Below are 53249 nucleotides of genomic sequence, written 5' to 3'. Positions count from 1 at the left end.
AGCCCTTGAATGTGAAACGAAAGCCGCTATCTACGCTCGTCGTAAGGTCGAGGTCGAAAGTGTGTTCGGTCACATCAAGGGCAATCGGTCGTTCCGCAGATTTTCCTTGCGGGGACTCGATAAAGTCCATGTGGAATTTGGGATTGTGGCATTAGCCCACAATATACTAAAAGTAGCTGGCATTCGCCAGTTACTTTTAGATAATAATCGAAAATATATAAAAACAGGTGGAGAAAAACATTGCGTTTTTCTCCACCTGTTTTATTTAGAGGGACTTATTAGACAGCCCCATTTTTTATTCAATTAACCTTGAGTATTTAATTCCTTACTTTTTTATCATTTTGGATTTTAATTCCAATAATTTTTCTGTACATACCATTTAGCATAATTGGTGAATCCATTTGTATGGATAATTGCTTAGAAAATGGATTAGCCACTTGTTCAAATCTCAATCCAATATCTGTACCCAACAAGGAGATAAGCGGTCTTATTCCCCTTTTGAAAAGGGATAGTTCTTGGTTCTCAGGAACGAATTTATCAAATATCAATATTCTCCCTTTAGGTTTCGTTACTCTAATCATCTCTTCCATACACTTATGAGGATTTGGGACAACAGAAAGAAGTAAACTTGCTATTACAATGTCAAAAGATTCATCAGGAAATGTTAAATCCTGTGCATCCATTTGCAGGAATGTAATATCTGTATGATGAAACTTTTCTCTTGCTTTATCCAGCATGTCACTGGAAAAATCAATGGCTGTTATGTCGATATCATTATGAGGGACATACTCTAAATCTGCACCTGTACCACAACCTACGAAGAGTACCCTTTCCTCCTGAACCCATTCTATATCCTTAAATACCTCTCTTCTTGCTTTTAAAAAAATTCCTTTATTGAAAAATTGGTCATAAAATGGCGACCATACTTTATAGATAATTTGATTCCATGTGCTATTCATTTTAGAACTCCTCGTTTAAAAACTTTATTGTGTATCTGTATTCTTTGGAATATTAATAAAATCCTTTAATTTGTGGGATTTTCATAAAGATAAGAATAATTTTTCGTTTCATTCAAATATATATTTGAATAACAAAGGGGTTAGAGTTATAATATATTCAAATAAACATTTGAATGAGAAAGGAGAAGTGAATGTGAGTAAAAAAGATACATGTGAAATTTATTGCTACGATGAAGAGAAAGTAAATCGAGTTCAAGAGGAAATCGAGAAGGCAGATATCAGTAATATTTCCAAAGTATTTAAAGTAATAGGTGATGAAAATCGTACTAAGATTGCGTATGCTCTTTGTCAAGAAGATGAACTATGTGTTTGTGATGTTGCCAATATCTTAGGTACATCTGTAGCGACAGCCTCCCATCATCTTCGTACTCTTCATAAACTTTCTATATTAAGGCATCGAAAAGAAGGGAAATTGGCTTTTTATTCATTAGACGATGACCATATTAAACAGTTAATCCTTATTGCATTGGAACATAATCAGGAGGTGAAAGCACATGTCTGAACAACAACAAACGAAAACTTATAGAGTACAAGGTTTTACTTGTGCAAATTGTGCATCAATATTTGAAAACAACGTCAAAGCACTTGAAGGAGTTCAAGATGCGAAAGTAAATTTTGGTGCATCGAAAGTTGATGTTATTGGAAATGCAACTATTGAAGAGTTAGAAAAAGCAGGGGCATTTGAAAATTTAAAGATAAGAAATGAAAGAGAGCAAGTTGTTAAGCAAGAATCTTTTTGGAAACAAAAAGAAAATATAAAAGTATATATATCAGCAGTCTTACTATTGATAAGTTGGATGATGACCAAACAATATGGTGAGGAAAGTCTAATTCCGACTATAGGCTATGCACTTTCTATTTTGATTGGTGGCTATTCCCTATTTATCAAAGGACTTAAAAATTTAGTTCATTTAAAGTTTGATATGAATACCTTGATGACGGTAGCCATATTAGGAGCATCTGCTATTGGAGAATGGGGCGAAGGAGCAACTGTTGTTATCCTGTTTGCAGTTAGCGAAGCATTAGAAAGATACTCAATGGATAAAGCTCGTAATTCTATCCAATCCCTAATGGATATAGCACCAAAAGAAGCTCTTATTCGTAGAGGAAATAAAGAGATTACGGTTCAAGTTGATGACATTCAAATAGACGACATTATGATAGTAAAACCAGGTCAGAAACTTGCAATGGATGGGATTGTTGTAAAAGGAACATCTACTATCAATCAAGCGGCCATTACGGGTGAATCTGTACCAGTAGTAAAAAAAGTCAATGAAGAGGTATATGCTGGTACGTTGAATGAAGAAGGATTATTAGAGGTAAAAGTTACGAAACGTGTTGAGGATACCACTCTTTCCAAAATCATTCATATGGTGGAGGAAGCACAAGCGGAAAAAGCACCATCCCAGGCGTTTGTAGACAAATTTGCAAAGTATTATACACCAGGAATTATTATTATTGCCCTATTACTGGCAGTAGTTCCTCCCCTATTCTTAAACGGAGATTGGCAGGAGTGGATTTATAGAGGTTTGGCAGTTCTTGTTGTAGGTTGTCCTTGTGCGTTGGTCATTTCAACACCAGTATCCATTGTAACTGCCATAGGAAATGGAGCGAAAAATGGTGTTTTGATAAAAGGTGGAATTCACTTAGAAGAAACAGGGGCATTAAAAGTTATTGCATTTGATAAAACTGGAACACTTACAAAAGGTCTTCCTTCTGTTACAGATATTGTCGCTTTTAATGAAGAAGAACAAAAAATAATGACGATTACATCTGCAATTGAAAAGGGGTCACAGCATCCGTTAGCTTCAGCCATTATAAGAAAAGCTGAAGCCGATAATTTACCTTATAAAGATGTGAATATAGAGAACTTCCAGTCGATTACAGGAAAAGGTGTAAAAGCAGATATCGATGGAACGACTTATTATGTAGGTAGTCCAAATTTATTCGAGGAATTATATAGCATAGAAAAGAATATTAAACAACAGATAACTAATATGCAAGAGCAAGGAAAAACAGTGATGGTCTTAGGAACTTCTAAAGAGATTATGTCTCTTATTGCAGTGGCAGATGAAGTAAGGGAGAGTTCTAAAGAGGCAATTCGTAAACTTCATCAAATTGGCATTGAAAAGACGGTCATGCTTACAGGAGATAATGAAGGAACAGCTAAAGCAATCGGTAAAGAAGTTGGTGTCATGGAGATACAAGCTGAACTTTTACCAGAAGATAAGTTAGTCTATATTAAACAGCTTCGTAGTAAATATGATAAAGTAGCAATGGTCGGAGACGGAGTAAACGATGCACCTGCCCTTGCATCTGCAACAGTGGGTATAGCAATGGGCGGAGCTGGAACGGACACAGCATTAGAGACTGCGGATATTGCTTTGATGTCTGATGATTTAAGTAAACTTCCATATACAATCAAACTAAGTCGAAAAGCGTTGGCAATCATTAAGCAAAATATTACTTTTTCATTAGGCATTAAGTTACTTGCCTTGGTACTTATTGTTCCAGGCTGGTTGACATTGTGGTTAGCCATCTTTGCAGATATGGGAGCAACATTGATTGTTACCCTAAACAGTTTAAGATTATTGAAAGTAAAGGAATAATGGAAAAATGTTAGCACTCAATCCCTAATCCCTTTTTTCCTATCACCTGCTTCTATGTTATAGCAAAAAGAAGTTTTACCCAAGGCAAATAAACTGTTCCCTTGGTTAAATAAGTTGTTCCCTAAAACGAGTGAAAATTGGAGGATAGCCTCCAGTTTTCCTCGTTTTTTTGTGTCCAGAAGCGGAGAAAAAGCCAGTAAAAAGCATGAGAAAGGCATGAATAAAGGCAGGAGGAAACGTCTGATAAAGCCTGATAAATCAACGATTTCAAGATAAAAACCAGAGGAAAAGAGAGAAAAAGGGCAGGAGAAAAAGCAGGAAAAACCCTTAGCCCTGACCCATTTTTATCCCTGTTCCTACGGAACAACTTATTTTCCTAAAAAATCAGGATTCTGACAAAAAATAGGAGAAAAAAGGAGCGAACGGGGGAACAACTCATTTGCCTACAGAAAATGGGAAAATCGGAGAAAGGCAGGAATGACAAGGGTTTGGGAAAAGGGGGGAGGGAAGGTTTCTTTTTTACAACTACATAGAAGGCAGGGTTTATTTGAAATAAAATCTAAAGTGATTCTGAACTCAGTAGGGAAAAAGGGGGAAGGATGGATAATTAGACAAAAAAGTATGGTTAAGACTAAAGGAAAATCAGGTCAAATGCCTGGTCATCCTTCAGTAATTGTTGCGAATGAAATAAATAAACATAAAAATAGAGCATCGGATATGATGCTCGAACATTTATTTTTCAGTTTTTACGCTAACACTATTGCGATTGTAATTTTGTAATTTTTAATGTGCTCTTTGTTTCCTTGCTGTTATACATCTTGTCATCAGCTATCTTTATTAACTCAAACAAATCTTTACTATGGTTTGGATATATAGCCGAACCGATTGAAGCCTTTATAGGCAGGTTTATTTGATAAGCGAGGTTTTTCAGGTGCTCTTCCAGCCTTTGGAGAATAGTTTGCAAATCAGCCTCTTCATTGCAAAGACCAATAACCAAAAATTCATCACCGCCCCATCGAGCAACAATATCACTTTTTCTTGTTGAATCAACAAGTGTTTCACTAATCTTGATTAAGACCATATCGCCATTATGATGTCCGTAAGTGTCATTGATAGCTTTGAAATTATCGCAATCTATTACTAAAACATATAGTTTACTATTTGTACGTTCTGCTATAGAAGTAATCTTTTCATAAGTGTTCATCACAAACCTTCTATTGTAAATACCAGTCAGTTCATCTTTTTCTGAATAAAATCTAACTTTATCAAACTGCTTACCACCCCAATACCCAATCCAAATTAAGAGTGGATATGAATATAAATCAAGCGGTTCTACTTCTCCATCCCGAAAAAAATAGTAGAAAATATAAACTGAGTGTAATAAAAACAAGCCTAAACTTCCAAAAATCCTGCCAGTATATTTCATAGTTAGTCACCTTTTTACAGTCTAATAGTTCTATTTATATATTATCATGTGTTTATGTACAAATGTTATAGCAATATGAAGTTTCTTCTAAGATAGAAATTGGAGTATTCCTCCAGTTTCCTTGTTATTTTGATTTTTCTTTAGAAATATGGTGAATAGAGGAAAGGGAATTGATGTTAAAGTCCCTGCGAAATCTGGTAGTATAGATATAAAAGTGGGTGAGGAAAATGAAAGCTAATGATAAATTGATTAAGGAGATGGAAGCGTTCGATGATGCCTTCCCTAACGGAGTATTTGCAATTCCTCGAAATCCTAATGACCCAAGAATAAAAGTTAGGGCGTTATGGGATTATTGTAAGAAAAAGTGGATTGATATAGAATTTATAAGTGAAGAAGAGCTTAAACAATTCCTTACTAAATCAAATAACTATAAAAATACATAAAGAAACAGGAGGAATGATATTCCCCCCTGTTGTAGCAGTAAAGCGGTTATTGAATTCTTAAGGATTTCATTTCAATTATCCTCTTGGTGGATAAGGGTCGTTTCCGTAACTGTTTCTTTCTCTAATTTGTCCTGTTCTGTTATGAATGAACAGTTCAGATTGCTGGTTTTTTGCAATATCTCTTGCAAATGAAATCGCTTCACGTTGAGTATCAAATACTTTTGTTGCTCTTGAATTTCCTGCACCTTTTACTTGAAATCCACCGCCAGAATGTGGGGTAACATGCTGATTTTTACCCATTTAAACATCACCTCATTATTTGTTATGGTGAGGGAGGCGAACGTAAGTCCTCTTTTATGAAAATGAATTTTGTTGTAATATAAACGTGGATATATAAATCAATGGCTCTTATTTGTTCTGCAAAACAAATAAGGGCTTTTTTATTTTAGCTTTCTCTTTAATTCTCGTTCGAGCTTCTGCACTTCTCTTTTTACTTGCTTATCTACTTCTCTATTTAAATCCCTAATGGCTCTATTAACTTGGGATGTATTGATTCGTACTCGTACCATATAGTCACCTCCTCATACGTGTAATCTAATGCTTATTTTTTGCCTCCTCACAATATTGAATTATAGCACTATATTCCAACTTAATCAATATATAGTATTTATTCAATAGTAAATAACACTATATATTGTGTTTTTGGTAGGTGTTTTTTTATTTGTCAAATGTGAAAAGTTTAGAATGTGTGAGAAAAAGTCTGATTATTTAAGTAAATGATAGATTTTTAACAAATTTCCCTTAATTTCTTCATTTGCCATAGTTGATTCATTACGGAACACATTCTTTGCCAAGCATTTTTCATATTCTATCATCTTTGTTTTTCCTTTGATTGAATTTCTTGTTGAACGTCTTCTCCTCCGATTATGCAGTTATATATTTGGGGCAACTGCTTATAATACAGTAGCTTTAATAAAACAGGTTTCTAAATTTGAAGCTATTAAAACAGGATGTTCTAATCTATCAATTCGGATTAGACAGATAAACCAGGTGTTATCGCAAATCATAAACGGTAAACAGCAAAACAACTTGTAAAATGGTTAAACATAAACGGTAAATAGCACGAGTGAAAATTGGACTCTCCATCCAGTTTTCCTCGTGTTTTTTGTTTCTAATAAGCAGGAAAAACGTACCGTTGGTACGTGAATCAGAGTTAATCAAACGTTTGATAAAAAGCCCAATAAAACAGGATTTAAGAGAGGAAAAGGAGAAAGAAAACAGGAAGAAAAGAGCGAAAAAAGGCAGGAGAAAAAGCAGGAATCCCCCATCCCTAACCTCCTAATTCCTGTGAACTGATTTACCATTTATGTTTTCCTAAAAACCCTGATTTCTGTCAAAAAATGGGGGAAAAGAGACAGAAAATATTTACCGTTTTTATTTGCCTACAGAAATTGGGAAATCGGAGAAAGGCAGGAATGGCAAGGGTTTGTGAGAATGGGGGAGTTACCGTTTATGTTTTGCGACTACATAGAAGGGCTGGGTTTCTGAAGAACAAATCTAAAGTGAGTCTGAACTTGATAAGGGAAAGAGGGGAAAGGGAGGAAACAGCAAAAGATTGGAATTTTGATGAAATTCTATAGTTCTGTGCTATGCTAATTATATATAAAATCTTAATTTTGGAGAGGTCTTATGGGGGAGCAAATTATTTATGACATGACTACACTTCCAGATACAATTGGCTCAATTAGCAAATTATTGGGTGTGGATGAACGACAAATTACGAAATACTGTGCAAGTCATAAGGATGATTATGATGCAGAGGGTTTTTTAAGTTTGTTAGGATTAAGTGAACATTCTCTGTTGGATTTTGAGATTTATATAACTTCATTGCACGTAACTACGGATAAGGATAATTGTTCATCCTTAAAGAAGTATGGACTTTTAAATTTGCAACAAGCCATCATAAAGGATACGCCCTTAAGGGCTTATTTAAGGAATTACGGAGTTCGCATTGAAATTGAAAAGAAACAAATTCAATTTCAAGATAAGCTCTTTGATATAAGCAAAGATTATAATGGCATAAGTGAACCGATTGATTGGATTATCTACAAATTGTATAAGGACTTCCAACTAAATTCATTCTTTCATTCTGACAATGTGCTTAAATATGGCGGAGGGATTAGAAGGAGACCTGAGTTTCTATATAATTTGGCTGAACTTTTAAGAGTGCCAAATATAGAATATGACTGGATGAATGATATATCTTGTTATGTCATAAAATATAAGGCAACACTCTCACAATTCGCTGATTGGAATTTTGATATTGATAAGAATGAAATCAATTATTTGGATGAAAGTGAAATTAATATAAGGAAAATAAAATGGCTTATAAATCAATCATTAAGAAGAATAAACAATGACCTTTTTTACAATAGTATAGACGATTGTTATTCTTATTTGAAAAATGATGCTTATGTACGAGTTTCTGATATTTTGAGAATTTATACTGAAAATGAGTATTTGGAAGAATACCGAATCAACGAGTGAAAAGCATTTTTAAGAATAGACAATATTAAGTAGAGATAGACACTTTGCCTCGCAGTGGTAAGGTGTCTTTTTGTGTCAACATGCCGAACTATGTGCGACTCCTTTTCTATCAGTTATAAATCAAACTTTCCTATCTATAATATAAGGTTAATACAAACAAGGGTTCTATTAAGAAACCTATAAAAACAGGATGTTCTAATCTATCAATTCGGATTAGACAGATAAACCAGGAGGAATGAGTTTTTATGAGTAGTAGAGAAGTACGAGAGATGCCAAGAACATTTGCTCAACAATTAAAATATTATAGAGGTCTCAGAGGTTATACCTGTAAAGAATTGGGAATGATGGCGAAAATTGACCCAGGCTACGTAAATTCTTTAGAGCGTGGGAAGAAAAAAGCGCCTACCTATCCCATAATCAAAAATTTGGCAAAGGCACTAAAAGTAGATATTACTGATTTGATTGATATTGAACCAAGCGAGGGTGAGCTTCCTTTAAAAAGTATTCAAGAAGTTATGGTTAATCAAGAATATCTTATAAAAGGGAAACTTCCGACTATGGAAACAAGGGAGGATTTATTAGGATTAATAGAGGCATTACTTGATTGTGAATGGGAAGAACATAGTAAACATTTGGATTCTGTGGAGATTTTAAACAGAGTTGATACATTTTTAAGGTCTATAAAATAATCATCAAACAGGCGAGGAAAGAGAACTATGTATTTTTTACTGGTTCTCTTTTTCTATATTTTTTGGAGGTTAGAGAAAAATGTCTAAAAATTCAAGTGAGCGCGAATTCATATTTACACTTTCGCAATTTGAAAATCCTCAAATTTTAGAAAAGGAATTGAACTTGAAATTAGCAGGATTAGAATTAGAAACAAAATTTGCAGGGTTGAAAATTGATATGTATGGGATAGAACAGGATTTAGGAGTAGAGGTCTTTGTAGAGAATGTGTTGTTGAAATCGGATTATTCTCACCAATACCGACTTCTTAAGCTGATAGAGGCTATTGATAAAGGGATTATTATTTATCAAGCGGTAGGGTTTAAGGATAAATACGTAAAGCAGTTGAGAGATAAAATATTGAATTCGAGCAAAAAAGTCAACCTTTACTTTGTAACGATTAATCCTGAATTATTTAAGGGAATTGACTTATTGAATAGTGGAACACATAAGTTGAAAGTCTATGAAAACCTTCATATCCTCAATGAAGTCTCTAATCCCATCCAATTACAAAAGGAAATGAGCATTATTCGACCAATTAAGGGGAACAAGAAATATAGGGAAAAGATTGATTGGGATTTTACTAATAGAGAGGATGTAAACAACTATCTCTTACTGCAATTAAGAGAAAGGATTCCATATTTTTTATCATTCCAAAGGCAGAAATCCAATCTTGATAATATGAGGATTATCCCATGTGGATTCGGAAAATCTGGTGTGTCGCTTATGCTAACAGTAGAGGATATGCGTTATCGTGCGTTCGTAGAGTTAAGATTTAGAGAGTTTAGTCCACCAATCTATTACAAAATAAAGGAGAGAGAAGAGAAGGCAAAAGAATTAATTGGGGAGGAGCTAAAATTTTTGGATGATAAACACACCATAACTTACTCCTTTAAATCAAGAGGAAGGAGTGTAAGAGAAACAGTTGATAGGTTAGTAGATGTTGCTGAGAAATTTATCTTGGCATTCAGTAATGATGTTCTTTATGGTGAGGAGGAGAGACTTGATATGTGGGAAGAATTTGAATATAGTCTGTAAATAAGCAGGAACAAGGCATTGGGTTATCCAGTGCCTTTCTTAATAGGTTGTTTTCTAAAGATATAAAAAATGACCATCAGAATGGTGGTCGTATTGAATTAACGCACCCCATTAGTCAAATATTGATATTAACATCATCTGTACTATGTAATTTTCCTTTATTCGACTACTATAAGAAGTATTAAGTATATTCCATACCCAAGCCTGAAAAATTCTATCTATTTCTGCTTATTGCAGAAACGCACCCAATTGCAGAGGATTAAAAAGAATACAGTTCTATTATTTTTTCTAATTGTAATTTATTCGGATTACACATATCAACAAAATAGGGTAATTGCCATTCTTGAGTTTTCATCGCTTGTTTACTACTCGGACTATCCCAGGTAGGATAAACTCTTATTGCCATTTTTCCCTTTGTTGAAGTAGACCTAAGAATATTCTGTTTTAAAAGAACTTCTTTTGGAAAAATAAATTGACCAAACTCATTTTCATTTTTAAAGGTAGTTATAACTAATAAATCAGGGGCTTCCTCATATAAATAGGGTTGATTTTTATTATTTTCATCCTTTTCCCAAAATGCAACAAACTGACCTACTTTGGTGGGAGTTATATTCGCAACTCTGAATCGAACTGTTTTAGATGATAATTTAAATGTACCAGCACCATACTTAGAATTTTGTTTTTCTTCTTGAACCGACTCCACCGTTAAATCATTTGCCTCGTAAATCATTTTATTTACATAATTTAATGCTGTATAAAAATCATCCATTATTCCACCCTCCTCAAAGTTCAACAATTAATGGTCCATTTGTTAGGCAAATGCTTCCTAATTTACTCCCTATATTTTACCATAAATATAATTTATCCTTCTTATAATTGCCGATGGTTTTTTATAATTCCAATCAATTCTTCACCGAAAGCATTAATTTTCATTTCGCCAATTCCATGAATGGTTTTTAAATCGGTTAAGCTACACGGTTTTTTTAGAATCAATTCTTCCAATGTTTTATTGCTAAATATGTGAAATGCTTTTACGTTTTGTTCAGTCGCTTTGTTCATACGGAATTTTTTCAATAATTCTTCTAAATCGGTATTATTCGCTTGAGCTGATACTATCCGTTCATTGTTTTCATTTTGTGTACTAATTGTTTCCTCTAATAATTTCATTTCTACTAAGTCAGTTTCGTCATCAATCAATTCAAAATGAGTAGCCTTGATATAATCGCTCATTTCTTTCATACGGTTATCCATAAAGCGAACAGGCGATGACTTTTCGAGTTCTTGTTTTATATATGCCACTAAACCGTCTACACGTAATAATTTTTCCTTTACATGTTTACTTGCCTTTTTCGTATTGATAACCGTTCGATTATTGGTGAAAACAACAACACTTTTAATTGGTGTTCGTGTCACTGCTCCCATGTCCCTCATATATGACTCAAAAACTTCAACCTGTCTTTCTACTTGGCGAACTGGGCTGTAGAACCCTTCTTGAAATGCTAACCTGTTTCCTTTGTACACTTGTCGTATGAATTCGTCTTTTTCATTTACTAAAATGTTGCCATAGTAATTTTTCACTTCTATCAATAAAATGAATTTTCTTGTTAAAACAACAAAATCTATTTGAGCTTTTAAGTCATTGTGAACAATACGAACATCGTGCAGGATATGTATAGGCATAAAGGAATTTTGTAATTCAAAAAGAACGCTATTTTCACCTTTTAAACCGAGTTCTAATAGTTTTATTTTTTCGTGAAGGGATTTGCTTTGCTTTTCATCTACTGTGTTTGCGATTTCCTGTTTAGATTGTTCAATTAACTGATTGCTTTCTGTTGCTTCCTTCACAAGAATGGGTGTTTTTAACTTTTCGGTATCCGTTAGAGCTTTAGCAACTCTTTTAAAAAATCCAACTTGTTTATATTCCATATAATCTAAACCTCCGTTTCTATGCTAAAATCCGAGTGTACGCCAATTTCTTTTTGTATGCTTTTATAGCGTCTGATAAACTCCCTGCCAAATTCTCTCGTATTCAACTTAATGCGGTCTATCGGTTCATATTGAATTCCAAAAGAGAACTCTTCATTTAATCTTTTAAGCTCTTTATACATATTTTTAACAGGCACTTCATGTCCATCGAGAACCTGATAAATGACAAGTTTCGGCAGAGCGTTTCCGTCATTGTATTGATGAATTCGATACAATCCATTTACGGATTTGGCCTCAATTGTTTCAAGCAATTTGTTCATGCAATTACCTCCGAACGAATTCCATTTGTAGCCATATTATAACATGTGTTTTCTAAAACTTTCTTCAACTTATCAGTTCAATAGTGTTTGTTACAAAAATATATCTCAACATTTGCGTACAAGGTATGAAAGAAGTACGAAAGAATTCATAACAGTTCTTAATTAATCACACTTGTTTAGCAACAATTCAGAGCAATTACGTAAAAAGTGTGAAATGGTTCATAGCCTTTTCATACAGAACTACGATATCCAAACTCTTATGTATAAGTATTTTTATTTTAATAAAGTAAAAAGGCACAGGTATCTTCATCTGTGCCATTAAAAATGTCGTTTACTAAGTTTCTTGGTATGTGTAAATAAACTCCAATAAACTGTGTGCAATTAAATCTTGAATTTTCAAATGTGGGAACTGGTTCTCGCATAACTTGGAGAACTTGTCATAAATGTTTTCATTCAACTTCAAATTTTTGTTCACGTATTTTGCCTTAGTATTGTAGATTTCTTTATCTAAGACAAGCGTAGGTTTTTCGTTTACGGTAGATACTAAGCTCTTCAAGGTTTCTAAATTCTCTTTTATAAAGGTTAATTCCTCTTGGAAGCCAATGGTTGCTTTATCAGAAGGTTTCGCATTTCCTAATGATTCCTTGTCCCGAATAAACTTGAAATACTGATTCTCTCTCGCAATATAGACGAAATCTTGTTTCTGCATTTCTTTCGTGAACGAAGAATAGGCGAGACCTAAAGCCTCTGCAACCCCTTTTAAATCGCTGTTTACCAGCATTTTATTTATTTCCTCTGCACGTCTGTCTACATCCATCGTAAAAAATCTATCTTTATTCATGTGTACTTTGCTCCTCTCTATTGGTTTTTTAATATTATAGTAGAGTTGCTTTTTCTTTATAACTGCACTGTGTAGGAGCTACTTCGAGCAAGGTGTTGTAAGGTTGGAAGGAGCTAAAAGCAAAGGTGGCTCGTGATTATGGAATCAAAGTGGCTCAATATTGAATAATGTTTTGGTTCGGCAGGATTAGCGTTATAAGGTTGCTCCTGAATTACTATCATATACAAGTGAACATGAGAGAGGAGGGAGGTCTTATAGTAATAGAAATAGAGAACAAGAAGAAAGGCAGTGGTAGTAAGAATCCAGGGAAGGCATTTGAAAAAGACTTTTATGATTCTATCCCAGAAAATGTATTTGCTTACAGAATGAAAGACGATAGTTTAGGATTCGCTAATGTGAAAAACCCCTGCGATTTTATCCTATACAAGATTCCGAATCTCTATCTATTAGAGCTGAAAAGCCATAAAGGTAAATCTATTCCTTTCGGAGCTTTACAGCTAAATCAGGTAGAATCCCTTTATCAATACAGCACGATTGATGGTGTAAAAGCAGGATTTGTATTCAATTTTAGAGATGTAAATGAAACGTATTTTGTGAATGCGTAAGCAGTTTATCAGTTTTATCATGACGGAGAACGCAAGAGTTTTTCATTAGTTTGGACAAGGAAAAACGGGATTCTTATTCCGCAGGAGTTAAAACGGACTCGATATAAATATGATTTGAGTAATCTAATAAATTATTAAATTAAATCAAATAGCAAGAAACGGAGGAATGTAAGTGGGAAAAATAATTGAAATTGAAAGAAATTATGAAGGTGAGTTTCACCATATTTTATGGACTATCCTTAAAGGAGAAGTAGACGAAAAGCCAGAATTTATGGGCTGGTATAGAAAAGAAAGAGTCATCAAGCTAAATGAGGAATTGTATAGGCTAACAGAATTTAAATGCTACCAAACCCAAGTATGGCTTACACTAAAGCCATTTACAGGCGATTTAAGCAAAGTAAAAGAGAAGTATGAGGGTGAAGTTGATTATGTAAATGAATACGAAATAGGATAAACGAGAAGCCCCTACAGAGGAGCTTCTATTGTTTTTTTATTACCCTTTCAACTGTATTAATTGAGCCTTTGACCATGTTTTTATATCGGCTTGTGTAAAGTTCCAATACCTTCAAAATAATATCTTCCTCCTTTGCTACATAATCACTATAAGATTTTAGCTGTACAATCTCACCTATTTCCTGTTCTAACGCTTCTGTAAGAATTATCTCCACCTTTTTCATGGTCTGCATCCTTTCCCAGTGTAAAATGATTACTCCTGTTCTGTTGAACTATTAGATTATAGATTTGGAAAAGGTGTGTTATTGACCTAAAACGTTTATTAGTGAGCCTTCTCATAGTGGGAAAAATTTACCCCAGCCTTTTGATATAGGAATAATGGCAAAACAATCATCAACAAAAATAAAATCTATAATGATTGTCTCCTTCCCCTTAAATACAATGATATTCTTTCTTTGACCATCTTCTCATTTAATTCATCTTTGTAGTCAAAATAAACTATTCCAAGTTTATAGTAATCGCATAAATTTACTTTTTCTTTATCCCTTGCTTTAGTATTTTCAAATGCTTCCTCTCCTCCCATAAAAGCAATAGGTTTGAAGTGCTGTTCTCCTTGATATTCAATTACGAGATTCAATTCTTCAATAAGAATATCAGCTTTTAAATGGTCAAGTGGGTATTGATGAATAACTGTATAATTTGGATATAGTTTTCTTATGATTTCAAGAAGTTTAACTTCCGTTGTCCATTTCTTACCTATTGCAAAGTAGCCTATACGAATTCGTATGACATCTTCGCAATATCTTAGGAAATCTGTTATAGATTGGTCATCGAGCCTTTTATCATCAAATGAATGTGTAATAAGATATGGAACTATGTCAGTGGGTAAAAGGTCTGGTGCATAAATTCTCCCTCGTGAACCAATCCCAAGCCCAAAGGCTAAACCATTTATATAATGGCCATAGATAGAGTGGAACTTTGTTCCGTTTAACGTTTTTCCAAATCCGTATTTTGGGCTTACTTTATTGCAAACGTGGCATAAATTATCTTTGAATTGGAGTGTATTTATAAACGCCTCTCCCAAATCGAAACGCAATGATTTAGGAATATCTCCAAACTGATTAAATTCTTCGTTCAAAAGGTATATTTCTAATCCTTTTTGTTGGCATTTGCAATAACATACAGGTGAGTCTTCATTTTCTTGAAAGCCAAAAAATGACCCAAATCTTGAAGGATAATGAACAATAGGATATGGCAACTCTTCTTCATAAGTAACGTATCCATCTGATTCTAAAGTGGGAACAGATTCCTTCGGTACAATCCTTGAACGCATGTTATTCACTCCTACTTTTCAATTCTATTACTAATAAAATGAATTCCAGCCTTTTCATATCTGTAAAACGGATTTGTCCCATTCCAATCATCAGCCATTTTGATAGATGGCAATTTGTCGTCTTCCTCTTTTGTAACAGTGCAAACAAAGTAATATTTAATCAAAAGGTCATAGATAAATTCCTCTGTTAATTGTCCAGCTAATGTAATTTCCGAAATTTGTTTTATGTAAAGATTTTTCGGTATCATATGTTCATAAATCAGGTTCTTTGTAACAATACCTGTTTCAATGGCTTTCATAGCGTTAGGGGTAATGTAATCGGACATGCTGTGTTTTCCTCTAAAAAGCCCTTTTTGTCTAAAATAGCTTTCCGTTAGAAAATAAAGGTCATCACCAATTCCTTTTGAACTAAGATGATATTTCCGTAAAAAGTTATCGGGAATTTCCCTTTTTAAAATCAGCACCTCAAACAAGTTCTTGCTTAAATGTCGTATATATTCTTCTCTGTTAAAGGCAGAGGAGGAAGTCCCTTTATTTAGAACAGGAACACTGATTTCAGTTTCAAACGCTGGAACAGTAGTTTCGGTTTTAGATGATGAATCTTCTCTCTTTTGATAAACTCCACTTTTCATAACCCAATTACCACTCCGTTTAATTGCATACCATATTGCTTTATTTATGGCTGTATGGATATACGTATCGAATTCTTTATGATGAAAGGTAGATTGTTTGAATTTTTCTACTAAATTAGCATTTGTAAAAACAGTTCCACCAGCCACACTATTTTCAAATTGTAATAAGAATTTCAATGTCTCTTCGTTAAGTGAATATTTTCCCATTTATCTTCAATCCAGTCTTTTTATGTTAAATATACCATCTGTCATATAATGCTGTATATTTGCATGGTTTTCATCGCCTTTAGTCAAAATAACTCAGCAGTCCTTGCTTTGATTTGGTAAAATAAAGGTATTAATAGGTCGGTTGTCAATAGGTAAGGGGGAGGAAAAGTGAAAAAGAAGTTAAGTGAACGTGATATTTGTACAAAATATATTACTCCTGCCATTCAACAAGCAGGATGGGATTTACATAAACAAATTCGAGAAGAAGTAACTTTCACAGCAGGGAGAATCATTGTTAAGGGAAAAGTACATTCCCGAAAGAAATCTAAAAGAGCTGACTACATCCTTTATTATAAACCAAATATACCAATAGCCATTATTGAAGCTAAAGATTTAGAACATTCAGTTGGAGATGGGATGCAACAGGCCTTAGAATACGCAGAAATGCTCGATATTCCCTTTGTATTTAGCTCTAATGGTCAAGCCTTCTTACAGCATGACCGCACTGGACAATCGGAAAAAATAGAGCAAGAGATACAGTTAGAAAGGTTTCCAACACCAGAAGAGCTTTGGAGCAGATATAAGAATTGGAAAGGGATTGTTACAGAGGAGCAAGAAAAAGTTGTAACACAGGATTATTTTACAGATACCAGTGGGAAAACGCCAAGATATTATCAACGTATTGCGGTCAATCGAGCAGTGGAAGCTATTGCACAGGGGAAAGACCGTATCCTACTTGTGTTAGCAACAGGAACAGGGAAAACGATGATTGCTTTTCAACTAATTTGGCGTTTATGGAAGTCAAAAACCAAGAAGCGTATTCTTTTCCTTGCAGACCGAAACATATTAGTAGACCAAACCATGAGCAATGATTTTAAGCATTTTGGCGATAAAATGACTAAGATAAAGAACCGAACAGTGGATAAATCATATGAAATCTTCCTTGCTTTATATCAAGGGGTATCGGGAGCGGAAGATTGGAAAAATATTTACAAAGAATTTTCTAAAGACTTCTTCGACCTAATAATTATTGACGAGTGTCACCGTGGGAGTGCAAAGGAGGATTCCGCATGGCGAGAAATCCTTGAGTATTTTTCTTCTGCTACACAAGTTGGTTTAACTGCAACACCTAAAGAAACAAAAGATGTTAGCAACATTGATTATTTTGGTGAACCACTGTACACATATAGCTTAAAACAAGGAATTAGCGATGGTTTTCTTGCTCCGTATCGAGTGATTCGTTACATCTTAGATAAAGATACTGGATGGAGACCAACAAAAGGGCAAACAGATAAATTTGGAGAAGTCATTGAAGACCGTATCTATAATGTGAAAGATTTTGACCGTAACTTGATTTTGGAACAGAGAACAATTGCTGTTGCCAAAAAAGTAACAGAGTATTTGAAACGAACAGACCGTTATCAAAAAACGATTATTTTCTGTACTAATATTAATCACGCTGAACGGATGCGACAGGCGATAGCCAATGAAAACAGTGATTTAGTAGCCAAAAATCATAAATATGTTATGAGAATCACTGGTGACAATGACGAAGGGAAGGCAGAACTTGATAACTTTATTCATCCTGGAAGTACCTATCCAGTCATTGCGGTGACTTCAAAGCTAATGACAACTGGAGTTGATGCTCAAACTTGTAAGCTGATTGTTTTAGATTCTAACATAAACTCTATGACAGAATTTAAGCAGATTATCGGGCGAGGTACTCGTGTGAATGAAGAACATAATAAATATTCCTTTACTATTATGGACTTCCGAAATGTAACAAATCTCTTTGCAGACCCAGATTTTGATGGAGACCCTGTTCAAATCTATGAGCCGAAAGAAGGAGAGCCACCAACCCCACCAGATGAAGAGGGAGATAACGAGGATTTCCCACCTGAAACAGATGGTGGTTCAGGTTATAACGGAGACACTGATACGGAACAATCGAAAACAAAGACATATTATGTTCACAATATAAAGGTGCAAGTCATCAATGAACGTGTGCAATATTACGCAGAAGATGGTCAATTGATAACTGAATCACTAAAGGATTATACAAAGAACACAGTAAAAAAGGAGTATTCTTCTTTGGATGTATTTTTGCAAAAGTGGAATTCTGCCGAAAGAAAAGATGCTATTATAGAAGAGTTGATAGAGCAAGGGATACTGTTGGATGAACTGCAAGATGAAGTGGGGAGAGAGTATGACCCCTTCGATTTAATCTGTCACATAGCGTTTGATAGAAAGCCTTTAACACGCAAAGAACGAGCGATGAATGTAAAGAAACAGGACTACTTCGCCAAGTACGGTGATAAAGCCAGAGCGGTTCTGGAAGCATTGTTGGACAAGTACGCTGACGAAGGAATCGAAAACATAGAGAGTATGGAAGTGCTGAAACTTACTCCATTCGATGAATTTGGCTCTGTGTTGGAAATTATGAAGAGCTTTGGCGGTAAGAAACAGTATTTAATAGCTTTACAGGAGCTTCAACAGCAACTTTATACAACAGCATAGAGGAAGCAGAGGGGGAACAAAATGTCGATTGCAAATATAATCAAATCCATTCAGGATATTATGCGACAAGATGTTGGGGTAGATGGTGATGCCCAACGTATTGCCCAAATTGTGTGGATGATTTTTCTTAAGATATTTGATGATAAAGAAATAGAATTAGAAATTATGGAAGATGATTATCAGTCCCCACTTCCAGAAGCCTACCGTTGGAGAAATTGGGCTTCTGATGATGAAGGAATGACAGGTGATGATTTATTAAACTTCGTAAATAACGAGCTTTTTCCTGCTTTAAAAGACCTTCCAGATGTTGAGGAAAACACAAGAGGCTTTATTGTAAAAGAAGTGTTTACCGATAGTTATAACTATATGAAATCGGGTACGCTAATGCGTCAAGTTATTAATAAGATAAATGAAATGGACTTCAATAGCTCAGATGACCGTCACTTGTTTAATGATTTCTATGAAACATTCTTAAAAGACTTACAAAGTGCAGGAAACAGTGGCGAGTATTATACACCGAGAGCAGTCACCCAATTCATGGTTGATATGATAAATCCGCAGTTAGGTGAAACCGTATTAGACCCTGCCTGTGGAACAGGGGGATTTTTAACCAGCACATTAGAGAACCTGAAAAAACAAGCGAAAACAGTGGAAGACCGAAAAGGAATTCAAGAATCGGTTTTAGAAATTGAAAAGAAGCCATTGCCACACTTGTTAGCAGTAACCAATTTGATTTTACATGACGTAGAAGTACCTAAAATTCATAGGGATAATTCATTGGCAAGACCACTAAGAGATTACAGTTCAAAGGATAAGGTTTCTGCAGTATTATCCAATCCACCTTTTGGTGGGGTGGAAGAGGATGGTATTCAAGCAAATTTTCCATTAAGCTATCGTACAAAAGAGACAGCCGATTTATTTATGGTACTCATTTTAGAAAGATTAAAAGAAAATGGTCGTGCGGCCGTTGTTCTTCCCGATGGATTTCTCTTCGGTGAAGGGGTTAAAACACGTATCAAAGAAAAGCTGTTGGAGGAGTGTAATCTTCATACGATTGTAAGATTGCCAAACGGTGTATTTGCTCCATATACAGGTATTAAAACAAATTTGTTGTTTTTCAAAAAGGGAGAACCAACGAAGGAAGTTTGGTATTTTGAACATCCATATCCAGATGGTCAAAAATCTTATTCCAAAACTAAACCCATCCGAATTGAAGAATTTGATTTAGAAAAACAGTGGTGGGAGAACCGAGAAGAAAATGAGTATGCTTGGAAGGTTTCTTTTGAAGAAATTAAATTCAAAGGTTATAACCTTGATATAAAAAACCCAAACAAAGTTGAAGAAAGTACCCACCTTACTGTTCCAGAAATCCTATCGAAGATTCAGGAAAAGAATCAAAAGATTTATCACCTTACAGAAGAATTGAACAGGATATTGGGGTAATAAAGATGAATAGTATCAAGTTTATAAGACTTGGAAAAGTAATTGAAAGAAATATGGAACAAATCTCAATTGATGATAATCAAACATATAAACAGGTAAAAGTTCGACTTTGGGGTAAAGGTGTTCAATTAAGAAATGAAGTCAAAGGGCATGAAATCATGTCTGCTAAACGATATATTGTAAAGCCAAACCAATTTATTATTTCTAAAATAGATGCAAGAAATGGAGCTTCTGGTTTAATTCCTGATGAATTAAATGGAGCTGTAATAACAGGAGACTTTCTATCGTTTAATTGTAAAGTAGACCTTATACTTCCAGAATATTTGTTTTGGTTAAGTAAAACAAATTGGTTCATTGAACAATGTGTTAAAGCAAGTTCTGGAACAACCAATCGGGTACGATTAAATGAAAAGAAGTTTTTAGAGATTGAAATACCACTTCCTGATATTCAACAGCAAAAAGTAGTTATTAATAAAATAAATAATGTTGTTGGAATTATAAGTAAAATAGATTCGGAACTTAATGAGCAAAGTGAATTGGTTGCTGAATTAAGAAGAGCTATTTTGCATCAAGCAGTACAAGGTCAAGTGGTTGAACAGGAACAGAATGATACACCAGCATTAGAATTATTAAAAGAAATAGAAGTAGAAAAAAAAGAACTTCTAAAAAACAAGCTAATGAAGAAACCCAAATCACTTCCTAAAGTTACATGTGATGAAATCCCCTTTAAAATCCCTGAGAATTGGGAATGGGTAAGGTTAGGGGAATTAGTTAGTAAGTTAGGTGCAGGGAAAACACCACTTGGAGGAGACAAAAATTATGTATCGTCTGGTGTAAAGTTTATTCGTTCCCAAAATGTTTGGAATGAAGGATTGAATACAGATGATATTGCCTTTATCTCTGAAGAAATGAATACGAGTATGGCTGGAAGTATAGTTGAGTCTAATGATATATTACTTAACATTACTGGTGGCTCAATTGGTAGAAGTTGCTTGATTTCAAGTGATTTTGATATTGGAAATGTCAATCAACATGTTGCAATTATCAGGTTGATTGACCCGAAAATAAGACAATATATTCATAAATGTATTATCTCACCATTGTTTCAACAGGAAATAATGAATGTACAAGTAGGTGTTTCGAGAGAGGGGTTAAGCATGACAAAGTTAGCAAAATTTTTAATCCCTTTACCGCCAATAGAAGAGCAAGAACGTATAATTAACAAAGTGGAAGAACTTATGAATGTAATACAGTTATTGGAACAGGAAGTAATGAGTTCAAGAAATGATAATACTTTATTATTTCAAAAGGTTATTCAACAAACATTTCAACTGGATTTGTTAAAAGAAGATATTATGGTATAGACAACGAAAGAGCCTAATAATGGCTCTTTTATTGTTTTGTGGATGAATCAATTTTTATAAAAACTGCTATAAAAATCCAACTTATTGTTGTTCTACAGTATATAACCTATTCAATCCAGTTCCTAACTTTCCAGCTTACTCAATATTTTCAATGGCACTTTCGACTAATAACCTTACTTGTATTCCTTTGCCATCTTAAATACTGTTTGGAAAGCAAATCTATTTAGTATAAAATTGTAGGAACAAATGTTTTGTTTCTTTTATAAGCATTAAGCCATTGCAAGAAAATATAGTGTAAAATATTAACATAGTCAATAAATAAATAGGGGGAAAGATAATGTGGGCCGATGACGCTTCAAAAATAGATATGTTGGCTTATGAACCTTATGCTAACCTAATTTGCGAAATTGCTACCAGTGAACGAATGAATCCTTTAACAATTGGATTATTTGGCAACTGGGGAAGTGGAAAATCGACTTTGCTTCATCTGATTGAACAGAATACCATGAATCAAACAGAAAAAAGAATTGCAGTTGTTACAGTAAATGCTTGGATGTTTGAGGGGTATGATGATGCAAAGACAGCATTAATGGAGGCAATTCTACAAAGTCTCCAAGAAAATCAAACATTTTTTAAGGAATCAACTGATAAGATTAAAAACTTAATTAAACGGGTTGATTGGATAAGGGTAGGTAGTACAGCCTTAAAAAAAGGCATTCCTTTATCTTTGAGTTTATTAGCAGGAAATCCTTTGCCAATGCTTCTCGGAGGTTTTAATTCTGAAAATTTTGATTCAGAAGAAGAGATTGGACAGCATTTGGACAAGGCATCTCAAATGAAAAAAGACTACATCAACGCTCCGCAACAAGAAAATATCATTGAAAATGTACGAAAATTCAGAGAGGATTTCGTAAACATAATTCGTACATCTAAGATAGATAATTTAATCATAATGATAGATGATTTAGATAGATGTAATCCTGACAGAATAATCGAAACACTTGAAGCTATTAAACTGTTTCTTGCTGTCGAAAAGACTACTTTTGTTATTGCTATGGATGAGAACATTATCACCTATTCAATCAAGAGAAAATATCCTCAATTGGATGATGTAGATATAGATGTATCGACTGATTACATTGAAAAAATAGTTCAGCTTCCTATCAGAATAGCTGAGTTAGCTGAGACCGATATAAAAAATTATATGCTTCTTTTGATAAGCGAAATGTATTTAAGTGAAGATGTATTAAACCAATTAATTAATAAGCTAAGAGATAAGGGTATTTTTGTTAAAGGGGAAATTATAAGCGGGAAAGAGATAGTAGAAATAATCAATGGTGTAACAAGTACGAATGGAAACAAGTATAAACAGGGCTACAGCCAATCGGATTTTGAAGAACAAATTCAAATATTCAATAGTATTGGAAGTGTAATTGCGGCCACTCTTAAAGGGAATCCAAGACAAACCAAACGATTTTTAAATACATTCTATATGAGAAAACGTCTTGCTGAGATACAAAGAATAGAACTGAATTTATCAGTTTTAGCAAAGTTGATGGTTCTTGAATACACCGATAGGGATTTATTTAGAGAATTGTATCAGTGGCAGTTTGAAAATGATGGAATTCCAAAGCCGTTATCAGATATTGAAAATCAAGTATTAAACGAAGGATTAAATGATGAGGAAAAGCCTAAAACAAGTCAAGAACAGAAAAATGGTGCTTGGTTTGGAGACAAAATAAAAAGATGGATTGGTGTTGAACCAACTAATTTATCTGAAGTTGATTTGTCGCAATATTTCTATTTAGCTCGTGATTCCGTTTCAGATAAAAAACTATTCTCTATAAACTTAAATCAGGAAGAAAGAAAAATAATAAATCAAATATGTAATCTAACTGTCTCTGAAATTATTAGAAAGAAAAAGATAGAAGAACTAAAAGTGATGGATGAGGTTACTCGAAGCGAAATTATAAAAGGAATTATTAGTAAATATAATCAGGACAAGAATCATTTATGGGTGTTGATTGAACTCTATAAGATGTTCCAGCAGTATCAGCCAAAAATACTTGAAGAGTTAAAAAAGTATAAGAGAGGCTCAATCACTCCAAATGAAATATTGTTATTTAAGCAAATGGATAAAGAAACATTCGATAAACTTAAAGATTATTATATTAACGAAAAAAACTCGTCTAAAAAGCTATGGGAGATAGGGTGATAAAGGAATGGGAACATCTAAAGGATATTTACCGCCAACAGGATATTTATGGCCAGAAGCTAAAAGAGATGTAACGGGTATGGTGAAAAATGGATTTACCCCATCTTCAATAGGTAAAGCAGTTTCAAGTTTTTCAAAGGCAATGGGTGATGGAGGAAAATCTTATTCAGGTTCAGTTGCTAAAATAGGAACAAAGGCAGTTAATTTTATTGAAGCTGTTAAGAGTTATGGATTTTTCGAGGCTTTAGAGAAGGTTGGGCTATCGCATTTGCGAGGTCAATCTTCAGAAGGCCTTCGTTCAGGTCTCTTAGAATATTTTAATGATAGCGGAAGTGATTTTTACGGTAGCGTTGCTCAGCAAAGTATGAGTGAGCTTATGCGTGAACTATTAAAAAGTGCTGAAGATGAAGATGATTATAATAATATAATTGGTTCGATTAATACTGGTGAATTCATTAGGGAATTCATTATAAAATTTATCCAAAACTGTTTCTTTGCTAATTTTGCGGAGAAAATACTTACAATGTTTGACAAATTGGATAAATATGATATTGCAGAAAAAAGTGTAAAGACGTATATTCGTACATCCTTAGAGTCTGAGTTTACAATAGTGGACATTCAAAAAGTTGACTGGAATGGACAGCAAGGCAATCAAATTATTACAGAGAAATGTAACAAGGCATTTGAAATATTATCTGTTTGGAGTGAGACACTTGTTTAACATATGGATTAACAAGCAAGATGATGATTTAGCAAATAGCGGAAACCAAACTGAAAATCTTTTAGTGTTTAATCTTTTCGATAAGAACAACAAATCAAATGTTAAGACTGATGCAGAACAACTATGGAGAAGATTTGGATGTCAATCTCTATCGGATATTAGTGAGGACTTGTTGGTAATAGCCATTAGTGTTTTTTGTGCAGATAAAAGAATACCTCGAAAAAAATCAACTGATAATTGGACAAGACGTATTAAACTCCACTTGCCTGTTCTTGAAGTAGAAAAATGGACTGTAGTAAAAAATGAACTGGAAAAAACTCTTAGATTTTTAAGTGGCGATAACTGGACATTTGAATTCAGACAATCAACAAGCAAGTTTAGGTCTAATAAGAAAAATACAAAGTATAAACTTATCGACAAACAAAAATATGATTCAGTAAGTCTATTTTCTGGTGGTTTGGACTCATTCTGCGGAGCTTTAACCTTATCTGAAAAACAAAAAAACACATGTTTTGTAGGGTTCAGGGAATACAATCTTTTGACAAGCAGACAGCACGAACTTTTTAATGAGATTGATAAGGCATATCCTGCGATAAACAAAGAGCTAATTTTATTTAATGCGAATCCCTTAGCTCCGATTCAATGGAATGGAGAAAAGGGTAGATTGGGTGCTGAGAGTTCAAGTAGAAGCAGGTCATTTTTATTTTTAGCTGGAGCAGTTGCGATTGCATCGATAATAGGAGAAGGAACGCCCGTGTTTATTCCAGAGAACGGATTTATTGGCATTAATGTTCCTTTAACTGATAGCAGAAGTGGAAGTTGTAGTACGAGAACGACCCACCCTATCTTTTTGAAAACACTGAATCAAATCCTGCAATTGGTCGGGTTAAATCATACAATCAAGAATTTTTATTGGGATAAATCTAAAGGAGAAATTGTAGCAGAGCATACTGAGAAACTTGTTTTTCAAAATAATGCACATAGAACTCTTTCATGTTCCCACCCTTGTTTATCAAGATACGATAGAAAATACGATAAAAGTATTGAGATTCCTTGTAATTGTGGATATTGTTACCCTTGTCTTATTAGAAGAGCCTCATTCTTAGCAATCGGTAAGGATAACACTGTTTATAATTCGGTATATAAATTAAATAGCAAGTTTTTAACCCAATATAGCAAATTGCAAGGCAGGGCAAGTGATTTAAAGGCGGTGCTTTTTAGCTTAAGGAGATATTTCAAACATAAAGATGATAAGGAATACATTAGAACGCTTTTGGTTCGGCAAGGTCCATTATCTATGGATGAAATTACTTCCTACGAGCGGTTGTATCATAAATCTATGAATGAATTATTAGAAATGTTGAAGTTTGAAGATGCACAAAGTGGAGGCGGTTTAATAGAATATTTGGGGCTAAAGGATTTAATAGAAGATGCCCAGCTTAGTTGATTTTCATATTCATATAGATTATTACAAAAATTATAGAGAAATGTATGATTACTTTAATCATAACAAAACGTATGCTCTTTTTGTTACGAATTTACCTGAAATATTTGAGAAGTGTAAGAGGGAATTTCCTGATAATAAGTATGTGAAGATAGGTTTGGGTTACAACCCACAATTAGCAAAGACGCATCAATTCAACATGAGGCTGTTTGATAAATGGCTTCCTCATACTAAATATATTGGTGAGGTTGGTTTAGATTATTCTAAAGAATTTATAGCAACTAAAACAGAACAACAAAGAGCATTTCAATACATTTGTAAAAGAGCAGGAGAGACAAACAAGATAATGTCGATACATTCCAGAATGGCTGAGAAAGACGCCTTAGAAATTTTAATAGATAATAGGGTTAAGTTTGCAGTATTTCACTGGTATTCTGGCAGTAAAACCCTTTTAGAAGAAATCATTAGAAATGGGTATTACTTATCCGTAAACTATTCAATGCTTACCTCAATAAAGGGTCTAAACATCATAAAAGCTGTACCTTTGGATAAGTTGCTTATTGAAACTGATGCTCCTTTTGGAAAATCTGATATAAAAGGAAAATCATATAACTTACCTGTAATCTACGAGGAGTTTGAAGAAAAGCTCCAGATAAAAAACTTTAGCTCTATTGTATTAAGTAATTTAAAAAGACTGTTAATTGAGCAAAAACAGTATGGATTAAGAAATGATTTCAAATAAGGATATTTGAAAGTGGTGAACAGTAATGGATGATTCATTTAAGCATTTACGAAAATGGCAAAAGATGATGAATCAAATAAATAGGAATCAAGAAATGATAAATCGTATGACCAGAGCCAGTGAGTTAGCCAATAAAATGGCGAATAGTAGTGTTGTTGCAAGTTATATGGAACATGCAAGTGCGTTTGAAAAAGCAAATACAATGTCAAGTGCACTAATGAATAGTGATGCATTTGCTATTTATAAGCAGTCCAATATCTTAGAATTGATGAACAGTGGTGTGGTTGCTCATTTAATAAATTATCCTATGCACACAATGGCTAATATTCCACGTCATGACTTTTCTCAAATGGCAAGTGCTGTAGCAGGTTTGAGCAACCAAGGTTTAGCTTTCTCAAGTGCTTCCCAATTTGCTCCCTTTTTTAATCAAATATCTTCTGCAATCAACAGTTCCTTTGTGGAAAATCTAAGTGAATATATTCATGATACAGAGGATGATGTAGAAGAAATAGAGGAACTACATGAAGAAGATATTCAAGTGAAAATTAAGCGGCCACACTTTTTCGATATGGCTCTTAAAATCAATATTATTGTAAATGTTACAGATGCCGAAGCTCAAAGTGGAAATTTAAATGAAGAAGAAGTAAGCACTTGGAAAAAGGTTCTATTACCAGTTCTGACGGTTCTTGGTCAACTATTTCTTGCTTGGGCAATGAGTGATACCCCTTTGCGTGAAACAAATATTTACAAAAGCGTTGAGACTATCGTTCATTATGTAGAAACACTTGATATAAATTTTGATGACGTTGAACAGCCTAATTCGGAAGTTCAATAATCAACAGTGATAGGATTGGGGCTTTAGTTGTCTATTTCAATTTTGAAAAGAGACAGATGAAGCCCTAAGCCCCTCCCTGAACCAGTTTATTCTCCTTCAATGGATTGAGCATAATGACCCCACCCTTTTTCGTTTCCCATTCAATAAAATCAACTATTATCTCTTTATCTCCCTCTGAATAAAAAACGTCTTCTTCGATTTCCACCACTTTAGTCACCTTATTCTTCCTGGCATGATAGGAAGCCATCATTTCCAATTCAATTTTCATTCCAGCTTTCAATCCCTTGCTTTTACGAGCATTAGCTACCTCTCCTTCCTTGAATTTTATCTAACCCTTTCACCACATTTATTATAGCAAGTTTTTTTCCTTGATACTGCCTTTTCCTGGTTTGATAGCGTCTAACTCAGAGTGAGAGCTAATCAAAAGTGGTTTGAAATGAAACTTTATTTGCGGAAATGAGGGGAGAAAAGCAAGAAATGAAAGTGAGGTTGTTTTTCGACTTTTAAACATATCAATCCCTTGTAGCTGTAAGGAAAAACAGACTTCATAACTTTCGGAATACATAAACCTATATAGTCCAAAAAAATATCTGCAATTTTTTATTGAACATTGCACAAATGGGTCAATTAGAAATGTCAAAGGACTATTCTAAAAACCCCGATTTATTTTGAAGAATCTAAGGTGTAATTGTAAAAAAAGATAACTTTTATCAACAGCCAAGCTGTAAAGGAAAGAACTAAATCTATCATTCTTATGAAAACAGAGATGGAAAAAATCATCATCTAACGAAACCTCAAATCCTTTTTGGGGGAACACATCATCTATTAAAATTGTCGTCACTACAATGTAAAGGATAACTTTTACATTTGAATCGCCAGTATGCGATTAAGTTATTATATCTAAGTTCTATAGAAACTAAAAACAGTTTAGAAGAACATCTATCTACCTTTAAACAAAATATATTATTACGTGAAGACCAGTTGTAACCGAAAATCCCCAAATACCAAAAATTTCAATTTGAGGTTAAACATCTCTTTTTAAAGTAATGAAATAGCTGTCGTTTTGTGAAATATTAGGTAAAACAGGGTAGAGCAGATAATCTATATAATGCCTCTTGTTTATTTGATTTAATAAAATCAAATTTAATCAAGGAGGCAAAGTGAATGAATAAATCAACTTATGATTTTGAACAACTAAGACAACAAATTACCAATAAGGAATTATGGAGAAGGGACCAATTCATAGTTTATCCGTTTGAAGCTGGTAGTGGAAAGTCAAGAGAGTCGCAAAGGTTTTTAGGTGAAATGACCAAGCAAAATGATTACCGAGCTTTATATGTACAACGATTTGTAAAAGACAATCAACTTGAGGCAACAGTTGCTCGTATCAACGAATTTGCTGGAAAGGAAGTTGCTGTTGGGATTACTGGCGAAGATAACAAGTCTAAAAGGAAATTAAAAAAGGTTATGGAAGCACAAATACTTGTCTGCAGTCATTCAATGTATAAACAATTTTGTCGGGGATTGCACCCAGAATTAATTGACAATCGGCAAATTTTAGTTATTGATGAACGAATGGATTTAGTAGAGAGAATAAGCATTTCCATTGAAGATATCGGCAACCTTTGGGGAAGTTTTGACCTGTATAAACAAGGCAAATTGATGGAAGAATTAGCGGGAATTTTAAAAGAAAAGTTTTATCATTATTCACCATTAATTGGCTCTGTGAGTAAGCAGGAAATGTTTTCGATTGGTTTTAAGGTTGATTGCTTCTTAAAATATCAAACCGCACTCAATGAACTGATTGGCGTGGTTACAGACAAGAATCATAAGATGTTACTGTTAAAGGTGAAGAATCTTATAAAAAATGGTGGACTGTTTTTTGAAAATCAGTTTCACACGTTCGAGGCAATAAGCTACCTAATGCTGGAAAATAACGTTGTGTTAGATGCGAACGGAAACTTCGATGAAACTTATTCAATATTTAAAGAGCTATTCTCCATCCAAAACCAGCCCTCAATATTTGATTATTCCCAAACAAACTTCCATCATTTTGAAGTCAAAACAGGGAAAGGGAACTTAGACAAATACATAAGTTTTTTCCAGGAATCCCTTGAAAGAGTTGAATTTAGCAATGGCAGTCAGATTTTATTCGTAACCGAAAAAGATAGTGTGGACAGAGTTAAGGATGCCTTGTTGCTGAAATTCGCTCAAATGGGTGATAGTTTGGAAGAAATAGAGGAGTTTCTTAATGTAAAAATAGAGGTGGAGTATTTTGGCAATATTATAGGCCGCAATGATTTCAGGGGTTTTGATAAGGTAGTAATACTTAAAACCCCGAATTATTCATATATTGACTATTCAATGCAGTTTGTATATTTGCAAAAGTTAAGTGGAAAAGCAGTCGGGGATATTCGAGTATTTGAACATGAAGAAGTGGAAGCGATTAGAAAATCGGTAGTAGCTGGGGAGATTTATCAAGCGATTAAAAGGATTAATAGAGATTTATCAAAACGTGCCGACATTTATCTTTTTTGCAGTAATAAAGAAGCGGTAGATATTGTATTAAATCAATTGCAAAATGTGCAATACGTAAGCCAAAAATTGACCGTAGAAAGCAAACAGAAGAAATCTGATAGAAAGCCGAAGGAACAATCCACATTTGATAAGAAGGTATTGTTAGTTCAGGAAGCTCTTGTGGCTAATGCAAAGATAGCATGTAGCATCAGGAAGAAGGAGCTTAGAGAACAAGTAGGTATTCTGGATAAACACTTATTTGCAAAAATATTAAAAACGCTGGATTCCTTTTTACAAGCAAATCATATCGAAAACCAAGGTCAAAAGCTCATTTTTAAATAATAACCAATTACTGGATGTCTTTACAGGCATCCTTTTTCTGTTAACTCATAAATAGTTATATTGCACATTCGTTTGCTGAAGAGCCAGGGGGAATATCATTAGCATCCATTAAACTATAGGTATCTTTATGCAATGAACAGATGGTAGGGAAAATTGTTTATAGATATTCCAGTCACATCTGTGATTATAGTACACCTTATTAATGCAAACACTGGATGGTATAAAATAAAACCCCAACTTTTACATAAAGCCAAATGGATAAAGAAAAACAACAACTTTAAAAAGTCAGAAGTGCTATTATCCATTTGCTTTGTATCATACAGTTCCTTTGCATAAGCATATGGTATTGATGTTATACCAAAATCTATTGAATGTTTTGGCTATAGTTGTTTGTTATTGGTTGTTTTATTTGTACTATGGCATTTTGAATAGATGGCTTCGGTTCTTTTGGTAACAAAAGAGCTATTTTAGCTAACCTATTATTCATTGACAAGATGAAAATGCTAATGTTGGATATCCGTCTATTGTGCAAATGAAATAATACATTATATTGATTGTTTTGTTTAGTTCTAAGATATTCTGGATTGTTAATGTATCAGCTTTGATGTAGTACCTTTTTGAAAATAGTCTTTTGACATTTTAATAGATAAGCGAAGGCTTTTATGTAAAAGTTCATTGTTTTTATTAAAGACCTTAGATTTTTTGAAAGAATAGGATTATTTTTGTGCTATTGGCACATTGTATTGTAATGGCAATGAATATTTCATCTTCACCTTTATGTAGGAATATCAATTATGTGGAATATCTCAAAAGTTGTTTTTTAGTTAATCTCCTTTATACAAGAAGACAGCATACACAACTTTTTTCGTTAGAGCATTTGGACATAATTCAATCCAAGTTCTTCATCATACGAATGTGCAAAACAACATTCCACTACTTTAATCAAATAAAGGACTTGAGATACAATTTATTCCAGTAAAATAGCGTTTGAACCATATTTTTATAGGAACGGTGTTTTTGAAAATGGAGAACAATAGTAGAACCTCATAGAACCATTTTTGCCCCTAAAAAAACTTGTAAATTGATAAACTGGTATTACATAAGAGGTAATTGATAGAAAGGAGAAGACGATATAGTGACCACCGAACAAATTAAAATAGCCATCGACCAACTGGAAAGAACGCTGTTTCTCCATTCATTACAACCACTGGCGATTGAAGAGCTGGAGCAAATGCAGGAAAAAGTAAACGAGTTAAAAGAATCCTTATTAGAAACGTGCTTTTTAGATATTAGCGTTGCTGAACTGGAAGAAATGCGATTTAAGTTAGCGGAAATTAGATACAGCATAATTATCGCAACAAAGGAGTATTTGCATTTAAACACAGTAGACGATATTAGAAGCCTCGAAAACTTATATAGAACTGCTTAATAGAAAAGAAGGAGGAGAGAAAAAGTGAAAAAGGATATGAACGGACAGGACATTTTCGCAAGGGACTTCAAACAATTAGATGTTTGGAACAAGGCAGTGTCATTAACGGAAAAAATCTACTCGCTGACAAAGAGTTTTCCGCAACACGAACAATACGGTCTAAGGTCGCAAATCGAGAGGTCATCGGTGTCGATTTCAAGTAATCTCGCTGAGGGACAAGGTTATGCAGGTCTCTTTCCTAATCAGATGTTGCACTTCTACGCAATTGCGAACGGTTCTGCATACGAGGTAAGAGCACAAATTGAGCTAATTTATCGGGTCGGTTATGTGAGTTTAGAAATCTACCATCAGTTGGAAAAGGAAATTTGCGAGATTATAAAGATGCTTATTGCTTTAATTAAAAAGGTCAAGAGAGAAATTGCTTAATATAAAGTTGTTAAAATTTTGTCCTCATACGTTAATTCAATGAGCCTTCCTCTAAAGAGTTCCACCAGCATATAAATTGGTAAGACAATAGTCGATAAGAAAGTTATTGACATATAATAAATATGAGTGTAAATTAGGAACATAGGCAACGCCAAATGTTTTGTTGCCTAAAGAAGATTTTTTGAAACTAACTTATACATTTTTATTAATGTATTATTATCTGATGACGGTAAGAGGCCGTATTTATTTCTTGTAATTTCATATAGGTTTTTTGACTATATCCAAAAGGATTTTTTCCCTATGGTTGTGTCTACCTATGTGTTCTTGCAAAAAATAAATACGGTCTTTTTGTCGTTCCTTGAAAATTTGATAGCGAAAACACGTTTGTATTGTCACTTACCGAGTGATACGGAGTTGGTGATGCACTTTTATTACCACATATCAAATTATAGAAAAATTGGAGGGAATTGTGATGTGTAACTTAGATGAAGGAAAAGGTATATCTGTTTATTTGGAAAAACCATTGATTGAACAAATTAAAGACCTTAAATGTTTTAATCAACAAACCTATTTGGATTTCAATAAGGAATCCAACCTGAAGTTTGGTGTAGAAGAAAAACTATATACTATCTTGCGTTACGCCAATGATTTTACAGAAATGGCTAAAAGAGAAGTTGAGGGATTATTTACTGCAGAAGAAGCATTGCTACTTTTCGTTTGTTTAGTAAATGAAGAATATGCCTGGATTGGGGAAAGCCAGGGAGGGAACTCATGCTTTTGATTTACCAAAAGAGTGATTTTCTTAGGGGATTTTATAAAACCTTTCCGATGGAAACAATTGAGCAAATATCGAAAAAGGCTGAGTCTCTTACATCCGCTCAACTAATGGGACTAAAGGCAATGGCGGTGGAATTATGTCATAAAAGCAATGGTAGGTCTTTACGTTTTAGTAGTACGGATATTGATAGATATTTCAGAACTGCTGTCGGTTCGGACCTAAATGAAAAGTGGTATGAAATCGTAGTTTACTAAAAAATATTGGAAAACCTTAAAGAAGAACTTCAAGATTTGTTGTTAGGAAAGGGAGAAAAAGCAACGGTAAAAGAAGCTATCCATGATATTTATTCACAAATGGAAATTCCAGATATAAGAGTGAAATTAGGAGCTGATAGACTTTTTGATGTCGTGGAAGTTTTAAATTCAAAATACAAATTAAATGGTTTCTTTAGTCTGGGAAAGGAAGAAACTAAATTCATTCTTTTTGTCTATGGAGACGAATATGGACTTACAGAAGTTAGATATTCAGTAGAGGAGGCATTTGTGTTAGATGTCGTGGATGAAGCTCACATGTTGGCTTTCCTAAACAAGTGAAGCGATAAAAATGAATAGATTCAATTAAAAGTAAAATAAGGCTTATGTAAATAAATATGTTCAAGGAGGAAAACTTTAATGAATCAAACATGTGTTAAATCGAATCAGATTGGTGAAGGGATTATTAAAGGTAACTTGCTTCCTGTTAGCGGTCATTCTTGGGTCAGTAGCAATACATCCGATATAGGAAGATATAAGAATCGGGATGGCTATGGGTTGTCAGGATTCTATTTCAGAGACTTTAAGAATATGAGACATGCTATTTCTTTAGACAATGGACATTTTCAAACAAAATACAGATTTCCAATTGTTGATATACCATTTTCCAGCCCTATGCATCGATGGGACAATTTATATTTTTGTGGTGGGTATGGTGCTACTTTACCAGATGGACAACAGTTTGATACTAACGAAAGGCTAATTGAGTACGTCTTAAAGAAGCAAAAACCAATGGGATTTATTGTTGTAGAAAAATCTAAGATAGACAGATTTATTCAAATGGTAGAAGGAAATCTGGATTATAAGATTATGCCTCATTTCAGAGAGGATTATGTGGAGTTGGGATTTGCAAATATAGGTAAGATTGGAGATTTGTTTGATATAGAACAGCTTATTTGTTCTTATCAAATTCTAAATGAAAAAATGGGGTTTGAATTAAATGAATCCAATGCAACTAAGTTAAGAAAAATAACTGATTGCGAATTCAAGGATTTCTTTGATTATGATTATGCCAATCCCAACTACATGATTGATTGTATGATAGTAGGTTTAATCTTAGGTTTTCCAGTAGAATCTACTTTTGCATTTTTAAATAATTATAGATAACTAAAACACATCTTAGTGATTTAACAAAAAATATGCTTGGGAAATTTCAAGATAAATAACTTTAAATATAATGAAATTAGGAGGAAACAAAATGGGATACAACATTTACTATGAAGGAAGAATTGAATTAGATAAGCCACTGGATGATGAAACTTACAACATTATTAAGGGGCTTGGAAAAACAAGAAGAATGCGTTGGGATGCGGATAAGTTGGAACAGGATGGAATTGCCTTAAAGTCGGAAATAGGGTATTGGGGTGAATTTTTCTTCGGAGTTCAAGATATGAAACCCAAAAGTCAAAGAGAGTTTGAATCTAAATATGTTATTGACCATAATTGTCCACCACCAGGTCAGCCAGAATTATGGGGTGTTTGGACAGTAACAGATGACCGATTAGGATTAGCTTGGAACAGAAATGAAAAATCTTACGGTGGTCATGAATGGTTAAAGTACCTTGTCAAAAGTATTTTTATTCCAAGAGGATATTATCCGAGGGGGATTATCAACTGGTTTACTGAAGGGCATTGGTATGAAAACAAATGGCATACAGTTGTTGAAGGTAAGTCAGTTCGGAAATATCGGGGATATAATCGGAAGCAAAAAGAGCCAGATATTGATGGTTGGTATGAAGAAGAACTTCAATCCTATGACGAATACCATCAAAAATGGCTAAAGAATCTTATGGACAATAAGGTAGAGTTTCTCCATGAACATCGCCCTTGGAAAAACGAGAAAACGGATGCCGAATTTGTTCTATCATTTAACCTGTATCTTGAGAATAACATTGTTCAAGCAACGTATGATAGAAAAGAAATTTGCTATGCCAAATATCTATATGAGAATTTAAGAATAGTAGATGGCAAGATTATTCATAATGAGGATTCATCTGATATTGATAAGGTTATAAATGACCATGAAACCTTAATGAAGGTGAAGGATTTGATTGAAGAGTATATTTTACTAACCCCTGATTTTCTTGAAGAAGCAGTGGTGTAAAACGTAAACCGAACAGATTTGAATGATTATATCCCAAGCCTAAAAATCTATAATATAAAGTATTTTTAATAAAATAATATGAAAAATGGGAGGAAAAGAAATGAGTAATGTATCGAATCAATCAACTTATAAAATAAAGAAGGGATTTGAAATGAGTCCATTTCAAAAAAACTTAGTGGACAGGGTAAAGGAGCATTTACAAGAATGTGCTACGGATAAAACCAGAATCATGTTTGCAAAAAAGGAAGAATTGCATGAATATGACGGAAGAGAATTTTCTTCAAGAGATTATGGAAACGAATATGAAGATAATTATATCTGGGTTTGTTTTAATGGTTATATGGATGGGAAAGACATGCAAGAAATGTCTTGTTCGGATGAAGAAATTTGCTTTAAAGATTTTTTGAATGAACAATATACCATTCCAGAAAAATTCTATAATTTCGATGCAATTGCAGTTAAACATTTGGAGTGTCATATAAACGGAAATGATATTTTCTTTACATCTCAAGAAGAGCCAGGTGGGATTGATGCTGATATGTATTATTTTGTTTAAAGTTTTGTTGCAATTCCTTCAATCCAGCTATATTCTATAAATAATAGAGGTTCATTTATTAGTAAAGCTAATTTTTAGAGGCATTTTGTAATAGGCAGTTTTCTTTTAAAAAAAAGAAAATTTCGCCTATATGCAAGATGTCTTTTGTTTTGCCTAAAAACAATGAGAAGAAAAGCCTTAAGAGTTTGCTCAATGCTATGTATTTGTATTATGGAGGTAAAGCAATTTCTAAAAAGTACTAAAAACCAAAAAGAATCTATTAAAAGAAGGAGAGAAGTTAATGGCATTCGAGAGAAATAAAAAGAGCGTTAATCCGAATTTTGGGAAAAAGATGGCTGTTGCTGATATTAGCCATCCGATTCTAAAGGAACATAAAAAAGCTCTGGTTTTATTAGACGAAATGGATAAAAGGAAGTTTAGATTCTTTAGACGGAAAGGGGAGAAGAAAATATGAGATTAACATCGGTTTATGCAACCACCTCATTTCATTTAATTATGGAATTTAATAACAAGGAATATCGACTCTTAAATGTTAAACAATTTTTGAAAGATGATAAAGGATTATTAGAAGAAGTACGTGATGATATTGATATGTTCCGAACAGCAATGGTTGACAACGTAGCGGGTACGGTTGCTTGGGAAAATGGGGTAGATTTTCAGCCTGAACATTTATATTCGGAAAGTGTAAATATAGACCATATATTTGGGAATGAAGGTGGAGAAGAGCATGAGGGATACTGAACCATATAAAATTGGTTATAATGAAGGTTTTGAAGCTGGATTTGTTGAGGCTTTAAAAATTATTTCAGCAAAAGTATCTGATGAAAGCAGGATGCAATTAGCAGTAAATTGTTTGGGTTATTTGCCATTGCCAAAAATTATAGAGCACTGTCGAATTTGTTATCATCGAGCTGTGGAGGTAGTGGAACAGTCGGAATTCGTAGAATATGTGAAAGATAAATTTGATAGTTATGTAGAAAATGACGAATTTTTTGACCAAGAATCAATGGGAAGGATTTATCAATATCGTTTGGAATCTGCAAAGAGAGATATCGAAGACACACCTCCCCAAGAAATAATAAGCAGTTCTAAGATTTTATCGATGGACCTGAAAAAGTTGTTGATTGAATATATAAAGGAACAGGGAGAAGGCAGGAAGTAAGGATAGAGGTAAAGGAGAGGGAGAATAATGGGGCAATATCTGCAAATGGGAATTTGTTATAGATTGGAAGTTGATAAAAAAAGATTGGATAAGTTAGAGGTTACATTAGAAGGATTGATAAATGAGTTAAATAAACACTTAGATATTACCTTGTACGAAATAAATGAAACTCATGAAGAAGTCATTTTTGAGATTAAAGAAACGGTAGCCTTAGAACAAATGCAGGAATTTATGCAATATCAATATTCGATGTGTCCTCAAGAGCAATGGGACACAGATTGTTTTGAATCGGCTTCGGAAATGATGGGTGAATTATCATCATTAAAAGAGTTAGTTGAACTGGCAGAAGAGGGGAGATTTCCTTGTTTTCAATCCAATATTATTACTGACGAAGTAAAGGTGTCAGCATGGGATTTGTTAAGAGTGGAATTCTCGATGTTGGTGTTCTTTATTGAGGGCAAAATATATATGGAGGGATATGGTGCATTCTTGAAATATATTGAAAATAACATAAGAGAGTCAAGTAAGAAATGGAAAATTGCAGGAACTTTTAAATGTTTTATTGATTGAGGTATTGAGAATATATCTGGGTAAATGGAGGTGTTTATAATGTTTGATGATGATTTTGATATTAATGATGGTGTCTATGCTGTTCCATCACATTATAAAGTCAAAGTTCGGGCATTGCTGGAGTATTGTAAATCGAAAAATGTCGATGTAGAAGACTTAACGGAAGAGGAGATAAAGCAATTTGTAGTTTATAAGAAAAATCCCCTATTAGAAGATGATTAATCAGGGCTTAGTAATTCTCCTTCAGTTTCCATTATTTTAGATTATAGATATCTTCGCTAAATCTATAATAAAATACAACGACAAAAAAGGAGGCAGAGAAAGTGCTAAATATGTTAGGGTCAGTCCATCGAATAAATAGTAATCTTGAAGATGATAAAAAGAGCATGAGAATATTGAAAAGCCATCGGAGAACAATATTTGCCCTTATCATTCTTATTATGGTAATAAATATTAGCGATTATATTACAAAAGAAATGACATTTTTGATGGGTTTGTTTACTGGTGTGATTGGTGTGATGTGTATAGGAGGTCTGATTATCAATATAAAACTAAGTAAAAGGATTGGAATAAGAATTAAGAAGAACTTGGGTTAGGACAGCCTTAGAAGAACTGCGAGTTAATTATTGCAGTTTTTTTCTTTTTGCCTGTAATTTGAATAGATTTTCTTCATATTTATTGAGGTATGATAACTTAGGAAGGTGAGGGTCAGTTTAAAGAACAAGGGTCTTGTATAAATGAATCCAGATTTATAAAATATAAGATATATAATAGAAGAAACTCGGAATAAAGGGATGAAATTAAAAATGGAAAAGAATTGGGCTGTCGAGTGTTGGGGGAATATGGGGAACACAGAAATATTCTATACAAGGAGAGAGGCAGAAACCTATTTCAGAAGCATTAGGAAAACACTGGATAGTAGCAAATACATTTTTACTAAGGACTCTATTGTAGACAAGAACGATAGCAGTAATGCTGTTTATCTTACTAATCTGAGTGAACTTTGAACGTTATAGCAATATCAGTTTGGTTTCTTTTGGATGTGTATGTTGGAATTTTTCAATCAATTTATGCTTGAGTTTTGTTACCCCTTGAGATAAGATGATGACAAAAGAAAAACATCTAAGGGCGGGGGATAAGATTCAGCCCTTTCGACTTTTATAAAAAAATTAGAATAGCCAGTAGTCTTTCCAAAAAAAACCATTTGGATTGACTACTGGCTATTTTTTATACCCAATGACTATATTCAAGGGGGTGATACCGAAAAGGGCTATGCAACTAACTAATAAATTGACCAATTCATTAACATACGACTTAAAGAGCAACTGGACATTGATAGTCCTATATTTTTTCAGCTTTTAAGTCAGATGTTATGAATAATAATTGACTACATATAAGTGGGGGAAGAACAAGTTGGATGTTTTTGGATATATAAGGGTTAGTACAAAAACTCAAATGGATGGGTATGGGTTAAAAACGCAGGAATCAGCAATTATAGACTTTTGCCAAAAGAATGGATACGACTTAATTGAAGTATTTCGAGATGAGGGAATCTCTGGAACGATTGCAAACAGAGACGGATTAAATGATTTAATTAGTTCTTTTGGTGAAGTAAAGAAAGTTGTAGTATTAAACACCTCCCGACTTTGGAGAAGTGATACAGTCAAAGTTTTAGTTCACAGAGAATTTCAGAAGCATTCGGCTGACGTTATCAGCATTGAACAGCCTAATTACAGCGGAATTTACACGAAAAATCCAAATGACTTTTTGGTTAATGGGATGATGGAATTGCTCGACCAATATGAGAGAATGAGTATCGCTATGAAGCTCAACAAAGGCCGTAGAACAAAAATTAAAATGGGCGATAAAGCATGTGGGAATGCTCCTCTTGGCTATAAGTGGAATGATAAAGCAAAGATTATTGTTGATGAAGAAACAGCGGCCATTATCGAATTGATTTTCAAAAAGTATTTGGAGTTACGCAGTCTTGGGAAACTTAAAAAGTATTTAGACAACTCTGGGGTAAGAAGCAGTAGGGGGAACAGATTTAGCAAACAGGCCTTGGTTGGGATACTAAAGAATGATTTTTATAAAGGTGTTTTAAGACACAGTGATTTGATTATCGAGGGGAATCATAAACCGTTGATAAATAAGGTCGTATTTGGGAAAGTACAAGCTCTAATTAATAGAAACAGAAAAGCTGGTGTAAGAAATGAGAAGTGAGTGGAACGAGGAAAAATTACAAAGGTATATAAAGGAAGGTAGAGGACAGGGAGAATTTGAATCCTATAAAGGATTTATTCGAGTGCAGGACTTCGGCTCGGTTGGCAGAAGCAGTCGTTTAAGAACTTGGCGATGTAATCGGATTGTCCACCTACTGTCGGATATAGAAACACGATTCTTCTACCTAACTGAGTTTGACGATTCAATTTTACAAGTGAAAGAGCATGTGCCTTTATACGATTTTGAAGAAGTAGTTGGGGAGCAAGAAGATATAGATATAAGGAAATTTAAGGATAAACAATCGGGATTTCCCTACATTTTAACCACGACCTTTCTAATTACAGTTAGGGGAAATGACGGAAATACCTATGATGTTGCAAGGAGTGTTAAAGCAAGTCATGAATTGGAAAGAAAGGCAGTGATTGAACGCTTCGAGTTAATAAGACGTTATTTTTGGAAAAAAGGTATTGATTGGGCGTTATTAACCCAAAAGGAGCTTCCAATAGTTAAGGCGAAAAACATCGAGTGGATACATCCAGCGAGGTTTTTAGAGGAAACAACGGATTTTACTAAAGGTGATATTTCGTATATTTCAGGAATTCTTTTGGAATCACTCTATAAAAATAAAAGACCAGTTCGGGAGATAACAAGTTCAGTTGATTCTCAACTAAATCTTGAAGCTGGTTCAGGGTTGTTGTTATTTAAACATTTATTAACAACAAAACAGATAAAAATAGATATGAATAAGAAGATTGAATTAAACCAATCGGCAGAAGTTTTAGAGATAGTTCCGCAAGAAAGGCAGGGTGAAATAAAAATTGCTATTGACCGTTAATACGTTAATCGGTTATACGGGAGATTCGTTAAAGGATACCGTTGAAAGAATATTGTGGATTAGCAGTGATTATACAGTTGCAGTTTTGATTGATATTTATGCTAACAAGAGCACTCCAATATATAAAAATGTAGAAGACATTGTTAATGATATTGAGATTAAAGGTGCAACCGTTATTAAAGATGACCCTTTCCAAATTTTTAGAAATGATAATGAGATTAATGAAAAAGAGAAGGAGATTCGGAATAAAGCATGGGAGATAATAAAAGCCATTGCGGAGAAAGAAAATGAACCAGAAGTTTTTAATGCAAAGAAACGTGCAGAACTTGTTAAAAAGGCAAGTGGAAAATTTGGAGTAAGTAATAAAACAGTCTACAAGTATTTAAGGCGATATTGGCAAAGGGGAAAACACATGAATGCCCTTTTGCCAGATTACAAGAATATAGGGAGGTCTCAGGAAAAACAAGCAACAGGTAAAAAAAGGGGGAGACCAAAAAAATATAAAGATATTGTGGGTGAAGGTGTAAATGTCAATGAAGAAACGAAACGGATATTTAGGATAGCACTTAATAAATTTTACTATACAAAGTCTGGTAACTCCTTAAACACTGCATACCAGTTAATGAGGAAGGAATTTTATGCAGATGGTTACAGGATAGATGGAGGCATTAGGAAGCCAATATTAAAACCATCCAGTGAAGTTCCAACCTTTGGACAGTTTAAATACTTCTTTTATAAGGAGCGAAACTTGAAGAAGGAAATATACTCAAGGCAGGGGTCGAAAGAGTATTTGCAAAATCATAGAGCATTATTGGGTAACTCTACGGTAGAGGCTTATGGACCAGGTTATTACGAAATTGATGCCACCATTGCTGATGTTTACTTAGTCTCCAGATATAACAGAAATTGGATAATCGGAAGGCCCGTCATCTACCTCTGTGTGGACAAGTTTTCCATGATGATTACAGGACTATATGTGGGCTTAGAAGGACCTTCTTGGAATGGGGCTATGAGTGCTCTTGCTAATTCGGCAAGTAATAAAGTGGATTTTTGCAAAGAGTACGATATTGAGATTATAGAGGAGCAATGGCCATCCCGCCATCTTTGCGATACTTTGATAGCTGACCGAGAGTTGCAGGGTAAGATGGTTGAGACACTTGTTAGTTCCTTACATGTTAAAGTACAGAACACAAGTCCCTATAGAGCCGATATGAAACCTTTTGTAGAAAGAAAATTTCAAATTATTAATGAGAAATCCGTACAACCATTTTTACCTGGAACTGTGAAAACAGATTTCCGTAAGAGAGGAAGCCGAGATTATCGTCTTGATAGCGTTCTCGATTTGTTCCAATTTACCCAAGTTATGATTTATTCGATTCTCGAATATAACCAAAGTTGGCTTTCTAATTATAATCGTGAAGAAATGATGATTAGCGATGATATAGAGCCTATTCCAATAAAGTTATGGAATTGGGGAATGAAAAATCGTGCTGGTTTATTGCGTTCTGTTTCAGAAGATACTGTGAAATTGTGTCTGATGCCAACTGCAAATGCTTATATAACTGGTAAAGGAATTAAATTCAAAGGGTTATTTTACACTTCTTCAAATCTTATTAGAGAAGGTAGTTTTGAACGTGTTCGTATAAGTGGTAGTGGAGAAAAGATTCATATATCCTATGACCCAAGAAATTTAAACTTCATATATATAAAGAAGGAAGACGGAAAAGAATTTGAGAAATGCCACCTTCTGGATTACCAAGAAGTTCACATAAACAAGAGTATTGAAGAGTTTGAATACTTACAGGAATATGAAAAGTTACTGAAAAAGCAAAAAGAGGATGAACAGTTACAATCCAAAATTGATTTAATTTCAGAGATAGAAAATATCGTTCAAGAAGCAGAGAAAATGACGAGGGAACAGCAGGATGAAACTGAGAGCAAGACACAAAAACTAAAGGGAATTCGTAAAAATAGGCAAATAGAAAAGATGATTAACAAAGAAAATGAGGCATTTGAACTTGATAAGAAAGTGACGAACGAAAAGGGAGAAGTTCTTTCATTTAATAGAATGAATAATCAAGAACCTGAAGAGGGACCAGAAGAGTTTGAAAATGAAATGGCCCTATTAAGAAAGAAGCAGAAGGAGAGAACGTATGGAAAAACAGAATAAAGTAATAATTCCAAACGGTGGAGAAGCTGTAATGGCAAAATATAGAGACCAGGAAGTGATGGAATACAGAAACAATCCTTTTATCGAAGCTCTTCCTCCCATTCTTTCAAAGGAGGAGGTAGTTGATAAATTAGCCTATTATCCACCTTTTAATGAAAATGAACGTAACTTGGATAGTCATATAAGACTGCACCTTGTCCAGCGATTATTCCAATATTACCAGCCAATTTTTCAAACGCTTGATTTGGAGTCAAGGGTCTCCAGGATGATTCGTATGGGTTATGTTCATAAAAATCCTTTTAAACCAGAATTCGCTCAAGGATTGCACGAAAACTACAAGTCGATTCTAAACGCAAACATAGATATGTACAATGGCAATTTAAAAAGCACGTCTTCTGCAATGACGATTTTGGGACCATCAGGAATCGGTAAAAGCCGAATGATAAATGTGGTACTATCAGCTCTACCACAACTTATTGTTCATTCTCGCTATAAGAATAATGATTTTAATATGTATCAGTTGGTCTGGCTTAAATTAGATTGTTCATTCGATGGAAATATTAAAGGTGTTTGTATTGATGCATATAGGAGCTTGGATAGTTTATTGGGTACAAGCTATTATAAGCGGTTTGGTTCAGCAAGAATGCCCATAGCCTCCATGCAACCTGCTTTATCTCAAATGCTTAGGGTTCATGGGGTTGGACTACTGGTAATAGACGAGGTGCAGTCGCTGAGCGTTGCCAAATCTGGTGGAGCAGAAAAAATGATGAACTTCTTTCATTACTTATCTAATATGGGAACTCCTATTCTTTTGATAGGAACACCAAAGGCACTTCCTTATTTAAGAGGCGACCTCCGCCAAGCACGAAGAGGCAGTGGTCAGGGGGATATGGTGATAGAACGCATGAAAAAGGATTTTAATTGGGATTTAATTCTCGAAGGAATGTGGGATTATCAGTGGGTGAGAAAGCCAACTGCTCTTACACAAGAGTTTAAAGATATTTTATATGATGAATCTGGCGGAATAACAGATATTGCGATTAAACTTTTTGTCATGGCTCAAGTAAAGGCAATTTCCAGTGGTAAGGAACAAATAACTCCTGCATTAATAAGAAAAGTGGCAAGAGAGAATTTGCAACTAATTCAGCCGATGATTAATGCTATAAGAAGTGGCGACATTAAAGCTATTTCGAGATACGAAGATATCGCACCTATAGATGTAGAAGGGTTTATTAATCTGGAATTTTCTACTGTTTCTATGAACAATAAAATAAAAGAAATTCAAAAAGCGAAGAAAAAGCAGGAGAAAAATTGGAAGGAAAACGTGAGGGAACAGTCTATCTTAAAGTTAATTGAGTTGGATGTTGAACCAGGCAAGGCAAAAAAGTGTATTGATACTGTGATTGAAAAGCAAGGACAAGAATTTGATATAAAGGGGATTGTAAAAGAGGCGTTTAAGCTGTCTATAAATATAGAAGAAAGTAGCCCTATACCGACTAAATTACCAAAGAAAATGGAGTTGCAAAACAAGCAAGATTTAAGATTGATTGTTTCGGAAGGAAAAGCAAATGGTCTATCTGCCCATGAAGCACTTAAAGAAAAAGGAATTATTAAAGTGATAGAAAATGATTTCTTCAGTGTGGGGTGAGAATAATGGTTGGTTTTTTTCCAACACCGTATCCGAATGAGTTGTTATATAGTACATTAGCACGTTTCCATATAAGAAGTGGGAACATCAGCCCCAAGGCAACCATTGAAGAGTTATTTGGCTCTCGTTCTGTCACTACTGTTGTCGATTTACCAGCCAACATAGATAGCTTGATAAGCAATTTACCGATTGGAAGTGCATATACTGTGGAAAATTTGATAATGGAGAACACTTTATATCCATTTTATAGTGCCTTTCTTCCGCCAGAACGTGCCAAAAGCATCTTGCAATCTATGAAGGGTAACAGCGGTGGAAGCATCCATAATCGAATAGGTGTTATGGCAAGTACAATTGCAGAGAATAGATATATTAGGATGTGCAAAGAGTGTGCGACAGAGTCATTAAAGAAATATGGAGAAGTGTATTGGGTGAGAAGTCACCAAATTCCTGGGATTATTATTTGTTCAAAGCATAAGACCTTACTGTACAACAGCAAAGTATTAGTACATCACTTTAACAAAAATGAGTTTGTTCCAGCAACTGTAGACAATTGCAATTTAACCGAAGAACATACAACCTCAAAGAATATAGAAGATGCTATAGAATCTGAATTTATCCCCAATTATATTCAAGTTGTAGATAATGTGGATAAACTATTAAACAATCGTTATTCCAATAAGCCACCTGAATGGTTTTTCTCTCAATATATAGAGAGGTTAAAGTTGATGGGATTAGCAAATATAAATGGAAGTGTAAAGCAAAAAGAACTTCGAGAGCAGTTTCTTGAGTTTTATGGGGAGAATTTATTAACGATAGTCCAATCATCCGTTACTAATAATGAAAGTTGCTGGTTAAGTATGATGGTTAGAAAACCACGTAAAACTGTTCATCCAATTAGACATCTGCTGATGATTCAATTTTTAGGAATTATGTTGGAAGACTTATGGAATGAGGAAAATGAGTATTTACCTTTTGGCAAAAGTCCTTTTCCATGTTTAAATGCGGGAGCAGACCATTATTTACAGCCAGTAATTACTGAAGTGTCTATACGGTATGACAGTAAAATCAAGCGGCCAGTTGGGACATTTAGCTGTTCCTGTGGGTTTGTTTACGCACGAAAGGGACCCGATAGTAGTGAAGATGATAGGTACAAGGTTGGAAGAGTAAAAGAGTTTGGAGAAGTATGGAAATCAAAGCTAAAAGAACTTTTTCAAATGAATTTAAGTATGAGAGAAATCGCAAGAAGATTAAAGGTAGATGTAAATACGGTAAAGAAATATGGTCAGAATTTAGGAGAAACCGAAGTGGAACTCGGTTATAAAAGAAAAGACAATCTTATTAACAAGGATAGTTTTCGTAATGAATGGCTGGATTTGCAGAAGCGATATCCCGAAAAGAGTAAAACGGAACTGCGGAAGGTTAATAGTGGTCTTTATACTTGGCTATATCGCAATGATAGGGAGTGGTTAAATTCAAACTCTCCAAAAAAGAAGCAAATTACTATGGTAAATAATCGGGTGGATTGGGATAAAAGAGATGTGGAAACTCATGAGTCCGTAAAGGAAATTGTAGAAGAAATACTTAATTCCCCTAATAAGCCTGAAAGAGTAACGATAAGCAGAGTTGGGAAGAAAGTAGGCAAATTATCCTTGCTGGAAAAGCATCTATTCAAGTTGCCTCAAACCAATGAATACTTGCTACAACATATTGAATCGGTAAGAGATTTTCAAATTCGCAGAATCAAATGGGCGATTAAAGAATGCCAACGAGAAGGATATGATGTGCAATGGTGGAGAGTAGCGAGGGTAGCTGGTATTCGGGGTGAATGGATAGAGGAATTAGAAGTGGAGTTTGAAAGGATAAGTAGCATTATTTCATAAGATTAGTTTAGCAAGGTTTGGCTTGATATTGGGAAGAGCTGTAGGTATCATAAATTTATAGAAAATAATAATTATTTGAAATGAGGAAACAAAATGGCGACTTTTTATATTAATCGCAAAAGTCCATATTGCATAAATTAACGCTCAGTCATAGGACTGGGCGTTTTTAATTGTGTTTGTTTCCAAACTGTATCGAAAGGAGGAGAGAGAATGTTGTTGGAAAAGTTGAAAGGGTCTTTACAAAATCTTTCTATTGAATTAATTGGAGACGCACTTACTATTGCTGTTTCTTTAGTCATTGGCTACTATGTGAAAGTTTTCTTTCTTATGTAGTTAGCTTTATTAAAGACTGTAATCAAAAGGAGATGACTAATTTGTGAATGAAATGAGTTTCGTGGATGTTATAAACAGGTCAGATTACAACTTAAAGAACGATGATGAATAGGAACAAGGAGGATATAAGAATGAATAAGGGATTTAAGCAGGAAAAGGAAATTGATATTACCGAATTGATGGAGGTGTTATCATTTAATGCTGAATTAGAATTGGATAATGATATTCGAGAATGGTTACAAACACCGCCTGTTAAATTGCAGAATTATGGATATGAGGTGGAAAGGGAAGAGGAGTATTTTGCAACACTAAACGAGATTTCAGAATATCTATTGGAGAGATGATGAAATAAGAATCGCAAATAAAGGAGGGAAGTCTTAATGGAACAAGATTGGATGGAAAAGTTTAGAGCAGAACTTCTGGAGGATATGAAAAAGGAAGCAAGGCAAGAGATAGCGGAAGAAATGGCAAGAATTTATCTGGAGACCACTGATTATGATGATGAACCAATATCTGAAAGGTTTGGAGTGCCTATTTACAAAATAGAGCAATTTAGAGAAGACCATAAAAAGTGGCAGTTCGCAAAACAATTAGAGATAACAGAAGAACCAGCTTTTCTTGAGGACAATGTGATTTCATTGTGCTTACCAAAAGACATGTTTCTAAAGAAGGGAAAACTGGATGGGGCTGAAAATATGCTTTTGCTCGGTTTACATGCCACAGGATTAAAGCGATTTTTAGAACTCATCTCCGATGATACAAGGAAGACATTGCGAAAGATGCTAACTGAACAAGATTTAGACGTTAAAGAGGAGGGGGAAGAGTGAATTACTATCAAATGTTAGAGAATTTGCATGTTGTTTCCAATAATAAAGATAGAGATGATGAGAACTTCTGGTCACAAGAGGTATATAGCCAATCTGATTTTTCCAGTGCGTGTTTAGATGCCCATCTACTGGTAAGGAAAAATATTTGTAAACAAGTTGAGTGGGGAAAAGAACAAAATGAAGAATGAGCAAGAAATACCAAAAGAATATTGTCCGTATTGTGGCAAGAATTTGATAAGAATTCTTTCGGAACAAGAGCAAAAGAAATACAAACTTCGATACGTAAGTGAGAAAATTGGCGTTTCCAATTGGGATTCTATCTTTGCATGGAAATGTCCTTATTGTACTAAAACCTGGAGGAGGTAGTTATGACCTTATGTTAATCCCAAAGATAGAAGCTCAGCTTATTAATTATAAGATTTACGAAGAATATACTCCTACATTAAACAAGTTAGAATTCTTTCAAGGAGTTTTCCTCCCTTTTAACAATGAAAGACAAAAAATGTTGATGTTGTGCTTATTCAATATGGGCATCAGAGAATTTATCAGTATTCTTCCACAGGAATCAAAAGAAGAATTATTGTGTTTGCTTCAACAAGATTTGAAAGAATGATTTAATTTACACAACTTTCCTGCATTTACTTTCTGTTTGTTTAGAGTTTTGGTAAAATATGATAGCGGAGCTTTGGGTTTTCGTGCATCGAAAGGATATTTTTATGAGAACGAGCACCCTTTTTGCTTTACGAAACAACCACCTTTTTTGCGGAGCTTAAAGGTGGTTGTTTTCATTACTGTGTGTATTAATGCAGGAAGGCAAAAATTCCCTTTTTGACATAAAAATAGGGAGAAGTATTTATTTTACCAAATTGAGTAAAGTTGCTAAGGTAACTCTTTTCTTCGATAGTCTTAATTGAAATATGTAAAGAGTACGGTAAATGTCATTGACGAGATTACTAAACCATAATAAGCAGATAAAAGAACTTTTCAAGTCAATTCCAAATATGAAACAGTTTTTTCAGACACTTAATGAAGGTCCTGCCTTTCCTGTGAAAGCACCAATTATTGTGAAATCAGATGGTAGAGCAAACCCCATTGTAGGACACGCATATGATTATTGGTTAAGAGCGTTTATACAACGAATAAATAACCGCTTACAAGAAAATGATAATTTAGTTGCTTATCAGGGTCTATCCTTGCTTTTTACAGAGAAAAAATTTTTCGATAAAGATGCTTACAAATATCACCTTCCATTCATAAAAGAAGAAGAAAAAGAGTTCGGTAATTATTATTATGAGACCTATTTGAAATGAAAGAAGAGAATAAAACAACTGATGAATGGTTTGAAGCAGTCCTTGATTAAATACATGAAAAATACACGGATGAAATCCTTGAAAATATGGAGCTAAAGTTTTTTGGGGACTTTACAATAACTACCCATTATTCTGAAGGGGAAATTATTTATGATAATATTATTGAAAGAAGAAATTCTTACATTTTAGGGGAATCAGTTGATGATACTCAACTGATGGAAGATTGTATGATACTGGGGAATTTGGATGCTTTCTATCGTTCTAATTATATACATGAACAAGGTGTTTTTTATGTGTCAGAAAAGGATATCACAGACTTGTTAAATTTAACAAGAGAGACTCAAAAGTTTTCTTCTCTTTTCATAATGAACCATACTCTTATATGTAATCCTTCATTTGAAAAAGCATCTATTTTAGTAGGAGGAGCAGATGCTGATATTTTAATAGATAGCACGTTGATTGAGATAAAAACTGAGTCCCAGTTTGGATATAAAGCAGACCATATGAGGCAACTTATCGGATATTATATTTTATCTCTCTTTACACCTTCCTTTCCTAAAATAGATAAGTTGGCTATTTATAATTCAAGATTTTGTCGATATGTTTACATCAATATTGATGATATATTTGATTACTTTGATTTGATTGGTTTTGCTAAAGAATTTATTGAGATTCTCCTTGAAAGAAATTCGCTGTTAAACAAAGATAAAGACGTAATTCAGCAGTCTTTTGTAACCAAAACGAAAGATTTCCAGAAGTGAAAATAATATTATTTCATTTAAATATTTTTCAACAGGGATTTCAAAACTTCCTTAAAATAGGAAGTTTCTATAAATATTCAAGTAACTGGGAATGTTAAAAGGTTATTATTCATTAAATTGTTCAAGGGAGTGTTTATATTTGTTTTATACAATCGCATTATTTCTGTTTGCAGGAATTGCTGAGATTGGAGGAGGTTATCTTATTTGGCTGTGGCTAAGGGAAGGTAAGCCGTTTTATTGGGGTATATTTGGAGGTGTTGCATTAGCTTTATACGGTGTTATTGCTACATTTCAAACCTTTCCATCGTTTGGAAGAGTCTATGCGGCCTATGGAGGAGTATTTATAATACTTTCCGTATTATGGGGATGGGGTATTGATAAAAAGACACCAGATTTATATGACTGGGTGGGTGCAGGTATATGTTTAGTTGGTGTTTCAGTGATGTTGTTTGCACCACGCCAATAACAATTCCTTTAATAGAAGGGAATTGCTTTTTTAGTCTTAAGAAAAATGTATAACACTATCCTTGACCGTGTACTATAGTACACGGTTTATACTTTTATATGGGGTGAATAATTTGAGTTATCGTATTAGTGAATTTGCGGATAAGTGTAGGGTTAATAAAGAAACCATTAGATACTACGAACGAAAGAATTTATTACAAGAACCTTCTCGAACAAATTCAGGTTATCGGACATATTCAGAGGATGATGTTAAGCGTGTAGGGTTTATTAAACGAATGCAAGAGCTTGGTTTTTCTTTGAATGAAATTTATAAATTACTTGGGGTTGTAGATAAAGATGAAATTCGATGCCAGGACATGTTTGAATTTGTATCAAAAAAAGAAGAAGAAGTTAAAAAACAAATAGAAGATTTAAAGCGTATTGAACGCATGTTGAAAGATTTAAAGAAAAGATGTCCAGATGAAAAGGAGTTACATGAATGCCCCATTATTGAAGCGTTGATTGAGGACTAATAAGAAGGGAGATTTTTATGAAACATAAAAAGAGCTTTATTGTAGGAATGGTAGGGATATTTGTTGTTCTACTATGTTGTGCTACACCTATATTAGTTATTTTATTAAGTGCTATTGGATTAGGGGCGATAACTGGCTATTTAGATTATATTCTAATTCCAGTTTTAGCAATTTTTCTTGCCTTAACTCTCTACTCTTATAATAAGTTGAATAAATCGAATTCTAAGAATGATTCTTGTTGCTCTTAAGATATAGGTGGTGATAGTGATGAAAGAGAAAGTTTCACAAGTAGCAACACTATTTTCTGGATTTCTGATGGCAGGTTGTTGTTTAGGACCTGTAATTTTGATTCCTCTTGGTTTAACAGGTTTTGCTGGAGGATTAGCAATTTATGCAACGAAATATCAAACGATGCTAATAACGGTTACGTTGGTTTTATTAGCTTACTCATTTTATTTGATTTATGGGCGAAAGTGTAAAAAGAAAAGTTCTATTATTGGATTATGGATTACAACGGTTTTGGTATTTGGGATGTTTGTTTATACGCTAATTTCCAAAGGGTACTTGTAGGAAAGGGGTATTTATTGTGCGGGTTCAACAGGTTTTAGCCATCATTTTATTGTTGTTTTTACTTTTTCTTTCTGCGTGTAGTAATGAAAAAGAGATACAAACTATTACAAGTAATAATAGTAACTCCGTATCGTTTACAGTAACAGATATGTATTGTGCAAGTTGTCCATTTGTCGTAGAAAGTGCGATAAATAAAGTGGATGGGGTAAATAATGTAATTATTGAAACAAAAGGAACAGAGGGAACTGTAACGGTTTCTTATGATGATGTAAAAACAGATATTAAAATCATTCAAGAGTCCGTTTTGGATTTAGGTTACGGTGTAAAATAAAGGAGGATAAAACACATGAAAAAATATCGGATAAAGATTGAGGGAATGACTTGTACAGGGTGTGAAGAGCATGTAGCTGTCGCACTTGAAAATATAGGAGCTAAAAACATAAAAGCTAATTTTAGTCGTGGTGAAGCTGTATTTGAATTACCTGATAATAAAGAGATTGAAACTGCCAAAAGAGCTATCAATGAAGCAAAATATCAACCTGGTGAAATAGAAGATGTGTTATCAAAGGAAGATGTGGATTTAGGTAATGAAGGTGATTATGACCTGCTTATTATCGGTTCTGGTGGAGCGGCCTTTTCGGCCGCCATTAAAGCAATAGAATATGGGGCAAAAGTTGGGATGATTGAGCGTGGAACGGTTGGGGGAACATGCGTAAATATTGGTTGTGTTCCTTCAAAAACCCTTTTACGAGCTGGGGAAATCAATCATTTAGCAAAATCAAATCCATTTATTGGGTTACAAACATCTGCTGGAGAAGTAGAATTAGCACCGTTAGTAAAGCAAAAGAATGAATTGGTTAGTGAACTCCGCAATCAAAAATATGTTAATTTAATTGATAAATATGGATTTGATTTAATTGAGGGTGAAGCTAAATTTGTTGATGAAAGTATAGTTGAGGTAAATGGAAGAAAACTTTCAGCAAAACGCTTTTTAATCGCAACAGGTGCTTCTCCATCTTTACCACCGATTGCAGGACTTGAAGAAGTAGATTATTTAACAAGTACAACGCTACTTGAATTAAAAAAAGTTCCAAAACGCTTAACGGTAATTGGTTCAGGGTATATTGGAATGGAACTTGGGCAACTTTTTCATCATTTAGGTTCGGAAGTTACACTTATGCAAAGAAGTGAGCGTCTATTAAAAGAATATGACCCTGAGATTTCTGAAGCAGTGGAAAGAGCTTTAACAGAACAGGGTATAAACCTAATAAAAGGGGCAACTTTTGAGCGTGTGGAACAAGAAGGAGAAATAAAAAAGGTTTATGTAACGGTTGAAGGAAAACGAAAAATAATTGAATCAGAGCAACTCCTTGTTGCAACAGGTAGAAAACCAAATACAGATTCTCTAAATTTAAGTGTAGCAGGTGTTGAAGTGGGAAACCGCAAAGAAATAAAAATAAATGAATATGCTCAAACAAGTAATGAAAAGATTTATTCTGCTGGGGATGTAACACTTGGACCACAATTTGTGTATGTAGCGGCCTATGAAGGTGGAATTGTCGCTGATAATGCAATTGGTGGGTTAAATAAAAAATTAGATTTATCGGTTGTACCAGGTGTTACATTTACAAATCCTTCGATTGCAACCGTTGGTTTAACAGAAGAACAAGCAAAAGAAAAAGGATATGATGTCAAAACATCTGTATTACCTTTAGAAGCTGTTCCAAGAGCAATTGTGAATCGTGAAACCACAGGTGTATTCAAAATAGTGGCAGATGCGAAAACATTAAAGATATTAGGAGTCCATGTTGTATCTGAAAATGCTGGTGATGTAATTTATGCAGGAACATTAGCTGTGAAATTTGGTCTAACTGTTGAAGACTTAAAGGAAAGCCTTGCACCATACTTAACAATGGCAGAAGGGTTAAAGTTGGCTTCTCTTACGTTTGATAAAGACGTTTCAAAATTATCTTGTTGTGCAGGATAGAAGGTCTGTACATGTTCTTCTTAAACAAATGGTGGGGCTGTCCAAAAAGTCAGTAAAAGCTGATTTTTTGACAGCCCTCTTTCTGGATTTTTTTTGAAAAAATACACAAAAAAATCGTCCTATCTAG

At 34.1% G+C, this 53249-nt stretch carries 63 protein-coding genes; 51 read left to right on the top strand and 12 right to left on the bottom strand.

Annotated elements, in window-relative coordinates:
• On the top strand, positions 1-307 hold a 307-nt coding region (locus AS180_RS23455; protein ID WP_226372921.1), incomplete at its 5' end, for a transposase.
• 10 nt (positions 308-317) lie between these two features.
• On the opposite strand, the gene AS180_RS03700 is transcribed toward AS180_RS23455, so the two are convergent.
• Positions 318-959 carry a class I SAM-dependent methyltransferase gene (locus AS180_RS03700; protein WP_044394568.1) on the bottom strand — a complete coding sequence of 214 codons (642 nt, stop codon included), beginning with the start codon at positions 957-959 and terminating at the stop codon, positions 318-320.
• Positions 960-1152: 193 nt separating this feature from the next.
• Between AS180_RS03700 and AS180_RS03695 the strand changes: the two genes are divergently transcribed.
• The 3 genes from AS180_RS03695 to AS180_RS03685 all read left to right on the top strand — a co-directional run bounded on the left by AS180_RS03695 (position 1153) and on the right by AS180_RS03685 (position 4408).
• The gene (locus AS180_RS03695; protein WP_044394569.1) at positions 1153-1521 is read left to right on the top strand and encodes an ArsR/SmtB family transcription factor; all 369 of its coding nucleotides are present in this window, start codon (positions 1153-1155) and stop codon (positions 1519-1521) included.
• Positions 1514-3628, top strand: a complete 2115-nt coding sequence (locus AS180_RS03690; protein ID WP_044394570.1) for a heavy metal translocating P-type ATPase — start codon at positions 1514-1516, stop codon at positions 3626-3628. The genes AS180_RS03695 and AS180_RS03690 overlap by 8 nt, the downstream gene beginning before the upstream one ends.
• Positions 3629-4105: 477 nt before the next feature.
• Positions 4106-4408: a hypothetical protein gene (locus AS180_RS03685; RefSeq protein WP_062686432.1), complete on the top strand. Its 303-nt coding sequence runs from the start codon at positions 4106-4108 to the stop codon at positions 4406-4408.
• On the opposite strand, the gene AS180_RS03680 is transcribed toward AS180_RS03685, so the two are convergent.
• Positions 4386-5054: a GGDEF domain-containing protein gene (locus tag AS180_RS03680; RefSeq protein WP_062686431.1), complete on the bottom strand. Its 669-nt coding sequence runs from the start codon at positions 5052-5054 to the stop codon at positions 4386-4388. The two genes, AS180_RS03685 and AS180_RS03680, sit on opposite strands and share 23 nt — an antisense overlap.
• A 227-nt stretch (positions 5055-5281) precedes the next feature.
• Between AS180_RS03680 and AS180_RS03675 the strand changes: the two genes are divergently transcribed.
• Positions 5282-5497 carry a hypothetical protein gene (locus AS180_RS03675; RefSeq protein ID WP_062686430.1) on the top strand — a complete coding sequence of 72 codons (216 nt, stop codon included), beginning with the start codon at positions 5282-5284 and terminating at the stop codon, positions 5495-5497.
• A 75-nt stretch (positions 5498-5572) separates the two neighbouring features.
• Here AS180_RS03675 and AS180_RS03670 read toward each other — a convergent pair whose 3' ends face one another.
• Together AS180_RS03670 and AS180_RS23805 are read right to left on the bottom strand one after the other, a co-directional pair.
• On the bottom strand, positions 5573-5797 hold the full coding sequence (locus AS180_RS03670; RefSeq protein ID WP_062686429.1) for a DUF2188 domain-containing protein: 225 nt from the start codon (positions 5795-5797) through the stop codon (positions 5573-5575).
• 140 nt (positions 5798-5937) lie between these two features.
• Positions 5938-6066, bottom strand: a complete 129-nt coding sequence (locus tag AS180_RS23805; protein ID WP_258954103.1) for a hypothetical protein — start codon at positions 6064-6066, stop codon at positions 5938-5940.
• 1120 nt (positions 6067-7186) lie between these two features.
• Here AS180_RS23805 and AS180_RS03665 point away from each other — a divergent pair.
• From AS180_RS03665 to AS180_RS03655, 3 genes are all read left to right on the top strand, one after another.
• Complete coding sequence (locus AS180_RS03665) at positions 7187-8044, top strand: hypothetical protein (RefSeq protein ID WP_062686428.1); 858 nt, start codon at positions 7187-7189, stop codon at positions 8042-8044.
• 245 nt (positions 8045-8289) lie between these two features.
• A complete protein-coding gene (locus tag AS180_RS03660) occupies positions 8290-8733 on the top strand; it encodes a helix-turn-helix domain-containing protein (protein ID WP_062686427.1) in 444 nt (147 codons plus the stop codon).
• A 79-nt stretch (positions 8734-8812) separates the two neighbouring features.
• On the top strand, positions 8813-9808 hold the full coding sequence (locus tag AS180_RS03655; RefSeq protein ID WP_062686426.1) for a hypothetical protein: 996 nt from the start codon (positions 8813-8815) through the stop codon (positions 9806-9808).
• Positions 9809-10067: 259 nt separating this feature from the next.
• On the opposite strand, the gene AS180_RS03650 is transcribed toward AS180_RS03655, so the two are convergent.
• The 4 genes from AS180_RS03650 to AS180_RS03635 form a co-directional block, all read right to left on the bottom strand.
• Complete coding sequence (locus AS180_RS03650; protein WP_062686425.1) at positions 10068-10577, bottom strand: MepB family protein; 510 nt, start codon at positions 10575-10577, stop codon at positions 10068-10070.
• A gap of 101 nt (positions 10578-10678) precedes the next feature.
• Entirely contained in the window at positions 10679-11734 is a 1056-nt protein-coding gene (locus tag AS180_RS03645; RefSeq protein ID WP_062686424.1) for an NERD domain-containing protein, read from the bottom strand.
• A 5-nt stretch (positions 11735-11739) separates the two neighbouring features.
• Entirely contained in the window at positions 11740-12054 is a 315-nt protein-coding gene (locus AS180_RS03640) for a hypothetical protein (RefSeq protein ID WP_062686423.1), read from the bottom strand.
• Positions 12055-12388: 334 nt separating this feature from the next.
• Positions 12389-12895, bottom strand: coding sequence for a hypothetical protein (locus AS180_RS03635; RefSeq protein WP_062686422.1), 507 nt, complete (start codon positions 12893-12895; stop codon positions 12389-12391).
• A 227-nt stretch (positions 12896-13122) separates the two neighbouring features.
• Here AS180_RS03635 and AS180_RS23450 point away from each other — a divergent pair, with 227 nt between their 5' ends.
• Positions 13123-13500 (top strand): hypothetical protein, encoded by a 378-nt coding sequence (locus tag AS180_RS23450; protein WP_169187613.1) that lies wholly within the window; start codon positions 13123-13125, stop codon positions 13498-13500.
• Positions 13501-13672: 172 nt separating this feature from the next.
• Complete coding sequence (locus AS180_RS03625; RefSeq protein ID WP_062686420.1) at positions 13673-13954, top strand: hypothetical protein; 282 nt, start codon at positions 13673-13675, stop codon at positions 13952-13954.
• 25 nt (positions 13955-13979) lie between these two features.
• Here the strand turns inward: AS180_RS03625 and AS180_RS03620 are convergent, their stop codons facing one another.
• From AS180_RS03620 to AS180_RS23100, 3 genes are all read right to left on the bottom strand, one after another.
• A complete protein-coding gene (locus tag AS180_RS03620; RefSeq protein WP_062686419.1) occupies positions 13980-14177 on the bottom strand; it encodes a hypothetical protein in 198 nt (65 codons plus the stop codon).
• Between the two features lie 185 nt (positions 14178-14362).
• Positions 14363-15286: a hypothetical protein gene (locus AS180_RS03615; RefSeq protein ID WP_062686418.1), complete on the bottom strand. Its 924-nt coding sequence runs from the start codon at positions 15284-15286 to the stop codon at positions 14363-14365.
• A gap of 11 nt (positions 15287-15297) precedes the next feature.
• On the bottom strand, positions 15298-16125 hold the full coding sequence (locus AS180_RS23100; protein WP_175384185.1) for a hypothetical protein: 828 nt from the start codon (positions 16123-16125) through the stop codon (positions 15298-15300).
• Positions 16126-16293: 168 nt separating this feature from the next.
• Here AS180_RS23100 and hsdR point away from each other — a divergent pair, with 168 nt between their 5' ends.
• The 8 genes from hsdR to AS180_RS03570 all read left to right on the top strand — a co-directional run bounded on the left by hsdR (position 16294) and on the right by AS180_RS03570 (position 27406).
• On the top strand, positions 16294-18642 hold the full coding sequence (hsdR, locus tag AS180_RS03605; protein WP_062686417.1) for an EcoAI/FtnUII family type I restriction enzme subunit R: 2349 nt from the start codon (positions 16294-16296) through the stop codon (positions 18640-18642).
• A 21-nt stretch (positions 18643-18663) separates the two neighbouring features.
• Complete coding sequence (locus AS180_RS03600) at positions 18664-20085, top strand: type I restriction-modification system subunit M (protein ID WP_062686416.1); 1422 nt, start codon at positions 18664-18666, stop codon at positions 20083-20085.
• 5 nt (positions 20086-20090) lie between these two features.
• Positions 20091-21449, top strand: coding sequence for a restriction endonuclease subunit S (locus AS180_RS03595; protein WP_062686415.1), 1359 nt, complete (start codon positions 20091-20093; stop codon positions 21447-21449).
• A gap of 337 nt (positions 21450-21786) precedes the next feature.
• On the top strand, positions 21787-23664 hold the full coding sequence (locus AS180_RS03590) for a KAP family P-loop NTPase fold protein (RefSeq protein WP_062686414.1): 1878 nt from the start codon (positions 21787-21789) through the stop codon (positions 23662-23664).
• A gap of 7 nt (positions 23665-23671) precedes the next feature.
• Positions 23672-24385, top strand: coding sequence for a hypothetical protein (locus AS180_RS03585; RefSeq protein WP_062686413.1), 714 nt, complete (start codon positions 23672-23674; stop codon positions 24383-24385).
• Complete coding sequence (gene qatC, locus AS180_RS03580; RefSeq protein ID WP_062686412.1) at positions 24378-25832, top strand: Qat anti-phage system QueC-like protein QatC; 1455 nt, start codon at positions 24378-24380, stop codon at positions 25830-25832. Before AS180_RS03585 ends, qatC begins: the two co-directional genes overlap by 8 nt.
• Positions 25816-26571, top strand: coding sequence for a TatD family hydrolase (locus tag AS180_RS03575; RefSeq protein ID WP_062686411.1), 756 nt, complete (start codon positions 25816-25818; stop codon positions 26569-26571). The genes qatC and AS180_RS03575 overlap by 17 nt, the downstream gene beginning before the upstream one ends.
• Positions 26572-26596: 25 nt before the next feature.
• Positions 26597-27406: a hypothetical protein gene (locus tag AS180_RS03570; protein WP_062686410.1), complete on the top strand. Its 810-nt coding sequence runs from the start codon at positions 26597-26599 to the stop codon at positions 27404-27406.
• A gap of 64 nt (positions 27407-27470) precedes the next feature.
• Here the strand turns inward: AS180_RS03570 and AS180_RS03565 are convergent, their stop codons facing one another.
• Positions 27471-27674: a hypothetical protein gene (locus AS180_RS03565; RefSeq protein ID WP_139109148.1), complete on the bottom strand. Its 204-nt coding sequence runs from the start codon at positions 27672-27674 to the stop codon at positions 27471-27473.
• Positions 27675-28570: 896 nt separating this feature from the next.
• Here AS180_RS03565 and AS180_RS03560 point away from each other — a divergent pair.
• The 33 genes from AS180_RS03560 (at position 28571) to merA (ending at position 53122) form a co-directional block, all read left to right on the top strand.
• Positions 28571-30265 (top strand): DEAD/DEAH box helicase family protein, encoded by a 1695-nt coding sequence (locus AS180_RS03560; protein ID WP_062686408.1) that lies wholly within the window; start codon positions 28571-28573, stop codon positions 30263-30265.
• Positions 30266-31400: 1135 nt separating this feature from the next.
• Positions 31401-31694, top strand: coding sequence for a hypothetical protein (locus tag AS180_RS03555; protein WP_062686407.1), 294 nt, complete (start codon positions 31401-31403; stop codon positions 31692-31694).
• Between the two features lie 24 nt (positions 31695-31718).
• Positions 31719-32120, top strand: coding sequence for a four helix bundle protein (locus AS180_RS03550; RefSeq protein ID WP_062686406.1), 402 nt, complete (start codon positions 31719-31721; stop codon positions 32118-32120).
• A gap of 472 nt (positions 32121-32592) precedes the next feature.
• Positions 32593-32901: a hypothetical protein gene (locus AS180_RS03545; RefSeq protein WP_062686405.1), complete on the top strand. Its 309-nt coding sequence runs from the start codon at positions 32593-32595 to the stop codon at positions 32899-32901.
• Positions 32892-33152, top strand: coding sequence for a hypothetical protein (locus AS180_RS03540; RefSeq protein ID WP_062686404.1), 261 nt, complete (start codon positions 32892-32894; stop codon positions 33150-33152). The genes AS180_RS03545 and AS180_RS03540 overlap by 10 nt, the downstream gene beginning before the upstream one ends.
• A 6-nt stretch (positions 33153-33158) precedes the next feature.
• Positions 33159-33491: a hypothetical protein gene (locus AS180_RS03535; RefSeq protein WP_062686403.1), complete on the top strand. Its 333-nt coding sequence runs from the start codon at positions 33159-33161 to the stop codon at positions 33489-33491.
• A gap of 78 nt (positions 33492-33569) precedes the next feature.
• On the top strand, positions 33570-34316 hold the full coding sequence (locus tag AS180_RS03530; protein WP_062686402.1) for a hypothetical protein: 747 nt from the start codon (positions 33570-33572) through the stop codon (positions 34314-34316).
• Between the two features lie 91 nt (positions 34317-34407).
• On the top strand, positions 34408-35313 hold the full coding sequence (locus AS180_RS03525; RefSeq protein WP_062686401.1) for a hypothetical protein: 906 nt from the start codon (positions 34408-34410) through the stop codon (positions 35311-35313).
• A gap of 100 nt (positions 35314-35413) precedes the next feature.
• Positions 35414-35869 carry a hypothetical protein gene (locus AS180_RS03520; protein ID WP_062686400.1) on the top strand — a complete coding sequence of 152 codons (456 nt, stop codon included), beginning with the start codon at positions 35414-35416 and terminating at the stop codon, positions 35867-35869.
• A gap of 280 nt (positions 35870-36149) precedes the next feature.
• Positions 36150-36323 (top strand): hypothetical protein, encoded by a 174-nt coding sequence (locus AS180_RS22180; protein WP_156413436.1) that lies wholly within the window; start codon positions 36150-36152, stop codon positions 36321-36323.
• Complete coding sequence (locus AS180_RS03515; protein WP_062686399.1) at positions 36320-36610, top strand: DUF2442 domain-containing protein; 291 nt, start codon at positions 36320-36322, stop codon at positions 36608-36610. The genes AS180_RS22180 and AS180_RS03515 overlap by 4 nt, the downstream gene beginning before the upstream one ends.
• A complete protein-coding gene (locus AS180_RS03510) occupies positions 36597-37031 on the top strand; it encodes a hypothetical protein (RefSeq protein WP_062686398.1) in 435 nt (144 codons plus the stop codon). Before AS180_RS03515 ends, AS180_RS03510 begins: the two co-directional genes overlap by 14 nt.
• Positions 37032-37058: 27 nt before the next feature.
• Positions 37059-37601 (top strand): hypothetical protein, encoded by a 543-nt coding sequence (locus AS180_RS03505; RefSeq protein ID WP_062686397.1) that lies wholly within the window; start codon positions 37059-37061, stop codon positions 37599-37601.
• A gap of 39 nt (positions 37602-37640) precedes the next feature.
• A complete protein-coding gene (locus AS180_RS03500; protein WP_062686396.1) occupies positions 37641-37823 on the top strand; it encodes a hypothetical protein in 183 nt (60 codons plus the stop codon).
• A 101-nt stretch (positions 37824-37924) separates the two neighbouring features.
• The gene (locus AS180_RS03495) at positions 37925-38197 is read left to right on the top strand and encodes a hypothetical protein (RefSeq protein ID WP_062686395.1); all 273 of its coding nucleotides are present in this window, start codon (positions 37925-37927) and stop codon (positions 38195-38197) included.
• An 817-nt stretch (positions 38198-39014) separates the two neighbouring features.
• Positions 39015-39824, top strand: coding sequence for a recombinase family protein (locus tag AS180_RS03485; RefSeq protein ID WP_052126233.1), 810 nt, complete (start codon positions 39015-39017; stop codon positions 39822-39824).
• Positions 39814-40659: a heteromeric transposase endonuclease subunit TnsA gene (locus AS180_RS03480; protein ID WP_036178215.1), complete on the top strand. Its 846-nt coding sequence runs from the start codon at positions 39814-39816 to the stop codon at positions 40657-40659. The genes AS180_RS03485 and AS180_RS03480 overlap by 11 nt, the downstream gene beginning before the upstream one ends.
• Positions 40643-42829 carry a Mu transposase C-terminal domain-containing protein gene (locus AS180_RS03475; protein WP_062686393.1) on the top strand — a complete coding sequence of 729 codons (2187 nt, stop codon included), beginning with the start codon at positions 40643-40645 and terminating at the stop codon, positions 42827-42829. Before AS180_RS03480 ends, AS180_RS03475 begins: the two co-directional genes overlap by 17 nt.
• On the top strand, positions 42813-44477 hold the full coding sequence (locus tag AS180_RS03470) for an ATP-binding protein (RefSeq protein ID WP_062686389.1): 1665 nt from the start codon (positions 42813-42815) through the stop codon (positions 44475-44477). Before AS180_RS03475 ends, AS180_RS03470 begins: the two co-directional genes overlap by 17 nt.
• A gap of 5 nt (positions 44478-44482) precedes the next feature.
• Positions 44483-46357 (top strand): TnsD family Tn7-like transposition protein, encoded by a 1875-nt coding sequence (locus AS180_RS03465; protein ID WP_062686386.1) that lies wholly within the window; start codon positions 44483-44485, stop codon positions 46355-46357.
• Positions 46358-46567: 210 nt separating this feature from the next.
• A complete protein-coding gene (locus AS180_RS23800) occupies positions 46568-46690 on the top strand; it encodes a hypothetical protein (protein WP_255475359.1) in 123 nt (40 codons plus the stop codon).
• Positions 46691-46821: 131 nt separating this feature from the next.
• Complete coding sequence (locus tag AS180_RS03460) at positions 46822-47034, top strand: hypothetical protein (protein WP_036178223.1); 213 nt, start codon at positions 46822-46824, stop codon at positions 47032-47034.
• A gap of 36 nt (positions 47035-47070) precedes the next feature.
• Positions 47071-47517: a hypothetical protein gene (locus tag AS180_RS03455; RefSeq protein ID WP_062686384.1), complete on the top strand. Its 447-nt coding sequence runs from the start codon at positions 47071-47073 to the stop codon at positions 47515-47517.
• Positions 47514-47705, top strand: a complete 192-nt coding sequence (locus AS180_RS03450) for a hypothetical protein (RefSeq protein WP_036178230.1) — start codon at positions 47514-47516, stop codon at positions 47703-47705. Before AS180_RS03455 ends, AS180_RS03450 begins: the two co-directional genes overlap by 4 nt.
• A 188-nt stretch (positions 47706-47893) precedes the next feature.
• On the top strand, positions 47894-48130 hold the full coding sequence (locus AS180_RS03440; RefSeq protein ID WP_036178235.1) for a hypothetical protein: 237 nt from the start codon (positions 47894-47896) through the stop codon (positions 48128-48130).
• Positions 48131-48518: 388 nt separating this feature from the next.
• Positions 48519-48827 (top strand): hypothetical protein, encoded by a 309-nt coding sequence (locus AS180_RS03435; RefSeq protein WP_139109147.1) that lies wholly within the window; start codon positions 48519-48521, stop codon positions 48825-48827.
• Positions 48828-48913: 86 nt separating this feature from the next.
• Positions 48914-49588, top strand: a complete 675-nt coding sequence (locus tag AS180_RS03430; protein WP_062686381.1) for a hypothetical protein — start codon at positions 48914-48916, stop codon at positions 49586-49588.
• A 139-nt stretch (positions 49589-49727) separates the two neighbouring features.
• The gene (locus AS180_RS03425) at positions 49728-50054 is read left to right on the top strand and encodes a YnfA family protein (protein ID WP_062686379.1); all 327 of its coding nucleotides are present in this window, start codon (positions 49728-49730) and stop codon (positions 50052-50054) included.
• A gap of 112 nt (positions 50055-50166) precedes the next feature.
• Positions 50167-50565 (top strand): Hg(II)-responsive transcriptional regulator, encoded by a 399-nt coding sequence (merR, locus tag AS180_RS03420; RefSeq protein WP_062686376.1) that lies wholly within the window; start codon positions 50167-50169, stop codon positions 50563-50565.
• A 17-nt stretch (positions 50566-50582) separates the two neighbouring features.
• A complete protein-coding gene (gene merF / locus AS180_RS03415; RefSeq protein ID WP_036178241.1) occupies positions 50583-50813 on the top strand; it encodes a mercury resistance system transport protein MerF in 231 nt (76 codons plus the stop codon).
• A 19-nt stretch (positions 50814-50832) separates the two neighbouring features.
• Positions 50833-51135, top strand: coding sequence for a mercuric transport protein MerT (merT, locus tag AS180_RS03410; RefSeq protein WP_062686373.1), 303 nt, complete (start codon positions 50833-50835; stop codon positions 51133-51135).
• A 16-nt stretch (positions 51136-51151) separates the two neighbouring features.
• Entirely contained in the window at positions 51152-51466 is a 315-nt protein-coding gene (locus AS180_RS22175) for a heavy-metal-associated domain-containing protein (RefSeq protein ID WP_062686372.1), read from the top strand.
• 15 nt (positions 51467-51481) lie between these two features.
• Complete coding sequence (gene merA, locus AS180_RS03400) at positions 51482-53122, top strand: mercury(II) reductase (RefSeq protein WP_062686370.1); 1641 nt, start codon at positions 51482-51484, stop codon at positions 53120-53122.
• Positions 53123-53249 lie beyond the last annotated feature (127 nt).

The sequence above is a fragment of the Priestia veravalensis genome, from assembly GCF_001457055.1.
Classification (GTDB): domain Bacteria; phylum Bacillota; class Bacilli; order Bacillales; family Bacillaceae_H; genus Priestia; species Priestia flexa.
This window is presented reverse-complemented; position numbering and strand designations above follow the sequence as displayed.

Bases quoted from the DNA above. Each gene is read 5' to 3' on its own strand.
- AS180_RS03700 (WP_044394568.1), bottom strand. From the start codon at position 959: ATGAATAGCACATGGAATCAAATTATCTATAAAGTATGGTCGCCATTT.
- AS180_RS03690 (WP_044394570.1), top strand. From the start codon at position 1,514: ATGTCTGAACAACAACAAACGAAAACTTATAGAGTACAAGGTTTTACT.
- AS180_RS03685 (WP_062686432.1), top strand. From the start codon at position 4,106: ATGACAAGGGTTTGGGAAAAGGGGGGAGGGAAGGTTTCTTTTTTACAA.
- AS180_RS03680 (WP_062686431.1), bottom strand. From the start codon at position 5,054: ATGAAATATACTGGCAGGATTTTTGGAAGTTTAGGCTTGTTTTTATTA.
- AS180_RS03675 (WP_062686430.1), top strand. From the start codon at position 5,282: ATGAAAGCTAATGATAAATTGATTAAGGAGATGGAAGCGTTCGATGAT.
- AS180_RS03670 (WP_062686429.1), bottom strand. From the start codon at position 5,797: ATGGGTAAAAATCAGCATGTTACCCCACATTCTGGCGGTGGATTTCAA.
- AS180_RS23805 (WP_258954103.1), bottom strand. From the start codon at position 6,066: ATGGTACGAGTACGAATCAATACATCCCAAGTTAATAGAGCCATTAGG.
- AS180_RS03665 (WP_062686428.1), top strand. From the start codon at position 7,187: ATGGGGGAGCAAATTATTTATGACATGACTACACTTCCAGATACAATT.
- AS180_RS03660 (WP_062686427.1), top strand. From the start codon at position 8,290: ATGAGTAGTAGAGAAGTACGAGAGATGCCAAGAACATTTGCTCAACAA.
- AS180_RS03655 (WP_062686426.1), top strand. From the start codon at position 8,813: ATGTCTAAAAATTCAAGTGAGCGCGAATTCATATTTACACTTTCGCAA.
- AS180_RS03650 (WP_062686425.1), bottom strand. From the start codon at position 10,577: ATGGATGATTTTTATACAGCATTAAATTATGTAAATAAAATGATTTAC.
- AS180_RS03645 (WP_062686424.1), bottom strand. From the start codon at position 11,734: ATGGAATATAAACAAGTTGGATTTTTTAAAAGAGTTGCTAAAGCTCTA.
- AS180_RS03640 (WP_062686423.1), bottom strand. From the start codon at position 12,054: ATGAACAAATTGCTTGAAACAATTGAGGCCAAATCCGTAAATGGATTG.
- AS180_RS03635 (WP_062686422.1), bottom strand. From the start codon at position 12,895: ATGAATAAAGATAGATTTTTTACGATGGATGTAGACAGACGTGCAGAG.
- AS180_RS03620 (WP_062686419.1), bottom strand. From the start codon at position 14,177: ATGAAAAAGGTGGAGATAATTCTTACAGAAGCGTTAGAACAGGAAATA.
- AS180_RS03615 (WP_062686418.1), bottom strand. From the start codon at position 15,286: ATGCGTTCAAGGATTGTACCGAAGGAATCTGTTCCCACTTTAGAATCA.
- AS180_RS23100 (WP_175384185.1), bottom strand. From the start codon at position 16,125: ATGGGAAAATATTCACTTAACGAAGAGACATTGAAATTCTTATTACAA.
- AS180_RS03600 (WP_062686416.1), top strand. From the start codon at position 18,664: ATGTCGATTGCAAATATAATCAAATCCATTCAGGATATTATGCGACAA.
- AS180_RS03595 (WP_062686415.1), top strand. From the start codon at position 20,091: ATGAATAGTATCAAGTTTATAAGACTTGGAAAAGTAATTGAAAGAAAT.
- AS180_RS03590 (WP_062686414.1), top strand. From the start codon at position 21,787: ATGTGGGCCGATGACGCTTCAAAAATAGATATGTTGGCTTATGAACCT.
- AS180_RS03585 (WP_062686413.1), top strand. From the start codon at position 23,672: ATGGGAACATCTAAAGGATATTTACCGCCAACAGGATATTTATGGCCA.
- AS180_RS03575 (WP_062686411.1), top strand. From the start codon at position 25,816: ATGCCCAGCTTAGTTGATTTTCATATTCATATAGATTATTACAAAAAT.
- AS180_RS03570 (WP_062686410.1), top strand. From the start codon at position 26,597: ATGGATGATTCATTTAAGCATTTACGAAAATGGCAAAAGATGATGAAT.
- AS180_RS03565 (WP_139109148.1), bottom strand. From the start codon at position 27,674: ATGAAAATTGAATTGGAAATGATGGCTTCCTATCATGCCAGGAAGAAT.
- AS180_RS03560 (WP_062686408.1), top strand. From the start codon at position 28,571: ATGAATAAATCAACTTATGATTTTGAACAACTAAGACAACAAATTACC.
- AS180_RS03545 (WP_062686405.1), top strand. From the start codon at position 32,593: ATGTGTAACTTAGATGAAGGAAAAGGTATATCTGTTTATTTGGAAAAA.
- AS180_RS03540 (WP_062686404.1), top strand. From the start codon at position 32,892: ATGCTTTTGATTTACCAAAAGAGTGATTTTCTTAGGGGATTTTATAAA.
- AS180_RS03530 (WP_062686402.1), top strand. From the start codon at position 33,570: ATGAATCAAACATGTGTTAAATCGAATCAGATTGGTGAAGGGATTATT.
- AS180_RS03525 (WP_062686401.1), top strand. From the start codon at position 34,408: ATGGGATACAACATTTACTATGAAGGAAGAATTGAATTAGATAAGCCA.
- AS180_RS03520 (WP_062686400.1), top strand. From the start codon at position 35,414: ATGAGTAATGTATCGAATCAATCAACTTATAAAATAAAGAAGGGATTT.
- AS180_RS22180 (WP_156413436.1), top strand. From the start codon at position 36,150: ATGGCATTCGAGAGAAATAAAAAGAGCGTTAATCCGAATTTTGGGAAA.
- AS180_RS03515 (WP_062686399.1), top strand. From the start codon at position 36,320: ATGAGATTAACATCGGTTTATGCAACCACCTCATTTCATTTAATTATG.
- AS180_RS03510 (WP_062686398.1), top strand. From the start codon at position 36,597: ATGAGGGATACTGAACCATATAAAATTGGTTATAATGAAGGTTTTGAA.
- AS180_RS03505 (WP_062686397.1), top strand. From the start codon at position 37,059: ATGGGGCAATATCTGCAAATGGGAATTTGTTATAGATTGGAAGTTGAT.
- AS180_RS03500 (WP_062686396.1), top strand. From the start codon at position 37,641: ATGTTTGATGATGATTTTGATATTAATGATGGTGTCTATGCTGTTCCA.
- AS180_RS03480 (WP_036178215.1), top strand. From the start codon at position 39,814: ATGAGAAGTGAGTGGAACGAGGAAAAATTACAAAGGTATATAAAGGAA.
- AS180_RS03470 (WP_062686389.1), top strand. From the start codon at position 42,813: ATGGAAAAACAGAATAAAGTAATAATTCCAAACGGTGGAGAAGCTGTA.
- AS180_RS03465 (WP_062686386.1), top strand. From the start codon at position 44,483: ATGGTTGGTTTTTTTCCAACACCGTATCCGAATGAGTTGTTATATAGT.
- AS180_RS23800 (WP_255475359.1), top strand. From the start codon at position 46,568: ATGTTGTTGGAAAAGTTGAAAGGGTCTTTACAAAATCTTTCTATTGAA.
- AS180_RS03460 (WP_036178223.1), top strand. From the start codon at position 46,822: ATGAATAAGGGATTTAAGCAGGAAAAGGAAATTGATATTACCGAATTG.
- AS180_RS03455 (WP_062686384.1), top strand. From the start codon at position 47,071: ATGGAACAAGATTGGATGGAAAAGTTTAGAGCAGAACTTCTGGAGGAT.
- AS180_RS03440 (WP_036178235.1), top strand. From the start codon at position 47,894: ATGTTAATCCCAAAGATAGAAGCTCAGCTTATTAATTATAAGATTTAC.
- AS180_RS03435 (WP_139109147.1), top strand. From the start codon at position 48,519: ATGAAACAGTTTTTTCAGACACTTAATGAAGGTCCTGCCTTTCCTGTG.
- AS180_RS03430 (WP_062686381.1), top strand. From the start codon at position 48,914: ATGGAGCTAAAGTTTTTTGGGGACTTTACAATAACTACCCATTATTCT.
- merF (WP_036178241.1), top strand. From the start codon at position 50,583: ATGAAACATAAAAAGAGCTTTATTGTAGGAATGGTAGGGATATTTGTT.
- merT (WP_062686373.1), top strand. From the start codon at position 50,833: ATGAAAGAGAAAGTTTCACAAGTAGCAACACTATTTTCTGGATTTCTG.
- merA (WP_062686370.1), top strand. From the start codon at position 51,482: ATGAAAAAATATCGGATAAAGATTGAGGGAATGACTTGTACAGGGTGT.